We start from the raw sequence: 47650 nt of genomic DNA on the forward strand, positions 1-47650 counted from the left end.
GGGATAGTGTCCCTGCTGCGCTCACTATAGGCAAGGAAGGGAAGGATAGTATTCGCACTGTCCTTTTAGCTCACTGCCTCGGCTCCGCTTTCCACCTTTCCCTATTGGGAAGAGGAACGCTCACCACTCATCAAAACCGATTGCAATTGCCGCTTCAGGCGGGCAAAAGCTGGATCGGTAACGAGCGAATACGAACGGGGTCGCGGGAGTTCGACCCGCATTTCCAGCGCAATACGCGCCGGACGTGGGGTGAGAACATACACGCGGTCGGCTAGAATCAGGGCTTCATCGATGTCGTGCGTGACCAACAGAACCGTGCGATCCAGTCGATCCCACAATGCCAGTAGCCATTGTTGCAGTTGAGCGCGGGTGAGAGCATCAAGAGCGCCAAACGGTTCGTCGAGGAGCATGATCGGGCGATGCCAGAGCACAGTGCGGAGAAAGGCAGCTCGTTGCCGCATTCCACCCGAAAGCAACGCTGGTCGTGCATCACCCCAACCTTGTAATCCAAAATCAGGCAGCAGAGAACGGGCTTCCTGACGGGCGGCAGCTACATCGCCCCCTTGCACGACTGTGGCCAGAACGGCATTTTCCACTACCGATAACCAGGGCAGTAAGGCGTCACGCTGCGGCATATAGGCGACATGGCCGCGTTGACCGGTCACATCAACACCATCGATAATGACCGCACCGGTATCAGGGAGTTCCAGACCGGCAATAATGTTGAACAATGTTGTCTTCCCACTCCCACTTGGTCCAATGACGGCAACGAACTCACCTGCGGCGACATACATCCTGATGTCGTCGAGCACCGTTACCATACCGGTTGGGGTGGCGAATGTTTTACGGATCGAATGTAATTCAAGGGTTGCCATCGTTTGTCAATCGTACATTGGCACAGCACGGATAATCTACGTCGGTATCATTCTTGCAATCGCCACGTTTCGCTCTTGCTGAACTTTTCCCTTCCTTACAGAGAGTTTCAGAGTTTTCTGTTCGGGTTGCATTCGATAACCCGACGGTGCAAACCACACAACACCGACGAACGTCAGCGCTTGCCGCAGGAGATCCGCGATCCGTGTGGGTTTGCCGGGTGTGCGGGCCTCTGGCCCGCATTATACAGTGCAGAGCAAGAAACCCTCTGTTAGCCCATCAGCACACCATTGCACCCTACGCCGTTCTCCACTTGCGGCACCTCCATTCCCCACAAGCGGGGGAATGGAAGGTAGAACTCGGCCCTACGGTACAGGAACAGAAGTGACCGGCGAGGCAACGAGGGCTGGTTAGACCAGCGTCGGAACGGGGGGCCGTGCGTCTCCGCACGCACGGTAGAAAAGTTGGGAACTCGGCCGTACTCCTCCTCGCCCCGCTCACTTCATACCCGCATCAAGGTAGAAAGTCATTCGTAAAAGCCTTTTCCGGCTCAATCATTCGGGCAATGAGATTGCGCTCGGCCATCCACTGTGCATAGGCCTGCCAGACCTCCAGTTTCTGCTCCCCCCAGCGAGGAGCTTCTGCCTGATACTGACCGGCCAGATACTGCTGACTCCGCCGTACTAGCTCTGCATCAAGCTCAGGTACCGCCTTCAACAAAATCTCTGCCGCAGCAGCCGGTTGCTCGATGGCAAAACGATAGCCGGCACTAGTTGCCACTAGGAAGCGCCGTACCAGATCGGGGTTTTCGGCGACGAGCTTCTCGCTGGTGATGATAACCGGCGTGTAATAGTCGGGAATGCACTGCACATCATTCATCATCACAATATTCAGAGGGATACCGCGCACCTCAGCCTCTATACCAGTCCATCCCTTAAAAATCCAGACAAAATCAACCTCATCACGTTCGGTAGCGACAAAAAAATCGGAACTCCCGATGTCAACAAACCGTACCTGGTCGAACTGATCGCCAACACCCGCACACTCGAGCAACCCACGAATAACCGCTTCCTCGATTGGTGAACCAAATGCCCCATATTTTTTGCCAATAAAATCGCGTGGGCTGGTGATACCCTCTTCGACCCGACTGGCAAAACCGCTGGTATTGTGTTGAATGATAGCTGCAATAGAGACAATCGGGACGCCTTCCACCCGAGCCTGAGTGACGCCTTCCTGATACGAGATACCAAAATCGAGTCGTCCGGTGGCAACGAGTTGCTCGACCGTACCACCCTCTTGCGCACCGAGAATCTCAACCTGCAACCCTTGATCTGCATAGTAGCCTTGCATCTGCGCCACGTAGAGACCGGTATGGTTCGTATTTGGCGTCCAGTCTAATCCAATCCGCACCGTAGTTAGGGGCCGCTCAGGGGTTGCCGGTACAGAAGTAGTGGCATTGCCACAGGCCGTCAAGACGAATATCAGTACAAGTATCAGCCATTTGCGCATCAGTGTTCTCCTTTCCAGAAGACGATCTTGCGTTCGAGCAAACTTACTAGGGTAAAGAGAACGATAGTTAAAAGCGAAGTGACCAGGGCAGCAACAAAGACCTGATCGGTACGGAAAGCTCGCAACGAGCGGGCGATATAGACGCCAAGTCCAGTGCTGGCGCCGATCCACTCAGCCAAAACCGCACCAATAACACTGTAGGTAATTGCCACCTTAATCCCGGTGAACATAGCAGGCAATGCGGCCCGCAACCGTAACAGGCGCAGCAATTGCCAGTAGTTTGCCCCCATCGCTTCCAGCAAACGGCGCTGATCACGATCGGCGTTCTGCAGGCCATCAATTGTGTTCACCACAATGGGAAAGAAGGTCACCAGGGCGACGACGATCACTTTTGGCAAGAGACCAAAGCCAAAACCAACGACCAAGAGTGGCGCAATCGCCACAATCGGCACTGTCTGTGAAGTAACCAGCAAAGGGTAGATTGCTCGCCGCAACAGGGGCGATGCATCCAACGCTATCCCCAAACTAAAACCGCCGATCAATGCTAAGCTAAAGCCAGGAATGGTGACGGTGAGTGTGGCCAGCGTATGACCGAGCAGGATCGGGAGACTGGCAATCAGTGTCGTTGCGATCCGTGACGGTGGCGGCAGAAGCCAGTCAGGGATGGTAAGATACCAGACGATGCCTTCCCAGAGGAACAGCAAGAGGATAACGAGTAGGATTGACGGGCCGTACTCATCCAGACGACGGCGCCATAGCGCACGAGCCGTCGTCGGCGTCGGTGGTACAGAAATTGGGGCAGCAACCTCGTCACTCATACTTCGCTAGCTTTTCGGCAATTGAAGAACCGTTCGGATCGTAGTCCACCTTAATCAGGGTAAACACACGACTGGCGCCAGCCGCCAGGACGGCTTCTTGAGCTTGCTTGATGACAGCCATAATGGCATCGTAATCACCTTCAATCGTCGTTTCCATCGGCCCGACCCGGTACGGCAGACCGCTTGCAGCCACGACAGCGATAGCAGCATCAACTGCGGCATAGGTTGTTGCCTTATCGGGCAAACCACCGGGCAATACTTCAAAGCTGACAGTGATTGAGGCCATCGTTCACTCCCTTCGATTGACGAACTCCGAAAAACAAAATACCGCCATTCCGACGGTAGGGAATGACGGTATTAAAACCCGTGAAACCTCCCTCCGCTGGCATAACCCAGATCAGGTTCAAAGGGTCAGCGGCATCTGTCGGGCCGCACTCTCAGCCGGACTCTTCCGGCTCCCCCGGTTGTGCAGATGATTTTGGAAAAATAATAGAAGGAATTTGAATGGCTGTCAAGCAGCTTGCGCAGGCTGAGGGCTGTTCAACGTTTGCACCCGACCGGCCTGGCCGGATTGCTGTGCGCTCAGAAAGATGCTGCTTCCAGCGCTGACGAGCAGGTGCTGCTCTGGTCAAAGTTGATAACATCGGCAAGCTCCTCACCTTCCCTGCATACCTCGTTCACTCCCACACGTAAGGAGGGAAAGAGAGAGTTATGGCGGACGGTTGGCAGCCACTCTTGCTGCTCGTACCCCATTTTTCAGCAACCGCATAAAGGTGAAGAGAGCACTCTCTCACTCGAATAAAAATCGGCGACAGCATTATAGCAGTCGCCTCTGGTGGGCCGCCTCGGATTCGAACCGAGAACCTGTCGGTTATGAGCCGATTGCTCTGCCGTTGAGCTAGCGGCCCGTCAGCCTTATTATAGCCGCAGATACAGCTTGCCGTCAATGCGCCACGTGGCACAGTCGGGGCTTTAGGCATTGTCAGATTTTGGTCGTGTTCGTCAGGAGATCGGTTGGGGCGCAGGCGCCGCTGCGCCCGTCCACGGGGATACATCCGTTGCACCGCTACCCACTCCGACAATGGTCGCGAGGTTGGGGCAAGGCAGTGCCTCGCCACGACTGATAGGGTTCATCCGTCGTGGACGTGACTATTTCCTCAGCGTAGTTGCGACTACGAACACAAACTGAAATGAAGATGCTTACGTACACGAAAGGGATACGGCGTTACCGCATCCCTTTCGTTGTTCCTCATATTGGTCTGACAGGCCCAGCCTAGCCCTTTACCGCTTCTTTCAACGTGCTACTGGCACTGAAGCCAGGGGTCTTCGTGGCGGGAATGCGTATCTTCTCACCAGTTTGCGGATTAACCCCATCGCGTTCCTGGCGGGTGCGTACTTCAAACGTCCCGAAACCGGTAAGTGTCACCTTCTCACCACGGGCCAGCGCCTCAGTAATCACATCGAGTGCAGCGTCAATGATCTGCTTCGTCTCTTTCTGTGAAACCTTCGCCCGCTCAGCTACCGCCTTGATAAAATCCGTCTTCTGCATTGGTGCAGTCCTCCTTAACATCCATTCACAACAACCTTTTCAGAAAGCAGTATACCGTATCTGTCAAGACCTTTATCCCTTGCTGATGCGCCAAATGGCTTTTGAAACTTATCAACCGACTTTTATGGCTTTGTAATGAGCAAAAACGATTTCTACTCATCACAAAGCCATGCCAAAAATGAAGCGCATTTAATCTTCGCTGCGCTCTTGGATTACGTAAAGTAATTCAAGCAGCACATTTTTGACGCTCTCCCGATCAGTTGCGGTACAGGGTAACACTTTAATGTGCGGTGGTTGACGCAACGCCAGACGCAACTCTTCTGGCGACCACGCATTAGGGCGATCCTGCTTATTGGCCGCAATCACATACGGTGTATCGCGGTACGAGACGAAAAAATCGATGATTCGGTTCGTCTCTCGGAACGTTTCGGGGCGCGTACTATCGACCAGGATCACCAGACCAAGCATACCTTCGGCCAGGATCTCCCACATAAAGTCGAAGCGTTTTTGTCCCGGTGTTCCAAAGAGATGGAGCACGAGATCATCAGAGATCGCGATGCGCCCAAAATCCATCGCGACAGTTGTTTCCTTCTTGATCAGTCGAGTATCGTCGGTCGCCCGGCGCTCCGTAGAGACAACCTCAATTTCCGAGATCGTCTTAATAAACTCGGTTTTGCCGGCGTTCACGGCGCCGCTGATCACCATCTTTACCGTCTGCACACAGCCCTCCGCTCCGATGCTCCGGCCCCAGCTACATGCTGCGGATCCGATTGATGATCCGGTTAACAAGGCTCTTCTTTAGACGCGGCTGTTCGACCGGTGGCATACCGGCAGCCAGCACACGCTGTCGCTTGACCAACTCCAGCATTCCGGCGGTCAGAAAACCGTAGACCGCACGGCACACATCAAAATCGCTCAACCCAGTCTTTTGAGCAATTTCAGCCAGGGTATCACGACCATTAATCCGGGCAAAGACCTTCCACTCATCAGGGGCAAGGCGCATACCCTTGAGCTTTTCCCCTGGAGGCGCCAGAAAACGAGGCACCAGGTCGGTCGATGGAATGCGATCGCGAATGCGTTCCCATTCATCGATCCGTCGTACCCCCTCCATAATCAGGTGATCAATCGAAATGGGCGTCGGCGCCAGTGGGGCATCAGGCGCCGGACGCTGATTATGCTCGAAGAGAAAATCTCCTTCGGGCCAGGCAAATAACCCGTACACCGACTGCTCGGTATGGCTCATCAGGGCTTGTTGCAACCGATCAGCACTCACCAGACCAGTATCGATCAGAATCTGGCTGAGTGTCAGGCCATTCCCACGTTCGGCTAACAGCCGACAGGCTTGAGCCACTTGATCTGCGTTGAGCACACCGAGTCGTACCAGCAATTCAGGTTTTTCATCCTCTGGACGACGCGCTGCTAACAGTAATTTTCCCTTCTCAAAATACAGGCGAGCCATCTGATCATTATGCGACAGATGCAAAGCACCCGTTTTATACCCGCGATCAACGAGCGAGAGAAAGTCTGAGAGACTGAAATCACGGATATTTCCCACCAATGCCATACATTCCTCCGCTATCGCGGGTCTTGCATCATTGTTTCTATCAGGTCGTTGGTTGCGTATCGACCATTCCAACCATTTTATCTGCGAGTGATGCTGGTTGAGGCTGGACAGACTGATCGGCAGCCAGTACCGGCTCGAACGCAGCAATCGCTGTAGCAATCATATCATCATTTGGCTCACGTGTTGTCAGATATTGGGCGGCCAACGTCGGCGCCAATAACCAGCGCACCCACGGGCGATGGTAGTGATTGGCAGCCAGTTGTTGTACTTCATAGGCGACTGCTGCCACCAATGGGATCAGGATAATGCGAGCAAGAATGCGCTGCCAGACCGGTAGTCCTGAAACTGATAGAAAGATCAGAAAACCAATAAGTGCTACCGCGAGGAGGAAACTAGTACCACAGCGTGGATGAATCCGACTGCACTGTCGTACCAATTCTACTGTCAGCGGTAAGCCCGCCTCATACGCATTGATCACCTTGTGTTCGGCGCCGTGATAGCCGAATACACGATGAATGTCGGGAATGCGGCCAATGGCCACAATGTAGGCGACGACCAGCGCCAGATTGATGCATGCCTCAACGGCTTCGCGCAAGAGGACCGGCGTCCCTAGCTGGCCGATGGCATTCGCCACCAGCGACGGCAACACTACGAAGATACCAATAGCAATAGCGATGGTTACACCGAAGATCAGGGTCTGCACTAGGGGCGACACCTGATCGTTCTCATCGGCAGCCACGACCGAGGCCGAAAAATCAAGGGCCTGACGACCAATAGTGAAGGCTTCGGCCAAAGCGGTAAATCCGCGCAGCAACGGCCAGCGTTGCCAGCGTGCGTGACGGGCAGGGATAGGCAGATCAAGCCGGGCAAAACTCCCATCAGGACGGCGCACGACAACCGTCGCTTGCCGACGACCGCGCATCATAACACCTTCAAGAACTGCCTGCCCACCGTATTTAAACTGTTGTCCACTCATGCCTGCTTTGCTCGTGTCTGCCCGTTTACGCAACGAGTAAAGTCTACTATCCTCTATCTTACCATGCCATCAGGCACCACATTGTATCAAAATTGGGTATTCTTCCATTGTTTATCAGCAGCACACTAACGCTTAGGTTCGTCGGGATTACCACGACGAGCCAGTGTCGTGGCGGCAGCCCGCACACCGGTCACCAGACTCGAGATACGAATAATCGGCGACACAACCCGTTCGGCAACGTAGGTCGTCGTTGTGGTTGCCGTCTGCGCTGAATCACGGACATTATTGGCAATGGTGCGGGCGACATCCAGTGCTTCGTTCGCCTTTGTCAGCGCTTCATCGAGTTTAGGTATGACGTTATGACGTGCCAGACGGTTGATCTGATCGACAACGTAGAGGAGCGCGATCAGAATAGCGATAGATAATACCGCACCGATCAACTGCAATGCGGCCAGAATCACAATAAACACATCGCGCCAGGCAGCTCGAAAATCTTCACCGAGGAAGATCGCGGCGATAATAAAACCGAACAGCACGGCGGTCAACAGGCCGATTCCGATAGCAATCCAACGTAACACAGGGTAACCTCCGTACCTGTCACACAGAATGTGACTGCGAGAGCACTCTAATGCGCTGAATTATATCATGGCCGCAAGCGCGAAACAACTATCAGTAAAACCCAGGCAAGCAGTGACGCTTCCAGCATCGGGATACCGGCCGGCGTCGGCAGGTTAAGCGGAAAACGCCAGCCCAGTAGGGTGGCGATCAGGCAGCCTACGGCCGCAGTTACCCAAAAGATAGGGAGCTGCCGCCACGTGCGTCCGAGCAGAACGTGAGCAAGTGTGGCGTGCGTTGTCGTCAGTAACAGTAAGAGCAACGCGGCAGGCGAAAGAGCACTCATCCGACCTCCGGGCGAGCAATCCAGCCACCACCTAACACCTGCATCCCAGAGTAGAAGACGGCAGCCTGTCCTGGACTGACGGCACGCTGTGGACGTTCCAGCTCAACCAGCCAGCGCCCATCAGTTTGTTGCGACACTCGGGCCGGCAATGGCTCGGCATGAGCGCGCACCTGTACTTCACAGTGGAACACCTCTGCTGGTGGGGCATCATCAACCCAATGTACATCGATCACAGTAAATCGCTCGCGGTTGAGTGCTGCCGCTGGGCCGACGATTAAAGCATTGCGGGCCGGATCGATGGCAACTACGTAACGTGGCTCACCTCCACCTAATCCCAATCCGCGGCGCTGCCCAACGGTGTAGAGTGGTAACCCACGGTGACGACCGATCTCTCGCCCTTCAAGATCGAAAATCGGGCCTGGAACGAGGCTTTCTGGTGCTTCGATCTGCAGCAGGTTCCGATAATCGCCATCGGGGACGAAGCAAATGTCCTGACTCTCTTCACGGTCGGCGCTGGGCAGGCCACGTGCAGCAGCCATTTCACGAACTTCGCGCTTGGTGTATGAACCGATCGGGAAGAGTAAGCGAGACAGTTCGGCTTGACCGAGCATATGGAGCATATACGACTGATCTTTCTCGGCATCGACAGCCCGCCAGAGCTGATAACGCCCGCTATGAGTCTGCACCACTCGCGCATAGTGACCGGTAGCGACGGCATCAAAGCCTAACGTCCGTGCCCGGTCGAGCAAAGCGCGAAACTTTATCATCCGGTTACACTCAACGCATGGGTTAGGTGTCAGGCCATGCGTGTACGCACGGATAAAATAGTCGATCACGTGACGGCGAAATTCGCGTTGATAGTTGAAGACGTAGAAAGGAATACCGAGCAATGCACAGACCCGCCGGGCACTGGCTGCCGCCTCTGCCGCACAACAGAGACTCTCGCGCAGTCCGTGGTCATCGTCATCCCACAAGTGCATTGTCACACCGGTCACCTGATGACCGGCCTCAAGAAGAAGGGCGGCGGCCAATGAACTATCAACGCCTCCGCTCATTGCTACCAGAATGTTTGCCATACGTTATGATACCTGTCATCTAGAGAATCTGCCGGTCAATTGATTTTAAAACGGTATAATTGTCTGTCAGTTGTTTGCGAATACTGTGACATCCGCTTACTTTATTATGGTAACGCATATCGAACACTGCTACCATCACCGGCTCGGCCTGAGTTATCTCACCGCCGGTGAAGAAGGACCAGCGATCGTTTTTCTGCATGGCTGGGGTGCCTTCAAAGAATTGTGGTGGAGCACCCTACGCGATCTGGGTCGCGATTACCGCTGCTTTGCAATTGATATGCCAGGTCACGGCGAGAGTCGGCTTGGTCAGGCCGATCAGATTGAACGAATCGCTACACTTGTCGCCGATTTTTGTGCCGATCTCGGCTTGACGGCTATCATTCTTGTTGGTCATTCAATGGGTGGCAGTGTAGCGGTTGAGGTAACCCTGCGCTACCCTCATCTGGTTCGGCGCCTGGCACTTATCGATGCTGCCGTTGATGCCTATCGGATGCCGACCTACACCCGTCTCTACCTCTTGCCCGCCATCGGCTGGCCTGTTTTCCGCATCACACAGGCTATCGGACGGGCGTTCCGCCCGATTGGTCAGCGTATCCCTCACGATCACGGCGGCGGTTGGATTCGGCCATGGGTACGGCGAGCCTCGTACCTTGCCACCTTTGATCCAGAAGGATTGTACCGCATTTTACGATCACTTTTTGCGACTCGTGCCGATGAGCGTCTGCAACAGATTCGGGTGCCAACGTTAGTGCTTACCGGGCAATTCGATAGTCTTGTGCCCCCCTCGCATGCTCGTCGGTTGGCACAAGTTATCCCTGGCGCCCGATACGTTGTACTCCCGGCCAGTATTCATAACCCGATGGACGAGCGACCAGGTGCATTTACCCGCGCTCTGCGGGCATTTCTCAGCGATGATGACGAAGATGGCAGATCGGCAGAGAGAATGTAGAAAATATGTCTCTGCACTATCAATTGTAAATTCGGAAAGCTACCTGTATGAACCTGGAACCCTATCGCAAAGAGATTCAGCTTGCCGGAACTGCGCCGGTACGTTTGAGCGTCGTTGATGTTGGGCCACTAGACGGTGAACAGCAGGGAACCATTGTTTGTATTCATGGTTGTGCCGGTCATCTCGAGCAATGGGTACACCAGATCGAGCATTTAGCCGGTCGCTATCGTGTTATCGCTCCAGACTTACGTGGTCATGGCCGTTCAGAAGTGGTCAATTCGGCCTATTCACTCGAAGAGTTTTTGTGGGACATCACCCAATTGTTGACACGCTTGCAAGTGGAAGAGCCGTTCATTCTCATGGCCCACTCGTTTGGTGGGCCGATTGCAATCACGTTTGCCGCCAGCCAACCGCAGCGCGTCAGTCGCCTCATTTTAATTGCCACTGGGCCAGAAATGCATCTGCATCCACTGCACGAGCGCATCGTCAAACTACCAATCTCGCTGGCAATGCTCGAAAGACTACGGCCGATCCTGATGCCCAAAACGTATGCGCCGGTTAAAGTCATCCAGCGGGTGCTGGCCGGTACGCTGTTTCGCTGGAACGGACGTGCGGTATTACCTCAAGTTCAGACGCCGACCCTGATCATTGCCGGTCAGTGGGATTTTATCGCCCCCGTTTCACAGGCCCGTGAAAGCCAGCGCCTGATGCCCAACGCCCGCCTTGAGATCGTGCGTTATACTCGTCATCTCCCGCATCTCGAACGCCCCGAAGCGGTGAACCGTTTGATCGACCGTTTTCTGGCCGGGCCACGGAGCTGGCGGGAGGAGGTATGAGGGAGATGCACGACTAGATCAGGCGAAAACTTTGAAAACCCCGCATCCGCACACCTTGTCGTCACTTGGCCGTGGATGAAACTTGTCGATGGATGTACGAGTGCAGCGCCTGCTGCGTCCCGACCGATTTTCTTGTGCAATAGGATTTCTCTGATAGGTGCTTATTGACATTCGTCGTATCACCATTCATAATCGATTCGAAGCTGATGTATGCCTTATCATTCTCATTCCCGTTCAGAGATAGCACATGAGCAGTGATCTGTTTACCTTACGACCATGGGTGCGTCACTACGATCCAGGTGTACCAGTCACCCTCAACCTTACCCCGGAACCACTACCGGCTCTGTTGCAACGTGCTGCCGAGCGCTACGCCGACATTCCAGCGATTGCATTTTACGGTCGGACACTCAGCTATGCGCGCCTGTGGGCAGAAGTTACTCAATTCGCCCGCGGTCTGTTGAACGCCGGTTTTCAACCTGGCGAACGGGCGGTTATTTTGTTGCCGAACATTCCCCAGGCCGTCATTGCCTGTTACGGTGTTCTCCTAGCCGGCGGGATTGTCGTGTTAGCGAACCCTGTCTTTGATGCTGAGGGCTTTGCCCACGAAGTCGAGGACTCTGGGGCAACCACCGTGATTGCCCTGAGTATGTTTCACCAGTTGATCGAACAGGTACGGGCAAAGATGCCCATCCCTCGTCTGATCTATACAAATCTGAAGGAATATCTGCCTTCAAGCCAGCGTGTTCTGTTCACGCTGCTGCGCCAGGAACGAGAAGGTCATCGGGTACCCGATGCGCAGGCACGTCAAGCCATCTGGTTTCAGCACCTCTTGGCGGACGGTCAGACCGGTGATCTTCCCCATCTCAATGCCAGCGATCCCGCCGTTATTCTTTACACCAGTGGCACGACCGGTACTGCCAAAGGGGTCTTGCACCGTCACGCAAGTCTGTACGCCAATGCCATCCAAACCCGCATGTGGTACGCTGATGCGGAAGAGGGCAATGAGCGGGTGTTATGTGTCATTCCTTTTTCGCATGCCTACGGTATGACGGCCTGCATGAATGTCGGTATTACGTTAGGAGCAACGCTGATCTTGTTACCGACCTTCGAGACGCACAATGTATTGCACGCGATTCGACGAGAACGGCCCACCATCTTCCCCGGTGTGCCACCAATGTACGCCGCCCTCAATGAAGTTCGCGATGTCCGTAAGTACGGATTATCTTCGTTGAAGAGTTGTTTGAGCGGCGCCGCACCGTTACCGGTAGAGGTACAAGAAGGTTTTGAGCGCATTACACGCTGTCGATTGGTTGAAGGCTACGGATTGACCGAGGCCGGTCCGGTAACACACGCTAATCCACTGCGCGGCACGCGGCGCGCAGGTTCAATTGGGATTCCGATCCCTGATACAGAAGCCCGGATCGTTGATCTACAGAGCGGCGATGATCTGCCACCCGGCGCGATCGGCGAGCTATTGGTGCGAGGTCCACAACTGATGGCCGGTTACTGGCAAAACCCCCAGGCCACTGCTGAAGCGTTCACCCCTGATGGCTGGTTACGAACGGGCGACATCGCCCGTATGCTACCCGACGGCTATTTTCAGATTATCGAACGTAAGAAAGAGATGATCATCGCCGGTAACTACAACATCTACCCTCGCGATTTTGAAGAGGCCTTATACGAACACCCAACGGTCATCGATGCCGCCGTGGTTGGGGTACCGCAACCTGACGGCAGAACCGAAGTACATGTTTTTGTTGTCACTCGCCCCGGTGAACAGGTAAGTGAAGCTGAGGTCTTGGCTTTTCTGCGTGATCGGATCAACCTACCGATTGTTCCTGACAAAATTGAGTTTCGCGAAGCACTCCCGCGCAGCTTCATCGGTAAACTCTTACGCCGACGGTTGGTAGAAGAGTTGCTGCAACGTGAACAACGATCCGGTGCTTGAGTGCCGTTGAATGACCCGCGAGAGCATGCTGACCGATCAACGCAACATTAGGTTCACAGAAGGATCATCTTGCAACTTCCAGACGATAAGTCTCGTATATACATTACAGGACAGGCTTCACACAATAATCTCTTAGCGAAAAACTGAAAAACGCTCCAAAATACCTGAGGATGCGGGGCTCTGTACCGCACGATGTCGTGATATAGAATCCGCTCCAAGCTAACGACCATACCTCAAGAGTGCCGATAAGATACCTTGTATACCTGTGTATCCTGCGGATATGGTGGATTGCAAGATACTTATGTCATCTTGCTGAACAACCGCTCAAGCGAAGAAGGAGAGGTTATGAACCGCTTGCAACGAGGTCTTGCTACTGCCAGGCAAATCCTGGAAAGCGGTGAACTCGAACAACTACAAATTAAAGCCAGCGACTTCATTTCCCAGCGTTCGGGCAACGAGAGTGGCGCCACCCGCATCGAGCAAATGAGTGTCTTGCTCGATGAAGCTGCCGAGTTACTCAATCGTAACTTTCAGCAACGAGAATCTGGCGGGCAAATCGCCAACGTTATTTCCCCGGTCGTTATCCCACGCGATCCACGATCTTCGTTCTGGATCGCTATCACGATTGTGTTGGTAGTGATTGGCCTGATCGGCTGGCTCTTTAGCCTGATCATCGACACTGTTTCGTTTGGCTTCACCAACCTGAGTCTCGTGCTGTTTGGTCCCCATTACTGGCTGCTCATCGTTGGGTATGTTGTTTACAGCCTTTGGCGCAACACCTTCATTATGGTACCCGACGGGTGTCAGGCACTGATCACCCGTTTTGGCAAACTCGAAGAGATTGCACCAGCGGGGCGGAAAGTCTTACTCGATCCATGGAAACGGGTGAGCTACATCGTCAATGTCACTCGTGAATATCCGTACAACGCTCCAATTCGTGAAGCACCGACAGCCTCGCGGGTTAATGCCTCAGTAGACCTCTTCCTGCAATTCAAGATCGAGGACCCGGCAGCCTTTATCTTCACCCTGGGTGGCGCCAAGGGCTTTCAAGAGAAGTTACAGAACGCGGTGAGTGAAGTTACCCGTGCCCTCATCTATGAACAACGGGCTGAGGCCATTTACGATCTAGTTGGCGAGAGCACGCAAAACCTGCTCAACACCCTGAACCAGCAATTTCTCCCCGCAGTACGCTTTGTCAACGCCAACATCACCCACGCCGAGCCTTCCAGTCCGGAATACCGGATCGATCTCGCCAAACCAGAAATGATTCGGGTTGCGAAAGAGGCATACACCTATGAATACCAACTGGCTCTGCGCAAAGAACAGGACGAAGGCGATCTGAATCGTGAATTAACTAGCCTACGTGAGCAGTTGTCGGCTATTCAGGCCGAAATTGCCACCTACCAGGCCCAGATCGATACGGCTCGTGAACGAGAAATTCATCGAGCGAATGCTTACGCCAGCCAGTTGCTCAGCGAGGCCGAGAGTGCGGCGCGGGCTAATGCGGCGTTGCTCGAAGCTCAGGCGCTCGATATTCGTGCGGTAGGTGCCGCACGGTATCCTGAAATCTTGCAGTACCGCTATCAACAAGATATTCTCGACCGACTCGAAGCAGTAGCTGACCATCTGCCGCAAATTGTCCAGGTCAGCAGCAGTGACGATACGGTCATCGACTATCTGGCCTTGGCGCAACGAATGCTGGGTATTACCGATACTCAACTCTATTCACCGGAAGACGTTGCTGCGATTCGCAGCCGCATGCAAGAGATTCGCCAGCGGATTTTGGCCCGCACCGAACAGATCAAGCAAGTCATTGCAGGCGGAAGCGATCAGACCGATACGAAAGGAGATAACCAGTGAGCGATACCCGACGTGAATTTTCCCGCATTCGTGAGGCGGTAGCAACCTGGAACCGTATCCGGCAACTTCTCCGTTCGGGTGAAGAGGGCCAACTGGTGCCGGTGGTGATCCCCAAAGATCGACGACGAGCACGCTGGCTTTTCCCACTGGCAATCAGCTTATACCTCCTCGGCGTGGCTGTTTTCAGTGGAGGTATTTTTGGTGGCCTGGTGCTGTTGCTGGCATTTTTGATGTTCATTGCTGCGGGCATTTCATTCTTCCTCAACGCAATTGTGGAGATAGAGCAAGGAACCACCGGTATTCTCTCGCACTGGGGGCAGATCGTCGGTACGCTGCCACCGGGCCGTCATTATCTATGGTGGCCATGGGAGAAGGTGGAAGCGGTGGTTGATACCAGCACTGAAATCCCATACACTGCACCGGTGATGGCGGCGCCAACTCGTGAAAATGTACCACTGAAGTCGATAGAGTTTTTCTTGAAATTCCGGATTGAAGACCCGATCGCCTTCTTCCGCCGATTGGGAGCAAGCAACTTTGATCTGGTGCTGAGTAGCGCTGTCCAGGATGCCATTCGCCAACGGGCGCGACGGGTCGAAACCGAACGCGCATACGACCTGCGCGGTAGTGATGTTGGTGATATGCAAGAGTTGCTTAATCGCCAACTCGCTCGTTATGGCGTTCGCATCACTGGTGCCAATATACCTGACGTGCAATTACCCGATCAGTATCAGCAACATCTGGCCACTCGTGAGCGGGTTGCAAAAGAATTGCAGGCATACGAACGGGAGTGGGAGCTGATTAAAAAGCAGCGGATCGATAGCTTGCTGCTAGAAATCGAACGGGCGAAAAAGGTGCGCGATGCCAAGCTGGTTGAGGTACGGGCAGCGATTAACAAAGCCCGCGAGGATGTGGCTCGCATGCTGCAAGAGAAAGAGACCGAAGCCCAGCGAGTACGCTGGGAAATTGAGGCGCGTGGTCGGGCAACGCTCCGCCAGGCCGAGAACGAGGCGCGTGGCCTGGAATATCTGGGCCAGGCTTATCAAGATAACCGGGCCGTATTACAGTATGAACTTGCCCGTCGCCGTTTACAGGTCGCTGAAACGTTGATGAAGCGTGCGCCGCGTCCGATAGTGGTCCAAAGTGATGGTGGAGATACTTCAGCATTAACCACTTTGATTACAGCTCAATTGCTACCGAAATTAGCCGGTAATGCTGATGGCGCGACGGGATAACAACATCCACATTTTAGATGACAAGTATTCCTCGCCAAGTCCACTGCTTTCATTGCTCTATGCCTCAATGGTGCAATGTACCTACAGAGGCACTGAGGACACAGAGCATAGTATAAAGATTTGCTTCTAACATCCACATATACCCACTCTTGTGAGAGGGGATAGGGGTGCTCGCAAATTGTTTCCGGGTACCCTTCTGTCCTTTTATCCTGTAGTACCTTCAGCCTACAAGTTCTGCCTAATATAACAAATTAATACTGGTATGATGGCTTTCACATAACTCTTTGAAAACGCTTAATCACCTTCAAGGCTGTATCTGTGTCTGTTACTAAAGTATGACAGAGTCTACCATGAATTGCCGCTGTAATCGCGTCCACTTTGTGATCACCCGCTGCAATGACCACCACATGCGGAATTTGTCGAATGATCTCCCATTCCAGAGAAATAACACGTGACTCCCATGGACACGGGACATGGCGCCCTTGTTCGTCATAATAGCGCATTAATATCTCACCGACTGCTCCCCGTTCTTGCAATTGCCGGATATCCAACGGCGATAGCAGACCAATTCGGACAAGTGTCGTATCATTCCCAACATGACCAAGACCCACATATGCAATGTCTACTCGTCGTACCTCTTCGAGAACCTGCTGTAAACTCGGTTCTTGCAGAAGGGCCTGACGAGTTTCCTCGCTGGCAACTAAAACCGGCGCGGACAGAGTTTTCAACTTTGCGTTCAGACGCTGTGCTACTAACCAACTAATCGAATATGGATTGGATTGACCTACCATCGTACCGGCCAAGTCGCATACCGTCAGAGTATAGCGCTTTTTCGGGGTATAGATGTATGGAGCCATCCGCGAAACGGTTGTACTCCATCCCATACCGATCCGCAGTTCATTCCGTAGTTGCCGATAGAGGTGATCAGCAGCAGCTTTTCCGACCGCTTCCAAGGTTTCCTCAAAATTGCGACGACTCTGAACAATCAGAACCTCCTTCAGCGATGTAGCTGCAAGTAAACGCTGCTGTAGCTCAAACTCTTGCGGAAGTGGGCGGGTAATGCGGAACTCCACAATCCCTTCACGACGGGCTTTTTGTAGGAGTCTAGTAACCTTAATGCGTGGGATGCCAAGGTGTTTGGCAATCTGATCGTGAGTCAAATCTTCATGGTAGTATAGCCATGCGACTACTACCATAAGACCATCGCTGTTGGTATCGCCACTCATTATTGTACGTTTCATATATTCCTCAAAAGCTGCAAAATGGTCGACTCTGCATCAGCAAGTGCTTTTCTTGCCGATTTTTCACCTATAAATGCCGCATATACTGTTGGGTACATCACTCCTAATATATCACTCAACTTATGCGTAAATGGCAGCGTGCGGCAGCGCTGTAACATCTCCCATTGTGCAGGCAACCAAAAGTAGCGCTGGAAATTTTGGCTTGAATATGTACTGATTCGGACTGGACTTCCAGCAACCCGCAGTATGTATTCGTCCATTTGCTGATTAGCAATTCGCAATAACCATTCAGCTACACTGCGCCGTGTTGATTGGGGCTGATGTGCAGGCAAACCAATTCCCCATGTTGCATTCCATGGCTGAGCATATACTCCAGCACGATACGGTACAACGTTACTGGATTCTACCGCACTACCAAAGATTGCGCTGGCCTGCCCGCCCCAAGTGGTCGCCATACTCACCCTGTTCTCCTTCAGCACACGACCAATTTCAAGATTACCATATGTATGCACATCAGGAGGACAGTATGATTTCAGAGCGATGTATGCTTCTAGAGACTCCACTGCTTGTGGCGTTGTGAAAACCGGATGCAGGTCTCCATCAAGGAGCTCTCCACCGAAATCCCACAGGAATGGAAGCCAATCGAGAAACATCTCACTAACAGCCGCTTTCAAAGCAATACCATAGCGTTCAGGGGGACGATGAGCTTTTCTTGCGACATCGATCAACTGAGTAGGGCGTATGATTGGTGTCGTTGTTCCATTAAATAAATCTGCTACATCTGCGTGGAAGAAACAGATATGACCATCCGAGAACCAAGGTACAAGGTACAACTCACCCGCTCTGCTGCACTCCTTACGAACTGACGGGAGAATATCATGCAGACAATAATCTGTGACAACTGCTGCATCTACCTCATCTAACGGAAGGGGTACCACCAGGCCAGTATGAATGAGAGAGTCTAGCCAGACATGGCCAGGAATGAAAATAGCCTGAAATGGACAAGGGTTTGATTTCAGGCTTTCGAGTAATGTTGTATAGTAGTCTTCCCAACGAACAATCTCGATCTGCGCATCCAAATCAGGGTTCTTTGACAGCAGAAGTTGTAATGCCTCTACTGCTGGATCATTTGGGCCAAGTAATCGGATTGCCATGAGTATCTCCTTCCTTGCAAAACCGACTCTCGAAATAGTTGACTCGCTTTTTGCAAACCCTGTGGATGACGATGCAAATCTCCACCTATCAGCAGGATTACATCGTTGCCGTAAGTTTCAATCATTTCGGCAATTCTTTCTATCTTCATTCCACCTGCCGGAGCCGGAAAAATTGGGCGTAAATGTGCCATGGGTTCGCAAGCTGCCTGAGCGATAGAGAGACATTCTTCACGAGAGAAGGAAAACCGACCGCCAAAATTGGGAAAGATAACAATATCAGCTCCGGCCAGGCGACCAATCAACCCAAAGATTACACGATGGGAAATACCGTTAAGTGGAGAAGTAACAAAACTACCTAAAAAAGTAGGATGATACAACAGCGGCAGAGCTATCCGATCATCGTCTGCCAATGCTTGCATTCGGTCAAAGCCGACAATACCGGGTGAAACCAACAATGCACCAGCACCGGCTTGTTTAGCGAAGTATGCCCGTTCAAACAATTGGTCGCCAGGAGCGGTAACATTTGGTGCATAGAGGCTTACCCTACCGGATTGCTGATTCGCCTTCTGTACCGACTCCACGCAACGACTCACCCGTTCGCGGTAAGGTGCGAACGATTGATCCGTAAGACCGTGATCGTCTTTGATAATGTCCACTCCACCCAGCGCAAATTCGTATGTTTGTCGTGATAACTCGGCCACTGACAGCCCCATCGGCTTGATCGCCGTACAAAGGAGTGGTCGATCTGAGACTCCTACTAGCGAGCGAACACCTGAAATACCAAAACGAGGACCGCGATAATCACGCAATAGCGCTTCTGGCAAATGCAAATCCTGCACTCGGATACCAGGTTTAAGACTGATATTCCCAAAAATGACATTCAGAAACTGGGTAAGCTCACCTTGCACAATTTCAACAGCATAACTGATGCGAACACGAAATGTATTATTATCACAAGCCTCTACTTCTTCTATCCGACCAATAATTGAGCTACGAATATCATCATCTGGAACTAAGTCGGCTGGAAATTCTATTGTCTGCTCGACACAAATATCTTCAGCCTTTCGCATCACCTCTTCGTGATTACCGACAATGTGATACACGACAGAAAAACGTTCACCACTGAGACTTAACTTAGTCGGCGCTAACATCACAGATCCTCCGCTTTACTTGCTGAGCGAATTGGTTGCTGAACAGTTGCCTGCAAATCGTGTTCATCGATTTCGATATGTATGTCTAACAGTTGTTCAACACCACGAACGAGCGCAAGTGCATCAAGACCATAGTATTTCATCAAATAGGTTTTACTCCCTCCGTGCGCAAAGGTATCTCGAAGGCCGATGCGTATCAGACGCTTGCCTAATCCGGCTTCAGCTATCGCTTCCGCTACAGCTGAACCTAGTCCACCAATAATTGTGTGATTCTCAAAGGTTATTACACCGTATTTGACCTTTGATGTTATCTCAATCACCTCGTGAGCATTAAAAGGTTTAAGGGTATTTACATGCACATGGTAAACCGATACCCCGGCTTCCCTAAGGATAGACGTTACCTTTAACGCCTCCTCAGTGCAAATCCCGCTGCTGAATAGGGCAATATCACTTCCTCTGGAGAGAATACGCGCTTTACCGACCTGCAACGGCTCTGCTGGATCAAACAGACGTGGAATGTCGCCGCGTAACTGACGCACATACACTGGCCCGCGAATTGGCTGAATAGCATCGAACACACTTTCTACCTCAGTGGCATCCCCGGTTTCGATGACGGTCATGTTGGGGATAGCACGCATAATCGCTATGTCATCAATCGCCTGATGAGTAGCGCCGCCAGGGGTGGTAATACCGGGTAGGAATCCGAAGATACGTACCGGAAGGTTAGGATAAGCAATAGACATTTCAATTTGATCGAGGGCACGCCGGTAAAGAAAGACGGCAAACGTGTGCACGAAGGGCGTGAAGCCCTCACGAGCCATTCCACCGGCAAAGCTCATCATATTTTGTTCGGTCATGCCGAACGAGTAGAAACGATCTGGATAGGTATCACGGAACAAATCAACCTCGGTAGAGCTGGTCAAATCAGCAGAAAAGACTACCACTTCAGGTTTGTCTTTTGCCCACTCGACTAGTTTACGAGCATGAACTCGTGACTCAAGCGCCATGAATACCTCCGTTCATCATCATCAAGAATTCGCGGTAACGTTGTTTTTCCGCTTCGTCTTTAAAGCGCACATAATGCAGACGAGGACGTCGCTCCTCTAGCAATGGTATACCCTGACACGGATTGGTACGAGCGACGACGAATAACGGTCTACCATCAGGTGGTAATTCAGCAGGAGCTGCTAATGCTTCAACGTCATGACCATCTACCTCAAATACCCGTGCACCAAACGCAGCCAAGCGCTCCTTGATCGAACCTATCTCCATAACTGTTTCAATCGCGCCATCTGCTGATTGGCCGTTTGCATCGATATACACACCAACCGTATCCAGCTTGTAGAAGACAAGTGTTTCAACCGCCTCCCAGGTTTGCCCAATCCAAAACTCACCATCAGACATGAACACCCAATTACGACCGGTATGTCCCTTAAGCCGACGCGCAAGCGCAATACCGGCTGCCTGACTAAGGGCCTGACCTAACGATCCCGCCATCAGTTCGTGACCGGGTGAATGCTCAGCGCCGATCATCTCTACGGTACTCCCATCTTTATTGAACATCTCCAGACCCTGTGCGTCCATGCGCCCCACTTCAACAAGCAGAGCGTATAAGGCTAACGCGCAATGAACAGGAGAAATGAAAAAACGGTCTAACTCGGGTTTGTACGGGCCGTTATATGCAGCGCCACTAAAGTAATTAGGATTGGTCCTACTCGGTACACCGGGGAAAGGTGGTGGGATACGCGATGCACAACTCTCGCCAATACGCATAACACGAGTGTAGAGGGTGGCCAGAATCTCGGCTGCTGAACATGCCTGACTCAGGTACCCGCCGTTATTGCGGATGGTAAAATCCAGGACGCGACGGCGAATACCGTGGGCAACCCGCTTAGTATGTTCATGCCAGGTCGTAGATATTGCTTGCATACCTGTCAATTCCCTCACTTCATTGGTCCGTATTCATTAAGCGAGCGAGGCTCTCGGTAAAAGGAGGGTACGCAATACCCTTTTCCGTAATAATTGCGGTAATCAGGTCGGCTGGAGTGACATCAAAAGCATAATTCAACTCTGGTGAACCCTGCGGTACCACTCGTTCTGATCCCACATGCGTAATTTCCTCCGCGCCCCGTTCCTCGATAGGAATATCGTCGCCACTACAAATACTCATATCAATCGTGCTTGTAGGCGCAGCTACGTAGAACGGCACCCCATGGGCTTTGGCAACGATTGCCAGGTTATAGGTACCTATCTTGTTCGCCGTATCACCATTGGCAGCAATACGGTCAGCACCAACGACGCATAGATCAATACCTATTTTCCTCATCACCAAACCCGAAGCCCCGTCAACAATAACCGTATGGGGTATCCCAAGCTGATTCAGCTCCCATGCCGACAGTTTAGCGCCCTGTAATCGTGGACGGGTCTCATCCAGGTAGGCGTGAACTTGTTTGCCACTTTCGTGAGCAATCCGAATAATACCGAGAGCAGTACCGTAATCTACCGTTGCCAGGCTACCTGTATTGCAATGATGCAGAATCTTGGCCGGGTTGGGGATGAGTGGCTGTGCATTCAGACCGATCTGCTTATTAGCTCGAACATCCTCTTCGGCAATTGCATGTGCTTCACGGAGAATAACTTCACGGAGCGCGTCAGGTCTTAACGAAAGGCTAGCGTAAACTTTATCCATCACGCGCTGAATAGCCCAAAACAGATTGACGGCGGTAGGTCGGGAGGCGCGCAGCAATTCGGCAGCTTGCTCGACTTCTCGCACCATATCGGTTGTTCGCTGAGCAACAGAATGCAAAGCGGCTAGTGCTAGACCATAGGCAGCAGCCGTACCAATTGCTGGCGCACCGCGCACAACCATAGCACGAATAGCCTCGGCAACCATCTGTGGATCACGCAATTCGAGGTAGACAGTTTCCGCTGGTAGCTTGCGCTGATCCAACAGCCTCAAGGAATTGTCTCTCCATTCAATGCTACGAAATGTTGTCATAGAACTATTCCTTCTCTTGACACTCATCGACTAAATTGAGGGACGAGCTGCCAAAAGCATCTCCACAGCCTGCCGAATATCTTCTACACGATACCGCTGTTTCAACCAGGAAGTAGCGATATTTAACCCCAAACTTTCGGCAGTAGCACGAATATGAGGATCATCGATTGTCCAAAAGTCGTGTACATGTGCCATGCCTATCAAACGACGCATCATTTCGGCTGCACCGAAACCAAGCGTATCCTGTAGCAGATTGCGCATGTACTTGACTCGAAAGGCTGCTGAGGGCCAATCACCGTTACCCTGATTTTCCCAAAGTGTCAGGAATTCCTCTTCAAAGATATTCCAGGTTCGCACAATCAGATCGGCCAACCATTGACGATAAGCAGTTCGTTTGGTGTCGTCTTTTGCATGGTATTCCTGAGCAGCGTAAGAGAGTGCTAGATTACCAAGGTAAGAACCGATGTCATGACCTATTGGACCGAAGAAGGCGAATTCAGGATCGACAACCTTGGTTTCTTGCACGTTCAGCATAATTGAGCCAGTATGCAGATCGTTATGGATCAGCGCCTGGGCGTGGCTCATATAGCGCTCTTTCAGCAGGAAAATTTCCGAGCGCAGATCGTCATCTGCATAGATAGATCGCACCTGAGGCTCTAACAGGCTAGTGTAACGATTATTGGGATGTTCCATGTAGGGCTGGGTAAAGACCAGATCTTCTTGTACCTTACAAAGCACTGGATTGATAAAACGTGGTACCCACGCTTTCTTTTCAGTAGAACTTAAATACAAATCCGATGTATAAAAGAGTGTACGTGCCATGAACAATCCCATGTGACGATCTACATGGGGATACTCTATTTGTTGCATCAATCCTTCACGCATCACCAGATGACGGTTCAGATCTTCCATAATAATAATGTAACGGTTTTCATCATAATAGTAGATTTTTGGGGTCTGATCCGGACAGTAGCGTGCTTGATTTTGTAAGAAATCGTACTCAATACGTGAACGATCTACGGGCATTTTGAAATCAGGGTAGCGCCAGGCATACGGCAGTGCTTGCTTGACAATGACACTTTGCTGAGAGTTGTGCAATGCTGAAACTCGAAAGATCAGATTAACATTTCCTTCAGATATTTGACAGGCTGCAAACTCAGAGACTCCTGCAAATACCTGCTGATGAACCGGTGTCGTTTTGAGGTAATCTACCACTGTTTGAGTGGTTAAAGCTACGACTTGTGGTTCCATGTGTGTTACACTCCTTTTCCTATACATTAGCGTCGAGTAGTATAGTAGCTCAAACCGAGTGACACAATTAATACTAACCCCTTGATAACATCCTGGATATACCAGGGGATATTCATCATCGTTAAACCATTCAACATGACACCTACAAAGATTGCACCTAATACGGTTCCAAATACGTTAGCGCGCCGCGCATTCAACACTGCAAAACCGAAGTAGGTTGCAGCAACAGCATCAAGCAGATACGGATCACCGGCTTTCACTGCGCCTGACCCGATCCGTGCTGCCAGCACTAACCCGCCAATAGTCGCTAACACGCTACTGATTACGTAGGCCGTCATGCGCACCTTATTAACATCGACACCTGCCAGGCGAGCAGCTTCAATATTTCCACCGACAGCGTAGAAGATACGTCCAAATCGTGAAAATTCTAGGAAGATAAAGGCGATGAGAGCGATCACAGCCATAATCACCACTGGGACAGGAATCCCGCGAAATGCCTCACTCGACAAGACAAAACCCTGTCCAAGAAACAGAAAGTTTGGATGGATAGCACCACCAGCAATTTCACGAGTCGGACTCCAGGGGTTAGTCATCCCTTTGTATACAGCATCACCCTTCGTGATACTCATCTGCAAGCCTTGTACCAGATAAAGCACACCCAATGTTGCTAAAAGATCAGGAATACGCAATCGAATGATCAAAAACGAATTCAACAAACCGATTATGGCACCAACAGCCAGACAAATCAGAATAGCAAAGTACCACGGTACACCCCAAATGACCATCAGAGCAGTGGAAAGAATTACTGCCAGACCGGTCACTGCTCCCACTGACACATCGAAGCCACTGACTACTACTGAGAAGGTAACTCCTAATGCCACGATAGTCAGAATAGAGACCGCACGCAAAATATCGAGCAGATTGTCAATCGAAGCGAAGGCCTGGGTGCGAATTGAGAAGAACAGAGAAACCAGAATCAAGGTGAGAATCAGACCATAGCGTAGGAAAAAGCGGGAAAGAAACGAACCTAAGTTAACCCTAATCGGTTTGGCTACTGCTATACCTGCTTTCCTCGAAGCTGTAGGGGTTTTATCGGATGTCATAATTTCCTACTCCTCCTGAGCAGTGGTGTAGGCTGTCGTTGTACGGACTGCGCCAGTTGCTAACTCCATGACTTGTTGACGATCAATGGGTTGGGTATCAAACTCGCCAACAATTTGACCATCGCGCATCACGAGCACATGATCTGCTAGACCAAGGACTTCATCCACATCAGAGGAAGAAAAGATTACAGCGGATGTGTGCGCAAGTTCACGAGCAAGTACATATACCTCCTGCTTTGCACCAATATCAATCCCTTGCGTAGCTTCATCGAAGAGCACGACACGTCCTTTCTGCAAAAGCCACTTACCAATAACCACTTTTTGCTGATTGCCACCACTAAGATTCTTTACGGTCATCTCAGGATTTGGAGGTACAAGCTTGAGACGGTTGATTATTTGCAGAACATGCGATATCTCTTTGAAAGGGAGAACAAAACTTAAATAGCTGAAATCGCGGATGAAGGGTAACGTAACATTGGTACGAATAGAATGTTCAATCCACAATCCTCGATGACGACGGTCTTCAGGGATCAGGAAAATTCCGTGTCGAATAGCATCCTTTGGCTGTCGAAAGTGTACAACTTTTCCATCGAGAATGATGTCACCATGATCGGCCTTTTCACAACCAGCGAGAATGTTTAATAATTCAGTTTTCCCCGCTCCCGTCAATCCAGTTATGCCAAGCACCTCGCCACGAAACGCCTGGAAGCTGATATTTTTTAACCGCTTACCCCATCCTAGGTTTCGCACTTCTAACACTAGCTCACGCTCTGTTATTGGCATACGAGTAGGAAAGAGCTTGCCAGGTTGGGCACCTAACATAGCTTCTATGGCTTTAGACATTTCAAACGTTTCTCGATTGAAGTAAGCTACTTTCTTGCCACCACGTAAAATGGTAATGTCATCGGCAATTTCCTGAATTTCCGTCAGGCGATGTGAAACATATAAAAACGACACGCCTCTTTGTTTCAGCTTACGTATCATGGTAAATAGACGTTCTACATCGCTTACCCCGAGTGACGCAGTAGGTTCATCCAGAATCAAAAATGAGGCATTTCGTGAGATAGCACGTGCAATAACTAACAGTTGTTTTTGTGGTAGCGACAGATCCGCTACCGGTTGATCTACATCCATATCAAGCTGTAAGGTTTGCAAAATCTGTCTAGCCTGGCGATGTAATTCTCTTTTGCGTACAAAGAAACCTTCAGCAGGAGTAGCTAACTTCTCGATGAGCAGGTTTTCGGCAATGCTTAAATACGGAATGAGAGTTGTATCAACTTCCTGGTGAACAACCTCAATACCATACCGGAACGCATCAGATGGTTTATGGATCGAGATTAATTGCCCATTCAGCTCAATTCTTCCTTCGTATGATGGATAGTAACCGGTAAGGATTTTAATCAACGTGCTTTTACCAGCACCATTTGCGCCTATCAAAGCGTGAACGTATCCACCACGAAGCTCTAAATCGACACCATCTAACGCCACGACCCCTGGAAAAACTTTGCCAAGACCAGACGCTTTCAAAACGGCCATTGCGCTTGCTCCTCAAATTCCCCTTCCCCTACCGAGGCATCTACGTGGTGTGGGGCACATCCCCACACCACATTCCGACCACAGTCTAGCTTACCTACCTGCCAGTGTACACATCCACGGGAACCAGTTAAGCGGCGACTCACCCATTGCCGGCATTGCCTGGATCAGTTCGTCCATATTGGTGATCTTGTTCGCCAACAGGAAATCACGTGTGATCAACTGCGGCGGTACCAGCAAGTACTTGTCTACCTTTTCCCCCGCTACCAGGGCCGCCGCCGTGCGCACTGCCAGCCGACCCACACTGTACGAATCGGTGGCGACTGTCGCAACCCACGGGCTGTCCGGCGCGATCATCAGTTGGATATCCTCGTTGGTAATATCGACTGAGTAGACCTGATAGTCTTTTGCTCGTCCCGCTTGCGTGATCGCCCGCACGGCCCCTTTGGCAAACTCGTCCCACATCGCGACAACGACGTTTGCATTCGGGTACTCCTTCATCGTCGCTTCCATCCGTGTCTGGGTGTCGGCAGCGGTGTTGTCGGTAACAGCCCCAATCCGCGTCACTTCCTTCAGACCCGGATAGCGCCATTTGAAGTCCTGCCAGATGCGGTCACGCTTGTCGAGGGGCGCAAACCCGCCTACATTCACATACACCACATCTGCCTGACCACCGTGGTCGGTCACAACCTTCTTCGCCAGCAAGAAGCCGATCAACATATCGTCCTGCTCGATTTCCGGAACTTGCGGGTTATCAACCACCAGGTCGAAGGATACCACTTTGATCCCTTTCGCCAAGGCCTCCTCGATCTTGGGCAGCAATGGATCGGGTCGTCCGTGGTCGACGATGATCACATCGACCCCTTGCTGGATAAAGTTCTCCATCGCCGTCACCATCTTCGCCATATCACCACGCGCCGTTGCCTCGAGCAGTTCTACTCCCAGCTCGTTCGCCATTGATTGCGCCCCGGCCAGATACCGCTCGAAGAACGATCCCTCCCCAACCTCGCGTACCAGCGCGATGCGTACCTTCTTGTTCGTGAAAACGTTCGGAATCTGATCGCTCTTGACCTGACAAATTGGTTGAGAACTCATCTCTGCGCCAGCACCGACCGCGATTTGTGGCATAGAGTAGCCATTCCGGGCCAGTACCTTTTCCATCCACGGGAACCAGTTAAGCGGCGACTCACCCATTGCCGGCATTGCCTGGATCAGTTCGTCCATATTGGTGATCTTGTTCGCCAACAGGAAATCACGTGTGATCAACTGCGGCGGTACCAGCAAGTACTTGTCTACCTTTTCCCCCGCTACCAGGGCCGCCGCCGTGCGCACTGCCAGCCGACCCACACTGTACGAATCGGTGGCGACTGTCGCAACCCACGGGCTGTCCGGCGCGATCATCAGTTGGATATCCTCGTTGGTAATATCGACTGAGTAGACCTGATAGTCTTTTGCTCGTCCCGCTTGCGTGATCGCCCGCACGGCCCCTTTGGCAAACTCGTCCCACATCGCGACAACGACGTTCGCATTCGGGTACTCCTTCATCGTCGCTTCCATCCGTGTCTGGGTGTCGGCAGCGGTGTTGTCGGTAACAGCCCCAATCCGCGTCACTTCCTTCAGACCCGGATAGCGCCATTTGAAGTCCTGCCAGATGCGGTCACGCTTGTCGAGGGGCGCAAACCCGCCTACATTCACATACACCACATCTGCCTGACCACCGTGGTCGGTCACAACCTTCTTCGCCAGCAAGAAGCCGATCAGCATATCGTCCTGCTCGATTTCCGGAACTTGCGGGTTATCAACCACCAGGTCGAAGGATACCACTTTGATCCCTTTCGCCAAGGCCTCCTCGATCTTGGGCAGCAATGGATCGGGTCGTCCGTGGTCGACGATGATCGCATCGACCCCTTGCTGGATAAAGTTCTCCATCGCCGTCACCATCTTCGCCATATCACCACGCGCCGTTGCCTCGAGCAGTTCTACTCCCAGCTCGTTCGCCATTGATTGCGCCCCGGCCAGATACCGCTCGAAGAACGATCCCTCCCCAACCTCGCGTACCAGCGCGATGCGTACCTTCTTGTTTGGATCGGCAAAAGCCAGTGGAATACCATCTTGTGTTGTCGGAGCAGCCGTGGCTGGTTGAGTCTGCTGGGTTGGGACTGTTGAGGTTTCAGGCGGTGCGGCACAACCAACGAGCGTCAATGCTACCAACACGAACAGGTGGAGAAAAACCGACAAAGAACGCCTCGTCTTCATTGACTCCTCCTTGATGGACTACAGGGGACACGGCGAAGTGATAAATTTGTTCACTATTGTACTTTTGTACAATATACTGGAAGAAACGACGTTTGTCAATAGAGTCTCGTGGAATTTGGTACCCGGTTCAGCAGATTTCAACATTTTTTCTCTGCCCGGCAGGAGAAAAGAAAACGGAGAAATAGGCAGGGGCCGAAGGGGGTCGTGGTGTGCTGATGTGCCTACCAATGGGTTCCCTGCCAGGTATCGCAAGATGCGGGCCGGCGGCCCGTGTTCCCAGGCAAACGGCGCAGGTCAGGGAGGGTCTTGAGGGGTGTACAAGATATTCATTCGCAAACACGACTGAACACGGAACATGTTGCCCCCAAAACCAGGTTAATACCAGTTGACAAACCGACTACGATCAACGATAATTGTCAACTGAAAGGGGGAATTATGAATCACCAACGGCTCCGCCAGTTACGACTGGCACGTGGCATGACCCTCAGCGACCTGGCTCAAGCTACCAACCATATTGTCACCCGTCAGGCAATCTCGAAATACGAACATGGGCAGGCAAAGCCATCACCAACGGTGCTACAGCATTTGGCACAGGCACTTGGTGTGCGTCCGACCGATCTGCTTAACGGCCAGGAGATACGTATTGAACTGATCGCCTATCGGAAACGTGCATCGCTACGAAAGCGTCAGCATGACCAGATCGCAGCTCTGGCTGATGAGGTCCTGCGTGAGCGATTGCGGCTCCAACGCCTCATTGGCGACGTATCTTATCTGAATGTGTCACTTCATCACTATCCAGTGGCCGATCTAGCTGATGCGGAAACGGCAGCGAATGAGCTGCGCGTCCGTTGGGATTTAGGGAGCGCGCCTATCGCCAATCTGACTGATGTGTTGGAAGATCATGGTTTGCACGTGATCGCACTTGATACCGTTGATGGCTTTGATGGTGTCGCTGCGGTTGTACGCGACGAACACGATACACCAGTTGCAGCAGCGGTGATTGCCCGCCGTACCGCCGATGGCGCCCGTTGGCGTATGAATCTAGCTCACGAGTTGGGGCATCTGGTGCTGCAACCGCAGGGCAATCTTGATGAAGAAAAAGCTGCTTTCCGCTTCGCAGCGGCTCTTCTTGCGCCGGCAAGCAACTTACGCGCCTTTATCGGCGCTCGCCGGCATCACATGCACCTGGATGAATTGATATTGATGAAACACCATTTCGGGATGAGTATCCAGGCATTGCTGTACCGGATGCTGACGCTGGAGATTATCAGTCAACGTTTGTACAAATCGTTGATGATTGAATTGAGTGAACGTGGCTGGCGAACGCAAGAGCCGGAACCTCTTCCTCTGGAAGAACCGATCTGGTTGCGCCGTACAGTCCTTCGTGCCCTGGCTGAAGAGCTAATCGATCCGGCTGAAGCACAGCGACTGTTACGTGGTGAGACCACTATTCCGGTTGACCAACCAGAGATGGGTCGGTGTCAGCAGTTGCTGTACCAGCCACTACCTGAACGCCACGCGATTCTGACTGCGCAGGCCGAAACAGCCCGTGATCTTTATCAGGTTACCGCTACTCCAGCCCACGAGGTTGTCACGAGTGAGTACAACTAATGTCCCCCGTCGTGGTGAGATCTGGTATGTCGATCTCGGCGACCACACCCAGACCCTGGTACTCGTCGTGAGTGCGAATGCCTTTGAACGATTGCCGGTTCGCCTGGTAGCTCGCTTGCGCCCATGGGAAGACCGATTTAATGATCTGGTATGGATGCAGCGTCTCGACAGTGCCTGGCCCACTCGGTTGAATGCTCCCCATGCTGTAGACCTGCTCCAACTGCATTATGTTGATGTACACTGTTTTCAAAAGCTTGTTGGTCGAGCACCAGCAACGAAAATGGACGAGATCGCAGCGGCAATTGCGCTGGTGGTAGATTATGTGCCGCCAGCTTAGGATAAGTCAAGGGCTTCAGTACAGAAGGTATGACAACCACCTCATCAACGTTTACTGTCAACGCTGGTGCGCTATTGGCCAGCGCCCAGGCAACTGCTACGGCGACCACTTTTAACCAGGTTCTGGCTGCATACGGACTCTGTCTACCAATTATCCCGTTGCGGGTAGAGGCCACATTAGCTGAATTGGTAGCTTGTAATAGTGGTGGTCGTTATCGCCTGCACAGCGGCCCGATTGGTCGGTATGTGCGGGCAGCCACGCTGAACACGGCTGATGGGCTGCTGACCGTTGGTGGGCCGACGCTTAAACGGGCAACCGGTTATAACCTCCATCGGGCATTGGCCGGGCAAGGAGTACGACTAGGCGAACTCCAAGAGTTGACATTTAATCTACGTCCGTTGCCGAGGGCTACTGCACTGCGGCTTGTGGAAGGGCCGATTGAGTCGTTATTGATGCTGGCCAATGATCTGATGGCTGCCAATATGGCACTTCGCGCCCTGGCATTCGATGCGCAGGGATTACTCCTTGTTGAAATAGCCGGCTTTCCAGTAGTGGTTGAGCGGCAGGCTCAGCAGGTGGAAACGATGGCTGCTCACTATGACCTGATCGTTACCTCTAATCCTGCTGATGGCTGGCGCCATTGGGAACAGCTTGCGCAGCGACATTGTGCGCTTGCGCCAGAACAACGGCTCGATGTTACATTGCCGCGACGAGCGTTAACCGATTTTCTGACGTTCTGCCAACGTCTCATCAACTCTGATACGGTGATCTGGGGTGATGTCGGTGTAGGAAGTCTACATATTTCTCCTTTACCTGATTCTAAGAGCTATGCCACACTTAAAGCGCAGGCTGCTTCAGCAGGCGGTCAACCGTGCTCAGAGTTTGGGCCACCACCCCGGCCAGCCTATCCTGCCCTTGCCACTTCTAGCAGGGCGATAGAAAACGATCTGATTGCAGATCTCAGGCGGGTGGTCGGTGCCCGCTATCTGCTCACTCACCCCGATCACCTGGCCGTTTACTGTCAGGATGCCTCGAATGCCCAAGCCGAGGCCCTGCCCTACGCTGTAGCCTTACCGGCCAATACCGCAGAAGTTGCCGCACTGATGCAGATTGCAGCCGCTCATCGGTTGCCGGTCGTCAGTCGCGGCGCTGGCAGTGGTCTGGCCGGTGGCGCAGTACCTACACCAGGCAGCCTGGTGATTGGTCTTAATCGGCTAGAACATCTCACGATTGACCGCGAACAACGGATCGCTCATGTGGGAGCAGGGGTGATTACCGCCGAATTGCAGCGTGCTGCTGAACGGGTCGGTCTCTTTTACCCACCAGACCCTAGCAGTCAAACGGCTTCAACCATTGGTGGCAATATTGCCTGTAACGCGGGTGGCCCGCGCTGCCTGAAGTATGGGGTCACCGCTGACTATGTGTTGAGACTAACAGCCGTCCTGGCGGATGGTACTGTTGTTCGCTATGGCGATGGTCTGATCGGACAGGGTGAACATAACGGGTTGGCGCAACTGCTGGTTGGTTCCGAAGGCACGCTGGCCGTCATTACCGAAACTACGTTACGGCTCATTCCGCTTCCCCGCGCTCGCCGTACAACAATGGCCATTTTTACCGATCTTGTTGCTGCCTGTGCAACTGTTGAGCGGATCATGGCTTCAGGCATTATCCCGGCCAGTCTCGAACTGATGGATGACACCACAATTGCCGCAGTTGAAGCCTTCCTCCATATTGGACTACCACGTGATGCCGGTGCGATGCTGCTGATGCTAGCCGACGGCGAACCAGAGGTGGTTGATTATGAAGCAGCAGTGTTAGCCGATTTAGCCAGATCCGGCGGCGCCCAACGGGTGGTTGTAGCCCAGAATGCGACCGATGAGGCGAATCTCTGGCAAGCGCGACGGGTCATTTCACCGGCTCTTGGTCGCATCCGCCCGAACCGGTTAGGCGAAGATATTAGCGTACCGGTTAGCCGGATAGCCGAATGCGTCAACCGTATCAAGTGTGTAAGTGCCGAGTATAATCTGCCCATCGTTGTGTTTGGTCATGCCGGAGACGGAAATCTGCATCCGAATATTCTCTTCGATGCCCGGAATCCGGCTGAGGTCGCACGGGTATGGCCTTGCGCAGAAGCCGTCTTCACTGCGGCGCTGGAAGTTGGTGGTACGTTGTCGGGTGAACACGGAATCGGCACGCTCAAACGACCGTTCATGCTGAAAGCACTGGGTGAAAGGCAGATCGCCGTGCAACGTGCGATCAAACTCAGCTTCGATCCAGAAGAGCGTTTGAATCCTGGTAAGGTATTACCGGTATGATCATCACCAGTCTCGCCAACCCAACGATTAAAGCACTTCGTGCACTGAAGCAACGCAAAGCACGTGACGAACAGGGACGGTATCTAATCGAGGGCATTCGACCGGTGGCTGAAGCGATTCAGTGTGGCGCACCGCTGGAAATGTTGATCGTGGCCCCTGATCTGCTCAGCAGTGCTTTCGCCCACGATGTGATCACCACTTACGCCGCTGAAGGTGGTAAAATCCTGACCGTTAGCGCCGCTGTTTTTACCAGTCTGACCGAAAAAGAGCATCCCCAGGGTCTGGCGGCGGTAGGACACATTCGATACACGCCCTTGAGTGAACTACCACCGGCAACTGTGGGTTGGGTTGCTCTGGTTGAGGTTGCCGATCCGGGCAATCTGGGTACCGTTCTGCGTACTGCCGATGGTGCAGGGTTTAGTGGAGTCATTCTGGTTGGAACAACAACGGATCCATTCGATCCAGCAGCCGTGCGTGCCAGTATGGGCGCTCTGTTTAGCCAACACGTGGTACGTACCAACTGGCGTGATCTGCTGAACTGGTGTCGGCAACAGCAGATCGCCCTGGTTGGCAGTTCTGATCGTGGCGCCTGTGATTACCGTACAGCACGCTATTCACGACCACTAGTGCTCGTATTGGGCAGCGAGCGCCACGGACTGAGCGATGAACAACTGGCAGACTGCGATCTGGTCGTGCGCATCCCTATGCGTGGACGGAGCGATTCACTCAATCTGGCCGTTGCAGCAGGTATTTTGATGTACGAAATCACTCGCCAGTAGTCTTTATCCCTCTACCGCCAGCCGAACACCTAACACGGTCAGCACCGTACCGGTCACATAGTTCAGTCGGCGACGTACTTCATTGCGGCGCAACCAGGAACTGACACTGCTTACCAAAATCGTAAGGATCGAGAACCAGATGACGCTCAAGGCGAAATGAATGATCGTGAGCGCGAGTGCGGTCAGCAATACCGGATCGTCAGGAGAGATGAATTGAGGCAGAAACGCCAGATAAAAGACTGCTACTTTGGGATTCAGCACATTACTCAGCAATCCTTCAACAAACGCATGACGTTCCTGCCCCACCACACGATCGTGTTTGATCGGCGAATGTTGACGCCGTGTTGTGAGTATCGTCCAGATACCCAAACCGGCCAGATAGCCAGCGCCGGCCAGTTTAATGGTGTGATATAGCTGGGCAGAACTGACAACAATCGCCGCCAGCCCCAATCCAGAGAACGTTGCCTGAACAAACAGGCCACTCCCGATCCCAAAAGCGGTGGCAATCCCCGCCAGATGACCACGAGCCAACGCATTGCGCAGGGTCAACATTGTGTCAGCGCCGGGAATGAGCGTTAACACTGCTACCGAAAGAGTGTATGCGAGTAAGCGTTCCGTCATCAAAGCCTCCAGGCAGGTATCTAACCCCCTCACGTTTCCCCCAGAGGGAAAGGAGGGAAGGAGCGCGAGATAGGTTCTGTGGTTGGCCTCCTCACCTTTCTCTCATGTTGTCTCAGAGTTCTTCACTTTCAGTCACATTCTGTTCACGCTGATCTTACCCACAAAGTCTCTCTGGGAGCGCCAGTCTCCGGCCCACGAAGAGTCCTTCCCCTGGAAGCGCGGGCCTCCGGCCCGTAATCGTACAGCGTGTAACTGAAATCCACTGGCTGGCACATCCTCCCACAAGCGAGGTTGGCACCCGCCACTATCAACGCGGCGATGGGTATGATTGGCACCCCAACGATGACGTACATCATCTCGGGACAGAATGCTGCGCTCTTCTGCACGCACGATCTTACTATGAAGCAATGTGGCAAAGGTCACACCTCACTCTATGACCAATATCTGACCTTCAGCACTGGTTATCAGGTTCCTACCATTTTATACTGGAGGCAGAAATAAAGCACACCAGAAAGTGAGGCTCACAATGAAAACGGAAACCACTGTTCTCCGACAAAACAACCGCACCACCGCAGGAATAATCTTGATCGCCATCGGTGTTGTCCTGCTCTTGAGCTACATCATCAATAGCGGTCTACTTGTTCTGCCAGTTCTGGCCATCATTTTCGCTAGTGTCGGTATTCGTACGCACGAAAGTGGCTGGTTCATCCCGGCGGGCATTCTCGGCGGTATCGGCCTGGGCGCAGCTCTGGTAGAGACGCTACCTCTTGCTGAAGAGATCGAAGGCGGTGTATTTCTGCTCTCGTTTGCAATCGGATGGGCTTCGATCCCGATCCTGAGTACACTCTTTGCCAATCAGCGCATCTGGTGGCCATTCATTCCCGGCGGTGTAATGGCCGTCATCGGCTCGCTGGTACTAGCCGGTGAGGGTGGTTTTACTCTGCTGGAGCTGATCTTCAATCGCGCAGCCTGGGTCTGGCCACTGGCACTTATCTTGATCGGAGCTGTCCTGCTCTGGCGGAATAACCGCGACTGAGCGACTGAGCACGCCCTCAGAAAGAGCACGCAGATACGGCAGGCAGATGGGTGGGGCAACCCACCCAACGAGCATCATGACAAGTCATGATGCCAGGACACGGTGACGAGGAGGGGCAAGGCGACTCCTCGCCCCTACTGGTGTCCACGAGGATGATTACGGATCGCTAATCCGACATCTTCTGTTGCAGCAGGTACGGGCGCAGCGCCGCTGCGCCTGTACATCTATCAGGTTGTATCCGCCGTACCGCGAGACGGTTATTCAGATAGGCCCTTGGTAACCCGCCGCGCCAGCATAGTATCAGAAGATAATCTGATCGGCATTCACCTGCTCTAAGCTACTCCACGGCGAACGCACCTGTTCAGCACGAAGCTGACCGCGCAGACTGAGGATCAACAGCAGGACACCAGCGGTTGCGATCAACAGCAGCGCACTCAGATAGACGGCGATATAACCACTGGCAACCTCACCGCTAAGTCGTCCGATCACATCACGAGCCAGACCAGCGGCAATCGTGCCAACCCCTTGCGACAGCGCCTGCGTAATGCCCCAGAGGGCCAGGAAGAGACCGGCATGCGTCCGGTCGCACAACCCCATTACCAGTGCCAGACCACCAACAATCAGCATCCCACGCCCCATCCCGATCAGGGCAACGCCTGCCAGAAACTGACCAACGCGATCAGGTGAATTGGCAAGGCTGATCGTGGCAAATCCAACAACACCTAGCAACGAGGCGCCGCCGAGCATGCGCAACGCCGGATGGCCGCGCCAGAGTAACCAACCGGTCAGCACAATCGCCGTTAGCATACCGGCGCCCCACATCGCGGTCAGGCGAGTCGTCTCGGCGACACTCATCCCCAACACCTGTCCACCATAGGGTTCAAGTAACACATCGTGCACCGCAAAACCGGTCGTTGCCAGAGCCAACACGATAAAGAGATTGCGCAGCGGTCGCTGTGCGGCCAGCATACGGAGCGACTCACCTAGCGTTTCACGTACCCGTACTGGCGTGAAATCAACCAGCTCGCCGTTAGGTTTCAAACGCTCCTGATCAAGCATTGACAGGAACGTCAGGAACACAAAGGCCAGTGCCGATCCTTGCATCACCTGGATCAAACGGGTATGACTGTAGTCAATAAGCAGCTCACCGATCAATAGCGAACCAACAATCGTACCCAAAACCAGAGCGACCCACAGGATGCTCAACACGCGCCCTCGCTCTTCCGGTGGTGTCACATCACTCACGATAGCGAGATAAATAGTCTCGGCGATATTCACCCCTAAGCCGTAGGCAAAAAAGATACCAAAACAGACAATCACAGCCAGGGGGAAGGGTAAATAGCCCTCACCACTGAGAAGAATGAGCGAGAAAGGAGCCGTTGCCAACCCACCGTAGGTCAGCATTGCGCCAAGCACCAGATACGGAGTACGCCAGCGACCGGCCGCCCGATGAACATCCGACTTAAAGCCGACAATTGCCCGGGCAGGTGAGATAAAATAGTGAAGCGCGAGCAACGACCCGACGAGAAATGCAGCAATGCCCAATTCGTTGATAAGCACCCGATTGAGCGTACCGGTCAACGGCGCCAGCGAGAGACCCATGCCAAACTGGAAGAGACTGAGACGAAACACACGTAGCCACATCCGTAAGCGAGGACGGGCCTCTAACCAGTGTTGCACCTGACGAACCGGACGTAGCAACGTATCTGCCATTGCCATCTTGCAGCTCCTTGTGCTAGAGTGGCGATATTGTGTCATATTATAACACGCTCTGTCGCAATATAAATGATTAGAAAGTTTCAAAACCTGTGGTATGATGTCAGGTACAACGATCATCCTCACTGACCGGTAGAATATTCTATGAGCCGCATAGCCGAAACCTTTGCCAGACTCCGTACAGCAGGGCGAATTGCCCTTATGCCATACCTGACCGTTGGCTTTCCCGAACGCACCAGCACGCTTGAACTGGTACCGGCGCTGGAAGCAGCCGGAGCCAGTCTGTTTGAGTTAGGCGTTCCCTTCTCCGATCCTCTGGCCGATGGCACAACTATTCAGCGGGCAACGCAGCGCGCTCTGGAGAATGGGATCACCATTGCCGACTGCATTGCAACCGTGGCCGACCTACGCGCCCGCCAGGTCAAGGCGCCACTGCTTTTGATGGGGTATTACAATCCCCTGCTGCGTTATGGTCTTGAACGGGCCTGCGCTGATCTGGCAGCAGCCGGCGGCGATGGCTGGATCATCCCCGATCTACCGCTTGAAGAAGCCTCCGACCTTCGTCAGATCGCAGCAGCACATCAGCTCGATTTGATCTTGTTTGTTGCCCCAACCACCCCACCGGATCGTATTGCCCAAATTGCTGCACAAGCTAGTGGTTTTCTCTACATTGTTTCCCTCACCGGTGTTACCGGTGCACGACAGATGCTCGCACAGAACCTGGCCGATCTTATCCGCAGTGTGCGTGCATACACTGATCTACCTTTAGTAGTTGGCTTCGGTATCAGTCAGCCGGCACACGTTGCCGAAGTGGCCCGCATTGCCGATGGTGCCATCGTTGGGAGTGCGCTTATTGATCGGCTGGAACGATTGGCACCAAACGAACGAGTGAGTGGTGCGGCAGCATTCATTCGTGAGCTGCTGAGTGCAAGTGAACGACCGTGATGAGAGAGGAGCAGACGATGGAAGCACGAGCGTATGTGTTAATCGAGGCCGAGTCGGGTAAAATCGGCGAGGTATTGGCCGCCCTCCGCGCAATCGATGGTCTTATTGCCGTTGACGCGGTTACTGGTCCCTACGACATCGTGGCCACGCTGCAAACCCCCGATCCACGCCAGATCGGTCGTCTGGTCATGAGCGAGATTCACGCGATTAGCGGAATCAAGCGCACTATTACCTGTATGGTCATTGGGTGAGAAGGCAGGCTATACTCCACACTCTTTCTATGTTTATGTTGAAAAGAGGCTATTATGGCTGAACATGTTCTGGACAAAGGAAAAGTTCATCACAAGTGGGACAATAGCCTGCCTCCAGCAATCGAGATCGCCGCTGGCGACATTGTTCACTGTGAGACGGCTGAAGTAACGAACAATCAGGTCACACCGGGTTGTGACGCCAGCGTTTTGCTGAATCTCGACTTCGGACAGCTTTACCCATTGGCCGGACCTATCTTCGTGAAAGACGCTATGCCGGGCGATATTCTCGAGGTTGAGATCCTCCGGTTACAACCGCTTGATTGGGGTTGGACGGGAATTATTCCCGGTTTAGGGTTACTCGCTCAGGATTTCACCACCCCATACATTCGCCATTTCGACCTGAGCAATGGACAAACAGCTCCACTCCGTGATGACATTCACATTCCGCTACAGCCATTTTGCGGCACGATGGGTGTAGCACTAGACGAACCTGGTGCATTTGATGTCTTACCAACCGGTAAAGGTGGTGGCAACATTGACACTCGCCATCTTAATGTCGGTGCTAAGCTCTATCTGCCAGTCTTTGTGCCAGGTGCACTCTTTTCAGCCGGTGACTGCCACGCCGCACAAGGCGATGGTGAAGTGTGTGTAACCGGCATCGAATGTCCGATGCAATTTTCACTGCGTTTCAATGTCATTAAGGGTCGCTCATTAAAGCCGTGGCGCTATCATTTTTACACGCCACCTGGGCCAATTCAGCCGGCATACGATGCACGAGGGTATTATGTCACTACGGCGATTGGTCCCGACCTGATGGAGAACGCTCGAAATGCTGTACGCGATATGATTGAATGGTTAACCGATAATTATCGCCTCAGCCGTGAAGATGCTTACGTGCTATGCAGCCTGGCAGGTGACTTGCGTATCAGCCAGATCGTTGATGCCCCTAACTGGTGTGTATCATTCTACATGGCACTGAGTGTCTTCCGCTGAAACCCTGGCTCGATCACGTACAGTACTCGTGCGATAGACACAGAACGGCCAAAGACATTACCTTTTCCTGTCAGAAAGGGAAGAGCGACGCACGTCGTTTCTTCCCTTTGCTGATCGCTAAACCACACCGTTTTGCTGGTAACCACAGGTACTGTTGGCATCCTCATTGCCCGGCACTGTCATCTTCTTTGTAGTTAGGAGCAAGTTGCTGCAAAGCCACGATGCCTATCCGATAGCAGAAATCCCCGAACGACTCGCCCGGTTTTCGTTCGCGTTGATACAACGCAAATACCGGTTCAAGACTTGATACAATCTCCTCACGTTTGACGTTGTCAAGATACAGTTCACCAAGCCGATTACCTAATGAACTACCACCCAAGTAAATGGTGTAGGAATTCAAACTCCGCCCTACCAGACCAATTTCGGCAGTATAAGGACGCGCACAACCATTCGGACAACCGGTCATACGCACATGCGGGACAGGGCCATCGTGTAATCCTAATCGACTTAACAACGCATGGATGTCACGAATTACCTGTGGCATAACCCGCTCACTTTCGGTAATAGCCAGTCCACAGGTAGGAAGTGCCGGACAGGCCATCGCTTGTTGGACGACAAGTGGCACACTACCGGGTAACGCCACATCATGATCAAAGAATATCTTCTCGATTGCCGCTCTATCTGCCGGGGCGATATTGACAAACAGGATATTCTGCTGGGGAGTCAGGCGCACTTCGAGAGCAAAGCGTTGTACGACGGTGCGAATGGCTGTTCGAAGATTGTCTCTGATCCGTCCATTCTCTACGAAAAGACCAAAGAAGAGTCGTCCATCACCCTGTTCATACCAACCAAGATGATCGTCAGCACTCAACCAGACTAGTGGTATGGGGTCTGCCAGCGTGTAGCCTAGATAGCGCTCTACCTCAGCCTTAAAGCGTTCAATACCCCACTGTTCGACCAGGTACTTCATCCGTGCAAACTTCCGATCGTCACGCCGACCATGATCACGTTGTACCTTGACGATAGCCTCTACCACTTCAAAAAGTTGTTCGGGTGCGACCGTAGTCAAGGGTTTAGCCAGGAGGGGATGTGTATCCTTAACCCCATGGCTCTGCCCCATGCCACCACCAACCAGTATCGTAAAACCTCGTAGCTGCCCCTCAACCCACGGCACGATACCGATGTCCTGGGTGTAAACATCGACACAATTGTCACCGGGGAAAGCGAAGGCAATTTTAAACTTACGTGGCAGGTAAGTATCACCGTAAAGGGGTTCTTCCTCCAGGGTTGCCGCCTTTTCTCCATCTAGCCAAATCTCGTAGTAAGCGTGAGTTCTGGGCTTAAGACGATCAGAGAGTTCCCTTGCATAACGCATCAATTCTGTGCGTTGGCGATCAACAAAAGGCGCCGGGCATGCAACAATATTTCGCACGACATCGCCACATGCTGAAAGAGTCGTTAACAGGTTACGATTCAGAATCTGAATGAGCGGTTTCAGACCACCCTTACGCACGCCATGATACTGAATAGCCTGGCGCGTAGTAATTCGCAGCGTAGCATTTCCCAATTCATCGGCGAGTCGATCAAGTACAAGATACTGCTCCGGACTCAGTCGGCCACCGGGGATAGCTACTCTGATCATAAAAGCGTACTCAGGCCCTAACCCACGAGCTTTGCGGGCTTTACGTACATCACGATTCTCTTGTTGGTAAATCCCGTGGAACTTAAGAATCTGGTACCCTTCATCACTAAAGTGATCGCTACCATCGTGTAATTCGTGTTCTACCGGTCCTCGCAAATGGCGACTCACCAGTTTTACCTGTTCGACTCTTGAAAGCTTTGGTGTATCTGACATAGCATTTCTCCCGACTAGTGGAATATGCGGATACCTAACTATCCATGTTCAACAGCGACTGTCTGTTTGCGGGAAGTTACACTGAAATTGACCGGCAGCTCCATTGTGGTCACGATTGAACTGGTAGGCGAGAGAGATGCAATCGCCTGCAATTGCTCTCGCACCATCACAACTGCACCAATCACCCAGACTGCCGGTGCTTTGACGGCAACGTCCCCTCGAGCCACAGAAGCCAATGAAGCGAGGATGACTCGCTCATTCGGAGTAGAACCGTTTTCAATAAAAGCGCAAGGTTCCCACGGGTTGCGACCGGCCCGAACAAGGTCTGCGGCCAATTCGGCCCGTTGTTCTACTCCCATCAAGATCACCAATGTATCAATCAGTGCATACGGCGCAAGATCAGGTACATTCCCGCCCTGTGTCTGCCCACACATCACAGCAAATCCTCGCCCGACACCACGCAAAGTAAGCGGAATACCGGCCATCCCCGGCAATGCTAACGCAGAGCTAATACCAGGTACCAATTCGACTGAAATCCCCTGTTGAGCCAAGAAGAGCCATTCTTCGCCTCCTCGACCATAAACCATAGGGTCGCCACCTTTGAGGCGCACCACCTTCCGCCCAGAGCGAGCATGGGCTAGCAGCAGATGAAGGATCTCACTCTGAACGTGCGCTTGTTCGCTCCTGGCTTTACCCACGTAGATGCGCTCTGCCAGCGGGTTAACACGATCGAGAATGGCTGCTGAAACCAGTCGATCGTAGAGTACTACTTCAGCTTCGGCGAGCACACGCAACGCTTTGAGGGTCAGTAACTCTGGGTCGCCGGGGCCAGCTCCAACCAGATAAACTTTGCTCATACAGTCTCCTGTTGATGAGTTCTAAGCTCGACCACCGATGTCGAGGCAGAGTTATACAAGGTCTGCCAGAGTAGCTCCTGAGCTTGAGCATACGCACCTGCACGGATCAGATTCAGCGCGGAACTATCGACCATGCGGTACCAGGCCGCTTTACGTTCAGCAAAACTATATGGATAAGCCTGCCGAACCAGTGTACGAAACGCACGCAGCAGTTGGAGATACATTGCATACTCTGGACCGTACTCTTGCGCCAGACGTTCCCTGATCCGCACGGCTAGCGCCGGAGCGACGCCACTAGTAGAAACGGCAATAACCAGATCACCCTGGTGATGTACAGAGGGCAGAATGAAATCGCAGTACTGGGGATCGTCTACAGCATTGAGCCAGATCCCTCGTTCACGAGCTTCCTGAGCAATCACGGCATTGAGGCGCGTATCAGGCAGGTGGACAAAACAGAGCATGAAACCTTCCAGATCGCCGTAACGATACTCACGTCGTTGCCAATCGAGTTGACTCGCCTGGGCGACAGGTTCAAGTGCAGGGTGGGCATAGGGAGAAATCAGTCTGACCCACGCCCCCGCTTCTATCAGGTGCTGCACCTTAACGTCGGTTTCGCCACCACCACCGATGAAGAGCACTCTTTTACCACGTAAGTCCAGCATAACCGGGTAGTACATAGTTCACCTCAACCGGCGCACCAAAACGTGCTGAGCCAGATGTAAACCAATCCATACCATCCACGACAAAAACCTTATGAACCCTGTCAGACTACCCTCTGATCAACTACGACACTTGATAGGCAGCGCGCAGTACCTCGGCGACTTCAGGTCGAGTAAATTCTGGCGGTAACGGCATCCCTGCACGGAGTAACTCACGTACCCGTGTGCCTGAAAGTGTCAGATGGTATTGGGAGTCGTGTGGGCAGGTCCGCGGTGAGACTACTGTTGCGCAGGCGCGGCAATAGAATGTATGCTCGAATTTGAGAATTTGGATACCAATCTCCTCAGGGCTAAAATTCGCAAAGATTGTCTGTGCCTCATAAGGGCCATAGTAATTGCCAACTCCTGCGTGATCACGCCCCACAATAAAGTGTGTGCAGCCATAGTTCTTACGGCTAATCGCATGCAAAACAGCCTCACGTGGCCCTGCATAACGCATTGCCGCAGGATAAACGCCTAACAGCACTCGATCCCGCGGATAGTATCGTTCGATCAGCACCTGATAAGCTGCCATTCGCACAGTAGCAGGCACATCGTCAGACTTCGTGGAACCCACGAGCGGATGGAGAAATAAGCCATCGAGATACTCAAGGGCAACTTTGTGTAGATACTCATGCGCCCGGTGGATCGGATTGCGAGTCTGAAATGCGACAACCGTCTTCCACCCTCGCTCCTGGAACAGTTGCCGAGTCTCGCGGGGGGTATAGTGGTGTTCGGGAAACGGCCCGCGATCCAACACGAACAATTGCACTTTGCCGGCCAGGTATACCTCACCAGAGGCAAACAGTGCCGCAACACCGGGATGAGACAGATCCGTTGTACGATAGACTGCGAATGCCTCATATTCTTTATCCGGTTGATACTGTTCTTCCACTTCGAGCAGTCCTACCGTATGTCCCCTCCTGGTCAATCGAACGGTCCTCCAGTATTGTGTAGCATCACGTTTAGATACACCCAACGTAATTGGAATACTCCACGGCAGACCATTTGCTAATCGCATTGCTTCCAACACACTCAGATAATCGACCTGCCCCATGAAACCTTCTAACGGGGAATAAACACCTGTAGCGATCAGTTCAAGATCGGCATATGCCCGTTCATCAAGCTCCAGTGCTGGTAGATGATCATATTCGCGTAGGTGAGCAGGACGAATTCGCTCGACCAACACACCACCATGAGGTTTTGGTAAATGACTTGCCGATGTCATATCTTGTCTCACCGTATTCAGTGTTCAGAGTGACTGTCTACCAACCCACAATCCACACTCAGTTTTTCCCTGACCTGACCAACGACCAGCCCGCACATCCTCACCAGCTTGCACTGCTCGCGTACACGGCCAACAACCAATACTCAAGAAACCTGCCCAGTACAGCGGATTCACCGGTAGCTGACGTGTTTGAACAAACATCTCTAGCTGTTGACGGCTCCAGTAAGCCAGAGGGTTAATCCGCAACCGTTCACCGAATTCGAGAAACTCCAGATGACGGCGCGTTAATGCCTGATCCCGGCTACGTGCGTTCAAGAGTGCTGAAGGCTTTTTACGAGCCAGATATTCCCGTAAGGGTGCTACCTTGCGAATACGGCAACAACCGTCTGGATCAGTGCGAAACTGTTCTTGCCCCCATGGGTCAAGCGGTACATTTGCACTGAGTGTGACAAACTGCATTTGCGGGTAACGGGCTATCAACTGATCGCGCGTGGCCAAAGTTTCGGGAAAGTGGTAACCTGTATCGACAAAAACTACCTCACCGGTATAACCGGCCAAAGCTGCCAGCTCAAGCATCACAACACCGTTAAGGTTGAAGGCGCTGGTTATTAACAAATCCGGATAATTCACCAGTGCCCAGCGAATCACCTCAAGCGGATCGGTATGCTCATCCCACTGTTCAGTCATTATCAATTCCTCCTTACCGTAATATCCAAACGTTCAAGGGCAACGAGCAACTGATCAAGGCATTCCCGTAAAGTCATCTGATCAGTTCGCAGATGCACATCAGGATTGAGCGGCGGTTCGTAGGGATCGGAAATGCCGGTAAATTGAGCAATTTCACCACGCAATGCTTTGGCATACAAACCCTTCACATCGCGCTGAATCAAGACCTCTAGCGGAGCTTCAACAAATACCTCCAGTTTCCTGGGCGCGGCTGCTAGAACTTCGGTCCGGGTTACACGGTAGGGGCTGATAGCACTAACCAGCACAATAACGCCGTGTTTGGCCAGTAAGTTAGCGACAAAACCAATGCGGCGGATGTTAGTATCACGATCTTCGCGACTAAAGCCTAATCCCTTCGACAGATGCTCACGCACAACATCACCGTCGAGTTGTTCGACGGGGTAACCGGCTTCTTGCAGAACTGTTGCCAGGGCACGAGCCAGTGTCGTTTTTCCTGCTCCAGAAAGTCCAGTAAACCAGATCACTAGCCCCGAATGAGAGACCGTTGAGAAAGCAGTTCGCACACGCTGTCTCCTCTGCTATAAGATGTCTTATGGCTTTACGCAGCAATATCTGTCACGATGCCCGTACCACGGTGGCATTATGGTGAAAAGGTCATGTGAGTTAGCGATGCCACGAGCAACGTGAACGATCAAAGAAAATCTGAGCTCCCAGATGACATCAATGGCCCTGGGAAACAGACAACCAGAGTAGCCACCGATCCATAGTGGTAAACGCCACAGGATGGACTTCGGTCAGCTTACGTTTATCGCCCATTACAAGGGGCACAATCTATACGAGGTTCGGATAACAGCTACAACAGAATAGACAACCGGTCAGGGGGGAGATGGCTGATTGAGAAGACACTGGAGAAAATAACACCTTATCATCACGCTGCACGTGGGGGACTTGCGGTTTGATCACTGCGATACCAGAAGAACGATCACGAGATGAATTCCACACGTTTGCCCTCACTTTCTCGTAAGTCGATGCAGCATTGAGTATAAGCGAACTTCCCTCTTTTGTCAATATACTTGATCAAGAACTCAAGAATTAAAAATATCATTGACAACACAAACGCTTCCGAGTACCATGCCGGCACGATATTCGGATCACATGAACGAGAACTACTCAGTCACACAGGTATGGATCCATCACCTTCACGACGTATTCGCTGGGCAATCAACGGTGCTCTCATCCTGGCCCTGCTGGCCGTTTTCCTGGGAGGGCTGTTCACGGTGGTCATCGGCTTCTTCACCGGTCGATTATCACCGGAAGCCAGTTGGCAGCAATGGCTAGGAGTAATCTTTCCTGCTGTGGTGATATGGGGTATTGCAGCGTTGCCTTTCGGCGCTGCGCTTGGTTTCTTTGCTTCGCTCATCTGGCGTGAAGTTTGACTCTTCGCCGCAGCCGCGCTATAATCAGGGCACATCCGGGGCGTAGCGCAGACCGGTAGCGCACCTGAATGGGGTTCAGGAGGTCGCTGGTTCAAATCCAGTCGCCCCGACCACACGAAGACTGGTGAGTCATTCTCACCGGTCTTTGTTTTTATCCCTGAGCAGTAAATGATTTTTTTGCATATAATATTGGTAAAATGCCGATTTTGACCGTTACCATCTTGACACCTGCCATGATCCGGCGCTATACTGCTATCATGTGGCGAATTCTACTCGCGCTGCTACAGCGTTCCCTCAACGCATGAGTTCATTTCTGGCGGCGCCAACATCACAATGTGGGAGGATCCGGGATGGCGACCATCAGCCTGCAAGACGCCTATACACAAGCCAGAACTTTCCTCGAGGCGAACCAGATCGAGCAGGCAATTGGCTTGATCCAGCATATTATTGAATATCATCCAGATAACCTTGAAGCACAACGACTCCTCGGTGAAGCGTATCTGGCGCAACGTGATTTACCGGCAGCCGTAGCCACTTTTGAACAAGTCTTGCAAGCCGACCCCGAAAACATTCCGGCCCATGTGGGGCTAGGTATGGCATACGAGTGGCAGGGTAGACTGGATAAGGCCATTGCTGAATTCGAGCAGGCCCTTGAGATCCGTCCCGATATGCCTGAATTGCGTGCGCAATTGGTACGCCTCTATACGGAAGCTTGGGGGAGTGAACACGCTGCGCTTCGTCTCAGCCGTTCTGGATTGGCCCGACTGTATGCGCGTGGTCAGATGTTACCACAGGCCATCCTCGAGTTTCGCAATGTTGTGGACGAACATCCCAACCGCCTTGATGCATGGGTTGGCTTGATCGAAGCACTCTGGCGCAACGATCAGCTTGATGAAGCAGTTGCTGTCTGTCAACAGGTGTTGAAGCAACATCCCCTTCTCCTCAAAGCCAACCTGATCCTTGGCGCTATTTTGCTGAACAATGGCGATCAGCGCGGGATCGAGTACTGGCGAATCGCCCAGCGCCTCGATCCATATCAGACCGTCGCACGGATGTTGTTCGATCCGCTACCATCCGGCATTCCAATCCCTGATGTTTCACTGCCAGAATGGAACGAGGCCGAATGGCAAGCGCGACGTTCCGCAGCAGCAGCGCCAGTATCAGCGACAGCACCGGCTCCTGATGATTTCTTCGCCGAAGCCAGTTGGTTAACACCTACAGTTCAATCTGCACCGGTAGCAGCCTCGGCTGCTTCAGATGATGATTTGCTGGCGATGTTGCTTTTCTCACCAACAGTAGCAACCAGTGTTGCCGAACCACCACCTTCAGCAGCGGCTGATCATGATACGTTTTTGGATTCGCTCCTTTCTTCAACGTCCACTCCAACCGGACTGACACTTGATGAGATTGGGGTGGATGTGTCTAGAGCGCCGATTACACCATCTGAACCCACTTTGCAGCCCTTCTCGCTGGAAGACCTTGGCCTTTCGGCTGAAGAGATTGCTCA

Annotated in this window: 44 protein-coding genes, 2 tRNA genes and 1 riboswitch; of the genes, 16 read left to right on the forward strand and 30 right to left on the reverse strand. The window is 52.5% G+C overall.

The window, feature by feature from the left end; translation table 11 throughout:
• Positions 1–101: 101 nt before the first annotated feature.
• The 12 genes from JE47_RS0106260 to mnmA form a co-directional block, all read right to left on the reverse strand.
• Entirely contained in the window at positions 102–875 is a 774-nt protein-coding gene (locus JE47_RS0106260) for an ABC transporter ATP-binding protein (protein ID WP_031458936.1), read from the reverse strand.
• Between the two features lie 511 nt (positions 876–1386).
• A complete protein-coding gene (locus JE47_RS0106265; protein ID WP_031458937.1) occupies positions 1387–2382 on the reverse strand; it encodes an ABC transporter substrate-binding protein in 996 nt (331 codons plus the stop codon).
• The gene (locus tag JE47_RS0106270) at positions 2382–3200 is read right to left on the reverse strand and encodes an ABC transporter permease (protein WP_031458938.1); all 819 of its coding nucleotides are present in this window, start codon (positions 3198–3200) and stop codon (positions 2382–2384) included. The genes JE47_RS0106265 and JE47_RS0106270 overlap by 1 nt, the downstream gene beginning before the upstream one ends.
• Positions 3193–3486, reverse strand: a complete 294-nt coding sequence (locus JE47_RS0106275; protein WP_031458939.1) for a thiamine-binding protein — start codon at positions 3484–3486, stop codon at positions 3193–3195. The genes JE47_RS0106270 and JE47_RS0106275 overlap by 8 nt, the downstream gene beginning before the upstream one ends.
• 71 nt (positions 3487–3557) lie before the next feature.
• A riboswitch (TPP riboswitch) is annotated at positions 3558–3672 on the reverse strand.
• 361 nt (positions 3673–4033) lie between these two features.
• A tRNA-Ile gene (locus tag JE47_RS0106280) sits at positions 4034–4108 on the reverse strand.
• Between the two features lie 365 nt (positions 4109–4473).
• The gene (locus JE47_RS0106285) at positions 4474–4749 is read right to left on the reverse strand and encodes an HU family DNA-binding protein (RefSeq protein WP_028457148.1); all 276 of its coding nucleotides are present in this window, start codon (positions 4747–4749) and stop codon (positions 4474–4476) included.
• Positions 4750–4938: 189 nt separating this feature from the next.
• Positions 4939–5469, reverse strand: a complete 531-nt coding sequence (locus JE47_RS0106290) for a GTP-binding protein (RefSeq protein WP_012256561.1) — start codon at positions 5467–5469, stop codon at positions 4939–4941.
• Between the two features lie 31 nt (positions 5470–5500).
• The gene (locus JE47_RS0106295) at positions 5501–6313 is read right to left on the reverse strand and encodes a DUF4388 domain-containing protein (RefSeq protein WP_031458940.1); all 813 of its coding nucleotides are present in this window, start codon (positions 6311–6313) and stop codon (positions 5501–5503) included.
• A gap of 40 nt (positions 6314–6353) precedes the next feature.
• Positions 6354–7289 carry a DUF1385 domain-containing protein gene (locus JE47_RS0106300; RefSeq protein ID WP_031458941.1) on the reverse strand — a complete coding sequence of 312 codons (936 nt, stop codon included), beginning with the start codon at positions 7287–7289 and terminating at the stop codon, positions 6354–6356.
• 125 nt (positions 7290–7414) lie between these two features.
• Entirely contained in the window at positions 7415–7867 is a 453-nt protein-coding gene (locus JE47_RS0106305; RefSeq protein ID WP_031458942.1) for a hypothetical protein, read from the reverse strand.
• A 65-nt stretch (positions 7868–7932) separates the two neighbouring features.
• Positions 7933–8190 carry a hypothetical protein gene (locus JE47_RS0106310; protein ID WP_031458943.1) on the reverse strand — a complete coding sequence of 86 codons (258 nt, stop codon included), beginning with the start codon at positions 8188–8190 and terminating at the stop codon, positions 7933–7935.
• On the reverse strand, positions 8187–9266 hold the full coding sequence (gene mnmA, locus JE47_RS0106315; RefSeq protein WP_031458944.1) for a tRNA 2-thiouridine(34) synthase MnmA: 1080 nt from the start codon (positions 9264–9266) through the stop codon (positions 8187–8189). Before mnmA ends, JE47_RS0106310 begins: the two co-directional genes overlap by 4 nt.
• Before the next feature lie 85 nt (positions 9267–9351).
• Here mnmA and JE47_RS0106320 point away from each other — a divergent pair, with 85 nt between their 5' ends.
• The 5 genes from JE47_RS0106320 to JE47_RS0106340 all read left to right on the forward strand — a co-directional run bounded on the left by JE47_RS0106320 (position 9352) and on the right by JE47_RS0106340 (position 16091).
• Positions 9352–10215: an alpha/beta fold hydrolase gene (locus JE47_RS0106320; protein WP_236631148.1), complete on the forward strand. Its 864-nt coding sequence runs from the start codon at positions 9352–9354 to the stop codon at positions 10213–10215.
• Positions 10216–10262: 47 nt separating this feature from the next.
• Positions 10263–11051 carry an alpha/beta fold hydrolase gene (locus JE47_RS0106325; protein ID WP_031458946.1) on the forward strand — a complete coding sequence of 263 codons (789 nt, stop codon included), beginning with the start codon at positions 10263–10265 and terminating at the stop codon, positions 11049–11051.
• 247 nt (positions 11052–11298) lie between these two features.
• Complete coding sequence (locus JE47_RS0106330; protein ID WP_031458947.1) at positions 11299–12999, forward strand: long-chain-fatty-acid--CoA ligase; 1701 nt, start codon at positions 11299–11301, stop codon at positions 12997–12999.
• A gap of 345 nt (positions 13000–13344) precedes the next feature.
• Positions 13345–14859, forward strand: coding sequence for an SPFH domain-containing protein (locus tag JE47_RS0106335; RefSeq protein ID WP_031458948.1), 1515 nt, complete (start codon positions 13345–13347; stop codon positions 14857–14859).
• Entirely contained in the window at positions 14856–16091 is a 1236-nt protein-coding gene (locus JE47_RS0106340) for an SPFH domain-containing protein (protein ID WP_031458949.1), read from the forward strand. The genes JE47_RS0106335 and JE47_RS0106340 overlap by 4 nt, the downstream gene beginning before the upstream one ends.
• A gap of 272 nt (positions 16092–16363) precedes the next feature.
• Here the strand turns inward: JE47_RS0106340 and JE47_RS0106345 are convergent, their stop codons facing one another.
• The 10 genes from JE47_RS0106345 to JE47_RS20960 all read right to left on the reverse strand — a co-directional run bounded on the left by JE47_RS0106345 (position 16364) and on the right by JE47_RS20960 (position 28778).
• The gene (locus tag JE47_RS0106345; RefSeq protein ID WP_031458950.1) at positions 16364–17332 is read right to left on the reverse strand and encodes a sugar-binding transcriptional regulator; all 969 of its coding nucleotides are present in this window, start codon (positions 17330–17332) and stop codon (positions 16364–16366) included.
• The gene (locus JE47_RS0106350) at positions 17329–18486 is read right to left on the reverse strand and encodes an ABC transporter substrate-binding protein (protein WP_031458951.1); all 1158 of its coding nucleotides are present in this window, start codon (positions 18484–18486) and stop codon (positions 17329–17331) included. Before JE47_RS0106350 ends, JE47_RS0106345 begins: the two co-directional genes overlap by 4 nt.
• Positions 18447–19637, reverse strand: coding sequence for a RuBisCO large subunit C-terminal-like domain-containing protein (locus tag JE47_RS0106355; protein WP_035419103.1), 1191 nt, complete (start codon positions 19635–19637; stop codon positions 18447–18449). The genes JE47_RS0106350 and JE47_RS0106355 overlap by 40 nt, the downstream gene beginning before the upstream one ends.
• Entirely contained in the window at positions 19637–20644 is a 1008-nt protein-coding gene (locus JE47_RS0106360; protein WP_031458953.1) for a transketolase family protein, read from the reverse strand. Before JE47_RS0106360 ends, JE47_RS0106355 begins: the two co-directional genes overlap by 1 nt.
• A complete protein-coding gene (locus JE47_RS0106365; protein WP_031458954.1) occupies positions 20634–21566 on the reverse strand; it encodes a transketolase in 933 nt (310 codons plus the stop codon). Before JE47_RS0106365 ends, JE47_RS0106360 begins: the two co-directional genes overlap by 11 nt.
• Positions 21567–21585: 19 nt before the next feature.
• Positions 21586–22635, reverse strand: coding sequence for an S-methyl-5-thioribose-1-phosphate isomerase (mtnA, locus tag JE47_RS0106370; protein ID WP_031458955.1), 1050 nt, complete (start codon positions 22633–22635; stop codon positions 21586–21588).
• A gap of 30 nt (positions 22636–22665) precedes the next feature.
• Positions 22666–23886 (reverse strand): S-methyl-5-thioribose kinase, encoded by a 1221-nt coding sequence (mtnK, locus tag JE47_RS0106375; RefSeq protein WP_051871079.1) that lies wholly within the window; start codon positions 23884–23886, stop codon positions 22666–22668.
• Between the two features lie 26 nt (positions 23887–23912).
• Positions 23913–24989 (reverse strand): ABC transporter permease, encoded by a 1077-nt coding sequence (locus JE47_RS0106380; protein WP_081909998.1) that lies wholly within the window; start codon positions 24987–24989, stop codon positions 23913–23915.
• A gap of 6 nt (positions 24990–24995) precedes the next feature.
• The gene (locus JE47_RS0106385; RefSeq protein ID WP_051871080.1) at positions 24996–26525 is read right to left on the reverse strand and encodes a sugar ABC transporter ATP-binding protein; all 1530 of its coding nucleotides are present in this window, start codon (positions 26523–26525) and stop codon (positions 24996–24998) included.
• 90 nt (positions 26526–26615) lie between these two features.
• Complete coding sequence (locus JE47_RS20960) at positions 26616–28778, reverse strand: sugar ABC transporter substrate-binding protein (RefSeq protein WP_051871081.1); 2163 nt, start codon at positions 28776–28778, stop codon at positions 26616–26618.
• Between the two features lie 435 nt (positions 28779–29213).
• Here JE47_RS20960 and JE47_RS0106395 point away from each other — a divergent pair, with 435 nt between their 5' ends.
• Genes JE47_RS0106395 through JE47_RS0106410 form a run of 4 tightly spaced genes read left to right on the forward strand, consistent with a single transcriptional unit; the run spans position 29214 to position 33820 of the window.
• Positions 29214–30389: a helix-turn-helix domain-containing protein gene (locus tag JE47_RS0106395; RefSeq protein ID WP_031458960.1), complete on the forward strand. Its 1176-nt coding sequence runs from the start codon at positions 29214–29216 to the stop codon at positions 30387–30389.
• Complete coding sequence (locus JE47_RS0106400) at positions 30376–30726, forward strand: type II toxin-antitoxin system PemK/MazF family toxin (protein ID WP_031458961.1); 351 nt, start codon at positions 30376–30378, stop codon at positions 30724–30726. Before JE47_RS0106395 ends, JE47_RS0106400 begins: the two co-directional genes overlap by 14 nt.
• 29 nt (positions 30727–30755) lie before the next feature.
• Positions 30756–33041 (forward strand): FAD-binding oxidoreductase, encoded by a 2286-nt coding sequence (locus JE47_RS0106405; RefSeq protein ID WP_031458962.1) that lies wholly within the window; start codon positions 30756–30758, stop codon positions 33039–33041.
• The gene (locus JE47_RS0106410; protein WP_031458963.1) at positions 33038–33820 is read left to right on the forward strand and encodes a TrmH family RNA methyltransferase; all 783 of its coding nucleotides are present in this window, start codon (positions 33038–33040) and stop codon (positions 33818–33820) included. The genes JE47_RS0106405 and JE47_RS0106410 overlap by 4 nt, the downstream gene beginning before the upstream one ends.
• 3 nt (positions 33821–33823) lie before the next feature.
• Here JE47_RS0106410 and JE47_RS0106415 read toward each other — a convergent pair whose 3' ends face one another.
• The gene (locus JE47_RS0106415) at positions 33824–34441 is read right to left on the reverse strand and encodes a LysE family translocator (protein WP_031458964.1); all 618 of its coding nucleotides are present in this window, start codon (positions 34439–34441) and stop codon (positions 33824–33826) included.
• A 526-nt stretch (positions 34442–34967) separates the two neighbouring features.
• On the opposite strand from JE47_RS0106415, the gene JE47_RS0106420 reads away from it, so the two are divergent.
• Positions 34968–35477 carry a hypothetical protein gene (locus JE47_RS0106420; protein ID WP_031458965.1) on the forward strand — a complete coding sequence of 170 codons (510 nt, stop codon included), beginning with the start codon at positions 34968–34970 and terminating at the stop codon, positions 35475–35477.
• 300 nt (positions 35478–35777) lie between these two features.
• Here the strand turns inward: JE47_RS0106420 and JE47_RS0106425 are convergent, their stop codons facing one another.
• Positions 35778–37196: a BCD family MFS transporter gene (locus tag JE47_RS0106425; protein WP_031458966.1), complete on the reverse strand. Its 1419-nt coding sequence runs from the start codon at positions 37194–37196 to the stop codon at positions 35778–35780.
• A 141-nt stretch (positions 37197–37337) separates the two neighbouring features.
• Here JE47_RS0106425 and trpA point away from each other — a divergent pair, with 141 nt between their 5' ends.
• From trpA to JE47_RS0106440, 3 genes are read left to right on the forward strand one after another with little or no spacing between them, the layout of a single operon-like run.
• Positions 37338–38138 carry a tryptophan synthase subunit alpha gene (gene trpA / locus JE47_RS0106430; protein WP_031458967.1) on the forward strand — a complete coding sequence of 267 codons (801 nt, stop codon included), beginning with the start codon at positions 37338–37340 and terminating at the stop codon, positions 38136–38138.
• Positions 38139–38155: 17 nt separating this feature from the next.
• On the forward strand, positions 38156–38389 hold the full coding sequence (locus JE47_RS0106435; RefSeq protein WP_028457174.1) for an Lrp/AsnC ligand binding domain-containing protein: 234 nt from the start codon (positions 38156–38158) through the stop codon (positions 38387–38389).
• Between the two features lie 54 nt (positions 38390–38443).
• On the forward strand, positions 38444–39382 hold the full coding sequence (locus JE47_RS0106440) for an acetamidase/formamidase family protein (RefSeq protein ID WP_031458968.1): 939 nt from the start codon (positions 38444–38446) through the stop codon (positions 39380–39382).
• A 163-nt stretch (positions 39383–39545) separates the two neighbouring features.
• Here JE47_RS0106440 and JE47_RS0106445 read toward each other — a convergent pair whose 3' ends face one another.
• From JE47_RS0106445 to cysC, 6 genes are all read right to left on the reverse strand, one after another.
• Positions 39546–41237, reverse strand: coding sequence for an NADPH-dependent assimilatory sulfite reductase hemoprotein subunit (locus tag JE47_RS0106445; RefSeq protein ID WP_031458969.1), 1692 nt, complete (start codon positions 41235–41237; stop codon positions 39546–39548).
• 38 nt (positions 41238–41275) lie between these two features.
• Positions 41276–42094, reverse strand: a complete 819-nt coding sequence (gene cobA / locus JE47_RS0106450; protein ID WP_081909999.1) for a uroporphyrinogen-III C-methyltransferase — start codon at positions 42092–42094, stop codon at positions 41276–41278.
• A complete protein-coding gene (locus JE47_RS0106455; protein WP_031458971.1) occupies positions 42091–42771 on the reverse strand; it encodes a precorrin-2 dehydrogenase/sirohydrochlorin ferrochelatase family protein in 681 nt (226 codons plus the stop codon). The genes cobA and JE47_RS0106455 overlap by 4 nt, the downstream gene beginning before the upstream one ends.
• 106 nt (positions 42772–42877) lie before the next feature.
• Positions 42878–44020: a sulfate adenylyltransferase gene (sat, locus tag JE47_RS0106460; RefSeq protein WP_031458972.1), complete on the reverse strand. Its 1143-nt coding sequence runs from the start codon at positions 44018–44020 to the stop codon at positions 42878–42880.
• A 24-nt stretch (positions 44021–44044) separates the two neighbouring features.
• Positions 44045–44707, reverse strand: a complete 663-nt coding sequence (locus JE47_RS0106465; protein WP_173424545.1) for a phosphoadenylyl-sulfate reductase — start codon at positions 44705–44707, stop codon at positions 44045–44047.
• 2 nt (positions 44708–44709) lie between these two features.
• A complete protein-coding gene (gene cysC, locus JE47_RS0106470; protein ID WP_031458974.1) occupies positions 44710–45270 on the reverse strand; it encodes an adenylyl-sulfate kinase in 561 nt (186 codons plus the stop codon).
• Positions 45271–45891: 621 nt separating this feature from the next.
• Here cysC and JE47_RS0106475 point away from each other — a divergent pair.
• The 3 genes from JE47_RS0106475 to JE47_RS0106485 form a co-directional block, all read left to right on the forward strand.
• Entirely contained in the window at positions 45892–46143 is a 252-nt protein-coding gene (locus JE47_RS0106475) for a hypothetical protein (protein WP_031458975.1), read from the forward strand.
• A gap of 36 nt (positions 46144–46179) precedes the next feature.
• Positions 46180–46256 (forward strand) — tRNA-Pro (locus tag JE47_RS0106480).
• A gap of 237 nt (positions 46257–46493) precedes the next feature.
• The coding region (locus JE47_RS0106485) for a tetratricopeptide repeat protein (RefSeq protein WP_031458976.1) at positions 46494–47650 on the forward strand (1157 nt) is incomplete at its 3' end.

Origin of the sequence: Chloroflexus sp. MS-G, assembly GCF_000735195.1 — a bacterium.
In the GTDB taxonomy this organism is placed as follows: Bacteria; Chloroflexota; Chloroflexia; order Chloroflexales; family Chloroflexaceae; genus Chloroflexus.

What these genes read in the sequence shown, in the direction of transcription:
- JE47_RS0106425 (WP_031458966.1), bottom strand. Translation starts at nt 37,196, where the DNA reads ATGGCAATGGCAGATACGTTGCTACGTCCGGTTCGTCAGGTGCAACAC.
- JE47_RS0106265 (WP_031458937.1), bottom strand. Translation starts at nt 2,382, where the DNA reads ATGCGCAAATGGCTGATACTTGTACTGATATTCGTCTTGACGGCCTGT.
- JE47_RS0106405 (WP_031458962.1), top strand. Translation starts at nt 30,756, where the DNA reads ATGACAACCACCTCATCAACGTTTACTGTCAACGCTGGTGCGCTATTG.
- JE47_RS0106380 (WP_081909998.1), bottom strand. Translation starts at nt 24,989, where the DNA reads ATGACATCCGATAAAACCCCTACAGCTTCGAGGAAAGCAGGTATAGCA.
- JE47_RS0106395 (WP_031458960.1), top strand. Translation starts at nt 29,214, where the DNA reads ATGAATCACCAACGGCTCCGCCAGTTACGACTGGCACGTGGCATGACC.
- JE47_RS20960 (WP_051871081.1), bottom strand. Translation starts at nt 28,778, where the DNA reads ATGAAGACGAGGCGTTCTTTGTCGGTTTTTCTCCACCTGTTCGTGTTG.
- JE47_RS0106345 (WP_031458950.1), bottom strand. Translation starts at nt 17,332, where the DNA reads ATGAAACGTACAATAATGAGTGGCGATACCAACAGCGATGGTCTTATG.
- sat (WP_031458972.1), bottom strand. Translation starts at nt 44,020, where the DNA reads ATGACATCGGCAAGTCATTTACCAAAACCTCATGGTGGTGTGTTGGTC.
- JE47_RS0106410 (WP_031458963.1), top strand. Translation starts at nt 33,038, where the DNA reads ATGATCATCACCAGTCTCGCCAACCCAACGATTAAAGCACTTCGTGCA.
- JE47_RS0106455 (WP_031458971.1), bottom strand. Translation starts at nt 42,771, where the DNA reads ATGTACTACCCGGTTATGCTGGACTTACGTGGTAAAAGAGTGCTCTTC.
- mtnA (WP_031458955.1), bottom strand. Translation starts at nt 22,635, where the DNA reads ATGACAACATTTCGTAGCATTGAATGGAGAGACAATTCCTTGAGGCTG.
- JE47_RS0106285 (WP_028457148.1), bottom strand. Translation starts at nt 4,749, where the DNA reads ATGCAGAAGACGGATTTTATCAAGGCGGTAGCTGAGCGGGCGAAGGTT.
- JE47_RS0106420 (WP_031458965.1), top strand. Translation starts at nt 34,968, where the DNA reads ATGAAAACGGAAACCACTGTTCTCCGACAAAACAACCGCACCACCGCA.
- JE47_RS0106350 (WP_031458951.1), bottom strand. Translation starts at nt 18,486, where the DNA reads ATGGCAATCCGATTACTTGGCCCAAATGATCCAGCAGTAGAGGCATTA.
- JE47_RS0106440 (WP_031458968.1), top strand. Translation starts at nt 38,444, where the DNA reads ATGGCTGAACATGTTCTGGACAAAGGAAAAGTTCATCACAAGTGGGAC.
- JE47_RS0106360 (WP_031458953.1), bottom strand. Translation starts at nt 20,644, where the DNA reads ATGGCGCTTGAGTCACGAGTTCATGCTCGTAAACTAGTCGAGTGGGCA.
- JE47_RS0106300 (WP_031458941.1), bottom strand. Translation starts at nt 7,289, where the DNA reads ATGAGTGGACAACAGTTTAAATACGGTGGGCAGGCAGTTCTTGAAGGT.
- JE47_RS0106465 (WP_173424545.1), bottom strand. Translation starts at nt 44,707, where the DNA reads ATGACTGAACAGTGGGATGAGCATACCGATCCGCTTGAGGTGATTCGC.
- mnmA (WP_031458944.1), bottom strand. Translation starts at nt 9,266, where the DNA reads ATGGCAAACATTCTGGTAGCAATGAGCGGAGGCGTTGATAGTTCATTG.
- JE47_RS0106275 (WP_031458939.1), bottom strand. Translation starts at nt 3,486, where the DNA reads ATGGCCTCAATCACTGTCAGCTTTGAAGTATTGCCCGGTGGTTTGCCC.
- JE47_RS0106310 (WP_031458943.1), bottom strand. Translation starts at nt 8,190, where the DNA reads ATGAGTGCTCTTTCGCCTGCCGCGTTGCTCTTACTGTTACTGACGACA.
- JE47_RS0106270 (WP_031458938.1), bottom strand. Translation starts at nt 3,200, where the DNA reads ATGAGTGACGAGGTTGCTGCCCCAATTTCTGTACCACCGACGCCGACG.
- JE47_RS0106435 (WP_028457174.1), top strand. Translation starts at nt 38,156, where the DNA reads ATGGAAGCACGAGCGTATGTGTTAATCGAGGCCGAGTCGGGTAAAATC.
- JE47_RS0106355 (WP_035419103.1), bottom strand. Translation starts at nt 19,637, where the DNA reads ATGTTAGCGCCGACTAAGTTAAGTCTCAGTGGTGAACGTTTTTCTGTC.
- JE47_RS0106295 (WP_031458940.1), bottom strand. Translation starts at nt 6,313, where the DNA reads ATGGCATTGGTGGGAAATATCCGTGATTTCAGTCTCTCAGACTTTCTC.
- JE47_RS0106385 (WP_051871080.1), bottom strand. Translation starts at nt 26,525, where the DNA reads ATGGCCGTTTTGAAAGCGTCTGGTCTTGGCAAAGTTTTTCCAGGGGTC.
- JE47_RS0106330 (WP_031458947.1), top strand. Translation starts at nt 11,299, where the DNA reads ATGAGCAGTGATCTGTTTACCTTACGACCATGGGTGCGTCACTACGAT.
- JE47_RS0106260 (WP_031458936.1), bottom strand. Translation starts at nt 875, where the DNA reads ATGGCAACCCTTGAATTACATTCGATCCGTAAAACATTCGCCACCCCA.
- JE47_RS0106445 (WP_031458969.1), bottom strand. Translation starts at nt 41,237, where the DNA reads ATGTCAGATACACCAAAGCTTTCAAGAGTCGAACAGGTAAAACTGGTG.
- JE47_RS0106325 (WP_031458946.1), top strand. Translation starts at nt 10,263, where the DNA reads ATGAACCTGGAACCCTATCGCAAAGAGATTCAGCTTGCCGGAACTGCG.
- trpA (WP_031458967.1), top strand. Translation starts at nt 37,338, where the DNA reads ATGAGCCGCATAGCCGAAACCTTTGCCAGACTCCGTACAGCAGGGCGA.
- JE47_RS0106335 (WP_031458948.1), top strand. Translation starts at nt 13,345, where the DNA reads ATGAACCGCTTGCAACGAGGTCTTGCTACTGCCAGGCAAATCCTGGAA.
- JE47_RS0106475 (WP_031458975.1), top strand. Translation starts at nt 45,892, where the DNA reads ATGGATCCATCACCTTCACGACGTATTCGCTGGGCAATCAACGGTGCT.
- JE47_RS0106365 (WP_031458954.1), bottom strand. Translation starts at nt 21,566, where the DNA reads ATGCAAGCAATATCTACGACCTGGCATGAACATACTAAGCGGGTTGCC.
- cobA (WP_081909999.1), bottom strand. Translation starts at nt 42,094, where the DNA reads ATGAGCAAAGTTTATCTGGTTGGAGCTGGCCCCGGCGACCCAGAGTTA.
- JE47_RS0106415 (WP_031458964.1), bottom strand. Translation starts at nt 34,441, where the DNA reads ATGACGGAACGCTTACTCGCATACACTCTTTCGGTAGCAGTGTTAACG.
- mtnK (WP_051871079.1), bottom strand. Translation starts at nt 23,886, where the DNA reads ATGGAACCACAAGTCGTAGCTTTAACCACTCAAACAGTGGTAGATTAC.